At 70.6% G+C, this 56,743-nt stretch carries 53 protein-coding genes and 1 tRNA gene (1 of these 54 cut by a window edge); 28 read left to right on the top strand and 26 right to left on the bottom strand.

The genetic code is table 11. The features are described 5' to 3' along the window. Window positions 1-523: 523 nt before the first annotated feature. The gene (locus QC385_RS30760; RefSeq protein WP_279544642.1) at window positions 524-1,474 is read right to left on the bottom strand and encodes a restriction endonuclease; all 951 of its coding nucleotides are present in this window, start codon (window positions 1,472-1,474) and stop codon (window positions 524-526) included. Window positions 1,475-2,140: 666 nt separating this feature from the next. Here QC385_RS30760 and QC385_RS30765 point away from each other — a divergent pair. Continuing rightward, a complete protein-coding gene (locus QC385_RS30765) occupies window positions 2,141-2,491 on the top strand; it encodes a hypothetical protein (RefSeq protein ID WP_279544772.1) in 351 nt (116 codons plus the stop codon). Window positions 2,492-3,090: 599 nt separating this feature from the next. Next, window positions 3,091-3,813 (top strand): hypothetical protein, encoded by a 723-nt coding sequence (locus QC385_RS30770; protein WP_279544643.1) that lies wholly within the window; start codon window positions 3,091-3,093, stop codon window positions 3,811-3,813. 204 nt (window positions 3,814-4,017) lie between these two features. On the opposite strand, the gene QC385_RS30775 is transcribed toward QC385_RS30770, so the two are convergent. The 3 genes from QC385_RS30775 to QC385_RS30785 are packed head-to-tail and all read right to left on the bottom strand — an operon-like array spanning window position 4,018 to window position 5,064. After that, window positions 4,018-4,227 (bottom strand): e9imm peptide, encoded by a 210-nt coding sequence (locus QC385_RS30775; protein WP_279544644.1) that lies wholly within the window; start codon window positions 4,225-4,227, stop codon window positions 4,018-4,020. Window positions 4,228-4,241: 14 nt separating this feature from the next. Further along, window positions 4,242-4,727, bottom strand: a complete 486-nt coding sequence (locus tag QC385_RS30780; RefSeq protein ID WP_279544645.1) for an NUDIX hydrolase — start codon at window positions 4,725-4,727, stop codon at window positions 4,242-4,244. 19 nt (window positions 4,728-4,746) lie between these two features. Further along, window positions 4,747-5,064 carry a hypothetical protein gene (locus QC385_RS30785; RefSeq protein ID WP_279544646.1) on the bottom strand — a complete coding sequence of 106 codons (318 nt, stop codon included), beginning with the start codon at window positions 5,062-5,064 and terminating at the stop codon, window positions 4,747-4,749. Window positions 5,065-5,431: 367 nt separating this feature from the next. On the opposite strand from QC385_RS30785, the gene QC385_RS30790 reads away from it, so the two are divergent. Beyond that, window positions 5,432-6,163 (top strand): tyrosine-type recombinase/integrase, encoded by a 732-nt coding sequence (locus QC385_RS30790; protein ID WP_279544647.1) that lies wholly within the window; start codon window positions 5,432-5,434, stop codon window positions 6,161-6,163. An 87-nt stretch (window positions 6,164-6,250) separates the two neighbouring features. On the opposite strand, the gene QC385_RS30795 is transcribed toward QC385_RS30790, so the two are convergent. Next, window positions 6,251-6,326: transfer RNA gene (locus QC385_RS30795), tRNA-Arg, on the bottom strand. Window positions 6,327-6,646: 320 nt separating this feature from the next. Between QC385_RS30795 and QC385_RS30800 the strand changes: the two genes are divergently transcribed. The 12 genes from QC385_RS30800 (at window position 6,647) to QC385_RS30855 (ending at window position 24,525) form a co-directional block, all read left to right on the top strand. After that, window positions 6,647-8,254, top strand: coding sequence for a dynamin family protein (locus QC385_RS30800; protein ID WP_279544648.1), 1,608 nt, complete (start codon window positions 6,647-6,649; stop codon window positions 8,252-8,254). A gap of 3 nt (window positions 8,255-8,257) precedes the next feature. Then, a complete protein-coding gene (locus tag QC385_RS30805; RefSeq protein WP_279544649.1) occupies window positions 8,258-10,240 on the top strand; it encodes a YfjP family GTPase in 1,983 nt (660 codons plus the stop codon). 382 nt (window positions 10,241-10,622) lie between these two features. Then, the gene (locus QC385_RS30810) at window positions 10,623-11,111 is read left to right on the top strand and encodes a single-stranded DNA-binding protein (protein WP_279544650.1); all 489 of its coding nucleotides are present in this window, start codon (window positions 10,623-10,625) and stop codon (window positions 11,109-11,111) included. Window positions 11,112-11,390: 279 nt separating this feature from the next. After that, the gene (locus tag QC385_RS30815; protein ID WP_279544651.1) at window positions 11,391-12,800 is read left to right on the top strand and encodes a Cys-Gln thioester bond-forming surface protein; all 1,410 of its coding nucleotides are present in this window, start codon (window positions 11,391-11,393) and stop codon (window positions 12,798-12,800) included. 71 nt (window positions 12,801-12,871) lie between these two features. Then, the gene (locus QC385_RS30820) at window positions 12,872-13,312 is read left to right on the top strand and encodes a GNAT family N-acetyltransferase (RefSeq protein ID WP_279544652.1); all 441 of its coding nucleotides are present in this window, start codon (window positions 12,872-12,874) and stop codon (window positions 13,310-13,312) included. 208 nt (window positions 13,313-13,520) lie between these two features. After that, on the top strand, window positions 13,521-14,921 hold the full coding sequence (locus tag QC385_RS30825) for a hypothetical protein (protein WP_279544653.1): 1,401 nt from the start codon (window positions 13,521-13,523) through the stop codon (window positions 14,919-14,921). Between the two features lie 29 nt (window positions 14,922-14,950). Then, window positions 14,951-15,979, top strand: coding sequence for a glutamate ABC transporter substrate-binding protein (locus QC385_RS30830; RefSeq protein ID WP_279544654.1), 1,029 nt, complete (start codon window positions 14,951-14,953; stop codon window positions 15,977-15,979). 48 nt (window positions 15,980-16,027) lie between these two features. After that, window positions 16,028-17,362: a hypothetical protein gene (locus QC385_RS30835; RefSeq protein ID WP_279544655.1), complete on the top strand. Its 1,335-nt coding sequence runs from the start codon at window positions 16,028-16,030 to the stop codon at window positions 17,360-17,362. A gap of 17 nt (window positions 17,363-17,379) precedes the next feature. Continuing rightward, entirely contained in the window at window positions 17,380-20,049 is a 2,670-nt protein-coding gene (locus tag QC385_RS30840; protein WP_443033038.1) for a tetratricopeptide repeat protein, read from the top strand. Window positions 20,050-20,052: 3 nt separating this feature from the next. Further along, complete coding sequence (locus QC385_RS30845) at window positions 20,053-21,546, top strand: PP2C family serine/threonine-protein phosphatase (RefSeq protein ID WP_279544656.1); 1,494 nt, start codon at window positions 20,053-20,055, stop codon at window positions 21,544-21,546. A gap of 100 nt (window positions 21,547-21,646) precedes the next feature. Next, window positions 21,647-22,993 carry a vWA domain-containing protein gene (locus QC385_RS30850; protein WP_279544657.1) on the top strand — a complete coding sequence of 449 codons (1,347 nt, stop codon included), beginning with the start codon at window positions 21,647-21,649 and terminating at the stop codon, window positions 22,991-22,993. A gap of 32 nt (window positions 22,994-23,025) precedes the next feature. Next, window positions 23,026-24,525, top strand: a complete 1,500-nt coding sequence (locus QC385_RS30855) for an FHA domain-containing protein (RefSeq protein ID WP_279544658.1) — start codon at window positions 23,026-23,028, stop codon at window positions 24,523-24,525. A gap of 19 nt (window positions 24,526-24,544) precedes the next feature. Here the strand turns inward: QC385_RS30855 and QC385_RS30860 are convergent, their stop codons facing one another. Next, window positions 24,545-25,528: a methyltransferase domain-containing protein gene (locus tag QC385_RS30860; RefSeq protein WP_279544659.1), complete on the bottom strand. Its 984-nt coding sequence runs from the start codon at window positions 25,526-25,528 to the stop codon at window positions 24,545-24,547. A 66-nt stretch (window positions 25,529-25,594) separates the two neighbouring features. Between QC385_RS30860 and QC385_RS30865 the strand changes: the two genes are divergently transcribed. Beyond that, entirely contained in the window at window positions 25,595-26,008 is a 414-nt protein-coding gene (locus tag QC385_RS30865) for a globin (RefSeq protein ID WP_086604702.1), read from the top strand. Window positions 26,009-26,051: 43 nt separating this feature from the next. Here the strand turns inward: QC385_RS30865 and QC385_RS30870 are convergent, their stop codons facing one another. From QC385_RS30870 to QC385_RS30885, 4 genes are all read right to left on the bottom strand, one after another. Beyond that, a complete protein-coding gene (locus tag QC385_RS30870) occupies window positions 26,052-26,720 on the bottom strand; it encodes a hypothetical protein (protein ID WP_279544660.1) in 669 nt (222 codons plus the stop codon). Next, the gene (locus tag QC385_RS30875) at window positions 26,717-27,130 is read right to left on the bottom strand and encodes an acyl-CoA thioesterase (RefSeq protein WP_279544661.1); all 414 of its coding nucleotides are present in this window, start codon (window positions 27,128-27,130) and stop codon (window positions 26,717-26,719) included. Before QC385_RS30875 ends, QC385_RS30870 begins: the two co-directional genes overlap by 4 nt. Before the next feature lie 2 nt (window positions 27,131-27,132). After that, window positions 27,133-28,797 (bottom strand): energy-dependent translational throttle protein EttA, encoded by a 1,665-nt coding sequence (ettA, locus tag QC385_RS30880; protein WP_279544662.1) that lies wholly within the window; start codon window positions 28,795-28,797, stop codon window positions 27,133-27,135. Between the two features lie 332 nt (window positions 28,798-29,129). After that, window positions 29,130-29,885, bottom strand: a complete 756-nt coding sequence (locus QC385_RS30885) for a GntR family transcriptional regulator (protein WP_279544663.1) — start codon at window positions 29,883-29,885, stop codon at window positions 29,130-29,132. Between the two features lie 78 nt (window positions 29,886-29,963). Between QC385_RS30885 and QC385_RS30890 the strand changes: the two genes are divergently transcribed. The 3 genes from QC385_RS30890 to QC385_RS30900 all read left to right on the top strand — a co-directional run bounded on the left by QC385_RS30890 (window position 29,964) and on the right by QC385_RS30900 (window position 31,595). Then, entirely contained in the window at window positions 29,964-30,242 is a 279-nt protein-coding gene (locus tag QC385_RS30890) for a hypothetical protein (RefSeq protein WP_279544774.1), read from the top strand. A 289-nt stretch (window positions 30,243-30,531) separates the two neighbouring features. Next, window positions 30,532-30,828 (top strand): hypothetical protein, encoded by a 297-nt coding sequence (locus tag QC385_RS30895; RefSeq protein WP_279544664.1) that lies wholly within the window; start codon window positions 30,532-30,534, stop codon window positions 30,826-30,828. Window positions 30,829-31,274: 446 nt separating this feature from the next. After that, on the top strand, window positions 31,275-31,595 hold the full coding sequence (locus QC385_RS30900) for a GYD domain-containing protein (protein ID WP_184558278.1): 321 nt from the start codon (window positions 31,275-31,277) through the stop codon (window positions 31,593-31,595). A 547-nt stretch (window positions 31,596-32,142) separates the two neighbouring features. On the opposite strand, the gene QC385_RS30905 is transcribed toward QC385_RS30900, so the two are convergent. Beyond that, window positions 32,143-32,601, bottom strand: a complete 459-nt coding sequence (locus QC385_RS30905) for a hypothetical protein (protein ID WP_279544665.1) — start codon at window positions 32,599-32,601, stop codon at window positions 32,143-32,145. Between the two features lie 495 nt (window positions 32,602-33,096). Between QC385_RS30905 and QC385_RS30910 the strand changes: the two genes are divergently transcribed. Next, complete coding sequence (locus tag QC385_RS30910; RefSeq protein WP_184561047.1) at window positions 33,097-33,411, top strand: hypothetical protein; 315 nt, start codon at window positions 33,097-33,099, stop codon at window positions 33,409-33,411. Window positions 33,412-33,758: 347 nt separating this feature from the next. Here QC385_RS30910 and QC385_RS30915 read toward each other — a convergent pair whose 3' ends face one another. Then, on the bottom strand, window positions 33,759-34,259 hold the full coding sequence (locus QC385_RS30915; protein WP_279544666.1) for a YfbM family protein: 501 nt from the start codon (window positions 34,257-34,259) through the stop codon (window positions 33,759-33,761). A 426-nt stretch (window positions 34,260-34,685) separates the two neighbouring features. Here QC385_RS30915 and QC385_RS30920 point away from each other — a divergent pair, with 426 nt between their 5' ends. After that, complete coding sequence (locus tag QC385_RS30920) at window positions 34,686-35,087, top strand: DUF4234 domain-containing protein (RefSeq protein WP_279544667.1); 402 nt, start codon at window positions 34,686-34,688, stop codon at window positions 35,085-35,087. Window positions 35,088-35,200: 113 nt separating this feature from the next. On the opposite strand, the gene QC385_RS30925 is transcribed toward QC385_RS30920, so the two are convergent. Then, a complete protein-coding gene (locus tag QC385_RS30925; protein WP_279544784.1) occupies window positions 35,201-35,767 on the bottom strand; it encodes a hypothetical protein in 567 nt (188 codons plus the stop codon). Window positions 35,768-35,899: 132 nt separating this feature from the next. Here QC385_RS30925 and QC385_RS30930 point away from each other — a divergent pair, with 132 nt between their 5' ends. Both QC385_RS30930 and QC385_RS30935 read left to right on the top strand, forming a co-directional pair. Beyond that, complete coding sequence (locus tag QC385_RS30930) at window positions 35,900-36,064, top strand: DUF6000 family protein (RefSeq protein WP_443033043.1); 165 nt, start codon at window positions 35,900-35,902, stop codon at window positions 36,062-36,064. Window positions 36,065-36,543: 479 nt separating this feature from the next. Continuing rightward, a complete protein-coding gene (locus QC385_RS30935) occupies window positions 36,544-36,678 on the top strand; it encodes a hypothetical protein (RefSeq protein ID WP_279544668.1) in 135 nt (44 codons plus the stop codon). Window positions 36,679-37,112: 434 nt separating this feature from the next. Here the strand turns inward: QC385_RS30935 and QC385_RS30940 are convergent, their stop codons facing one another. The 8 genes from QC385_RS30940 to QC385_RS30975 all read right to left on the bottom strand — a co-directional run bounded on the left by QC385_RS30940 (window position 37,113) and on the right by QC385_RS30975 (window position 45,558). Beyond that, a complete protein-coding gene (locus QC385_RS30940; RefSeq protein ID WP_086850784.1) occupies window positions 37,113-37,334 on the bottom strand; it encodes a hypothetical protein in 222 nt (73 codons plus the stop codon). A gap of 117 nt (window positions 37,335-37,451) precedes the next feature. Continuing rightward, window positions 37,452-38,423, bottom strand: coding sequence for an N-acetylglucosamine kinase (locus QC385_RS30945; RefSeq protein ID WP_279544669.1), 972 nt, complete (start codon window positions 38,421-38,423; stop codon window positions 37,452-37,454). Continuing rightward, entirely contained in the window at window positions 38,414-39,679 is a 1,266-nt protein-coding gene (locus QC385_RS30950) for a 6-phospho-beta-glucosidase (RefSeq protein WP_279544670.1), read from the bottom strand. The genes QC385_RS30945 and QC385_RS30950 overlap by 10 nt, the downstream gene beginning before the upstream one ends. A gap of 6 nt (window positions 39,680-39,685) precedes the next feature. Beyond that, on the bottom strand, window positions 39,686-40,579 hold the full coding sequence (locus QC385_RS30955) for a carbohydrate ABC transporter permease (RefSeq protein ID WP_279544671.1): 894 nt from the start codon (window positions 40,577-40,579) through the stop codon (window positions 39,686-39,688). Then, window positions 40,576-41,520, bottom strand: a complete 945-nt coding sequence (locus QC385_RS30960; RefSeq protein ID WP_279544672.1) for a carbohydrate ABC transporter permease — start codon at window positions 41,518-41,520, stop codon at window positions 40,576-40,578. Before QC385_RS30960 ends, QC385_RS30955 begins: the two co-directional genes overlap by 4 nt. A 21-nt stretch (window positions 41,521-41,541) precedes the next feature. Next, on the bottom strand, window positions 41,542-42,879 hold the full coding sequence (locus QC385_RS30965; RefSeq protein WP_279544673.1) for an ABC transporter substrate-binding protein: 1,338 nt from the start codon (window positions 42,877-42,879) through the stop codon (window positions 41,542-41,544). 58 nt (window positions 42,880-42,937) lie between these two features. Then, a complete protein-coding gene (locus QC385_RS30970; protein WP_279544674.1) occupies window positions 42,938-44,149 on the bottom strand; it encodes an ROK family transcriptional regulator in 1,212 nt (403 codons plus the stop codon). 305 nt (window positions 44,150-44,454) lie between these two features. Further along, complete coding sequence (locus tag QC385_RS30975; protein ID WP_279544675.1) at window positions 44,455-45,558, bottom strand: mechanosensitive ion channel family protein; 1,104 nt, start codon at window positions 45,556-45,558, stop codon at window positions 44,455-44,457. A gap of 312 nt (window positions 45,559-45,870) precedes the next feature. On the opposite strand from QC385_RS30975, the gene QC385_RS30980 reads away from it, so the two are divergent. Beyond that, complete coding sequence (locus QC385_RS30980) at window positions 45,871-46,407, top strand: HNH endonuclease (RefSeq protein WP_019760491.1); 537 nt, start codon at window positions 45,871-45,873, stop codon at window positions 46,405-46,407. A 129-nt stretch (window positions 46,408-46,536) separates the two neighbouring features. Here QC385_RS30980 and QC385_RS30985 read toward each other — a convergent pair whose 3' ends face one another. From QC385_RS30985 to QC385_RS31000, 4 genes are all read right to left on the bottom strand, one after another. Beyond that, complete coding sequence (locus QC385_RS30985; protein WP_279544676.1) at window positions 46,537-47,892, bottom strand: FtsX-like permease family protein; 1,356 nt, start codon at window positions 47,890-47,892, stop codon at window positions 46,537-46,539. Window positions 47,893-47,998: 106 nt separating this feature from the next. Then, window positions 47,999-48,685, bottom strand: coding sequence for an ABC transporter ATP-binding protein (locus QC385_RS30990; RefSeq protein ID WP_279544677.1), 687 nt, complete (start codon window positions 48,683-48,685; stop codon window positions 47,999-48,001). Further along, window positions 48,682-49,215: a PadR family transcriptional regulator gene (locus QC385_RS30995; RefSeq protein ID WP_279544678.1), complete on the bottom strand. Its 534-nt coding sequence runs from the start codon at window positions 49,213-49,215 to the stop codon at window positions 48,682-48,684. Before QC385_RS30995 ends, QC385_RS30990 begins: the two co-directional genes overlap by 4 nt. A gap of 78 nt (window positions 49,216-49,293) precedes the next feature. Beyond that, complete coding sequence (locus QC385_RS31000; protein WP_279544679.1) at window positions 49,294-52,212, bottom strand: beta-N-acetylglucosaminidase domain-containing protein; 2,919 nt, start codon at window positions 52,210-52,212, stop codon at window positions 49,294-49,296. Between the two features lie 223 nt (window positions 52,213-52,435). Between QC385_RS31000 and QC385_RS31005 the strand changes: the two genes are divergently transcribed. From QC385_RS31005 to QC385_RS31015, 3 genes are all read left to right on the top strand, one after another. After that, the gene (locus QC385_RS31005; RefSeq protein ID WP_397694882.1) at window positions 52,436-52,705 is read left to right on the top strand and encodes a hypothetical protein; all 270 of its coding nucleotides are present in this window, start codon (window positions 52,436-52,438) and stop codon (window positions 52,703-52,705) included. After that, a complete protein-coding gene (gene malQ, locus QC385_RS31010) occupies window positions 52,706-54,799 on the top strand; it encodes a 4-alpha-glucanotransferase (protein ID WP_279544680.1) in 2,094 nt (697 codons plus the stop codon). 61 nt (window positions 54,800-54,860) lie between these two features. After that, the gene (locus QC385_RS31015; protein ID WP_279544681.1) at window positions 54,861-55,148 is read left to right on the top strand and encodes a hypothetical protein; all 288 of its coding nucleotides are present in this window, start codon (window positions 54,861-54,863) and stop codon (window positions 55,146-55,148) included. Window positions 55,149-55,313: 165 nt separating this feature from the next. Here the strand turns inward: QC385_RS31015 and QC385_RS31020 are convergent, their stop codons facing one another. Beyond that, complete coding sequence (locus tag QC385_RS31020; protein WP_279544682.1) at window positions 55,314-55,892, bottom strand: TetR/AcrR family transcriptional regulator; 579 nt, start codon at window positions 55,890-55,892, stop codon at window positions 55,314-55,316. 171 nt (window positions 55,893-56,063) lie between these two features. On the opposite strand from QC385_RS31020, the gene QC385_RS31025 reads away from it, so the two are divergent. After that, window positions 56,064-56,743, top strand: partial view of an FAD-dependent monooxygenase gene (locus QC385_RS31025; protein WP_279544683.1) — the start only. The gene runs 763 nt beyond the window's last position; only the first 680 of its 1,443 coding nucleotides appear in the window; it begins with the start codon at window positions 56,064-56,066; the stop codon falls past the right edge of the window.

Consider the following 56,743-nt stretch of genomic DNA (forward strand, 5'->3'; position numbering starts at 1 on the left):
GCCGGGGACCTCGTCCAGTGAGGTCCCCGGCCGGCGTGCGGGGAGAGCCTGTTGTGCTACGTGTCCCGCCTGGCGGACCACACCGAGGCGTTCCAGTTGGGGATGGCGTCCCAACTGCTCGAGCATGCACGTCAGGTACTCGACGACGACACCGAAGATCTGGAGGAGTTGCACCTTCTCGCCGCCCAGTTGACCAGCGCATTGCGGGACGTGCTGCGCGTACCGACCAGCGGCGGACAGAGGCCGGTCGCGTCTGGGCACCGTTGAGGGGCCTGAGCGGCGGCCGTGTGTAGTGCGGCAGGGAGCCTCGGAGACGGTCCGGGGCTCCCTGTCTCATCTGGCGTGACCTTGGCACGCTCGCAATGAGGCTGAGCTTGGTGACCACCCCTTTAGGAGTTCGATCGCTGGCCCAGAAGAACTCATGTCGCTAACAGCGCACGAGGACGCCAACTGGCCGTGCCGCTCGACCAGGGGCACCGCCTGTGTTGGACGCCTGGCGGTGAAAACCAATGCGGGAAGCAGTTCAGGCGGTCTCGAAGAAGTCCTCGTCGGTCTCCACCACTCGGAACGTCTGCCGCTCTTGCACCCCGATTCCGTGGGTGACCATGAGCCGTCCGAGGCGTGGGCCGTCGATGAGGATGACGCGCGGGGTGATGGACCGGGCGAAGTCGACGGCGTCAGGCGTGAACCGACTGGTGGTGATGAAGACGCCTCCAGCCGCGCCGGCGTGGTGCAGGGCGCCAAGGAACGCCTGCACGTCCGGCCTGCCGATCGCGCTTTCTGCCTTGTACCGCTTGGCCTGAATGTAGATGCGGCCGATACCGAGGGGATCCTGGTTGATGACACCGTCGAACCCGCCGTCCCCGGGGCCGCCGAGATGGACGGCTGCCTCGTCGCTACCGCCGTAGCCCATGGCGACCAGCAGACGCAGGACCGCCTTCTCCAAAAACTCAGGTGGGGCGGCGTGAAGACGCTGCACCAGTTCGGCGGCGACGTCGGCATCAAGCTGTTCGACCGCAGCGCTGATCTGCTCGAACGGTGTTTGATCGCTGGTGCTATCGAGCCCCGTCGGGCCGCTGGTCTGCGCTCCTGGGGATCCCTTGGACCGTGCCTGGAAAGCCCGGAACTCCTCGAACTGGCGCAGGATGTCAGGGCCGAACCCATCCGGATGTGCCTGAACCAGCTGGCGCCCCCGATCCGTGATCTCGAACAGACCACGGCGGGGCTTGCGTACGGCCTCGGCGTGGAACAGGTAGCTCAACGCCCACGTCACGCGATTGTCGAGGCGCCGCTGCCCGCTGGGTATGACTTGATTGCGCTGCATGGTGGTCAGCTCAAGCCGGTCGGAGACCTCGGCGACGATGTCGCGCGTCTGCATCGTTTTCCCGGCCTCTAGCACGGCCAGAGCGGGGGCGAAGAACTCATAAAACTTCGGCAGGTCATCCACAGCGGCGTTTGTGGCGGTGTCGCTCACTCAAATCCTCTCGTACGGTAGCGCTCCCGCAAGCGGCCGGGATGGCGAACGAGCTCACAATGTCCGTTCAATGCTCGCTGGAGCAGGAGTTTAGAAGATGCGGGCACACCCCCGCAGCCTGGCCCGGCCGGGTCGTGCCACTTCCGCGACAGGCTGCCGAATGCCGTCGCCGTCTGCGCTCGTTGCCGTCAGCGTTGCCGTCACTGCCGTCGGCGTCTTGGTGAACAGGTTCTGGCGACAGGCTTGGAGTGAGGGCTTGAAGGCGCTTCGTGCATTTGCCCCAACAGGGCTTGCCTGGGCAGTTGTTCGCCCCGGCGGTGGCTTGCCCGTCGACTTCGACGCTCATTCGACTCGCCCTGGTGAGACGTGCAGATGGCCTTCAGCAGCCGGTCTGGCTGATCACAGGTGCGGCTGACCAGCAAGACAGAGGAAGCCCACGGCCCTGAGCAGCTCAGACCCGTGGACGGCCCCGGGACGGCCCGGGCTGGGGGTGACGGAAACTGCGGTGCGGTGGCGCTCAGTGCTGCTCTACGATCGCCCTGCCTGCGTCGGCCGGCAGCTGTAGACCCGCAGCACCGGCCCGTTGTGGAGGGGGCCAGCCCGTTCGAGCCGGGCCAGGTGGGCTGACATCCGCTTTGCGTGGCCAATTGGTGGGGAGCCAAGTTGGTGTGGGACGGGGCGTTCTACCGCGTGCAACGTGACGGATACGAGATCTGCTTCGTCCCCGATTTCGGTGTACCTCTCGACGAGATCGACGACGTCGACATGTGGGTGGTCTTCGACGACGGGGAACGGTGGGCGGGGACGATCTACACCCTGGACAATGTTCACCGCACCATGGACCGTTGGCGACAGACCGGTGAATGCCTTGGCGGCAGGTACTTCTACGTATGGGATGGGCTGATCGTCCGCGACCGAGGCATTCCCGGGATGGTCGAGGTCGTCGACGAGCTTGTTCGGAGCGGTGGCTACACATCCGTCTTCCGCGACGTCGGTCCAGAAGACACGGATGACTGACCCCTTCGTCCCGAAGCAACTCCGGTAGGCGTGGTGCCTTGGGAGGGCGTGCCATTCACCTGCGCTGATGGTCCGCAGACGTCCGCGCTCGCCCGGCGTTGTTCGTCGGCGTTGTCACGCAGTTAGACACTCACCGGATGTGCGGATCAGCGCACGTTAGCTCAGTTCTCCGGGTGCAGGCATAACCCTCCCAGTGTCGCAGATCAACTCCAGTAGCCCAGGCCACAGCGGGGTGGGGGTGGTCACCCGTGGTTGCCGACTGTCAGCGTTGGTCGGCTTCGCACGGCCCAGGGACGGCCCAGGCCGCTCGGATCTCCGTCAGCATACGCTGACATTTAAGAAACCTATCGATCCGATCCGATCGCTTTCTCTACAGCCTCGACATCGCCTGCTCGAAACCGAGATCAATGCGTACCATTCGAGGCATAGACGGGGTGAACGATCGGGGGGCCATGGGAACCGAGCCGAACAATTCAATGGGAGAGCCTGCACAGAACAGGTCTGGAACCAATGATTCAGCTAGGGATCTTACGCAGAACACGCCAGCCACCAACTCACCGACAGGCGGCCCCTTGCGCAATAGGGGCGAAAGACGGCGGATGACTGCGGAGCAGGCTGTTATCGGTGCGGCACTAATCGCGCTAGTCGGAGCCTTCGTGGCTATCATCCCTGACTTGCTCGATTCTGGCGATCCTGAGAACGAGGACACCTCCAAGGCCACTTCCGAAAAGAGCAGTCCGAAGAAGGTCCTGGACGCAAGCTCTGCTTTGGAATTGGTTGATGTTTCTCCAGCTGGACGGGGAGAGGAAACTGTCTTTCTGGACGTTAAGATGCGGAACCTTGGAAGCAAGACGTCCATTCTCAAGCGGGCCACTGCGCATGTGAGCGAGTGGCGCGTAATTGGCACATGCGGCATCGGGGCCCCTATACCCGTGTCCAGTAGGTACAAGATGACGCTCCCGCTGGACCCAAAGAAGGCAAAGTTCGACGTATCGATCGAGATGAACGACTTCTTGAAGCCGAACGAAGCGACGCGCATCAGGATCGAAACCGGCCTGGATACGGAGAACCCGTTTATTGATGGCATGCTGTTTCGACTCACCCTTGAGCTAAGCTTCGATAAGAACGGGAAGGTTACATCGCACCCCGTGATAATTTCCCTTCCGGGGAAGCTGTCACCTCCAAAGGAATGGGAGGAAATGCAGGATGACCCTTATTTCGAGGGGGAATGCGCCAGGGAAAACCTCAAAGATCTGAGATATATTCTTAAGCTTCCCGGAAGGCGGGATGGCGAAATGGAGGCGATCACAAATGCTTTGTAGGACACCCTTTTAGGGTGCGACCGCCCCAGCCACAGAGGGTGTCCCCCCACTTCATGCCCGCAGCCGCCGAGCGCGCCGCCGGGCGCGGCCAGCCGGGGCGCAGACAGGAGGCAGGCCGCGCCGCAGAGGCGGCGCGCGCCCGCGCCGTGCGCGGGCACTTGATGAAGTAGGGAAACTCTTACCGCGATGCGGTCGAGTGTGCGGTTACAGGGCGAACGGCTCGTAGGACAGGGCTCGGTCGACGACCTTCTCCGCCGTCAGCTGGGGATCGTGGTCCCAGAAGACGTAGTCGCTGACGTGTGGGCAGCCAAGTCCGCGCACGAGTGCTGCGATGATCTCGTCGGCTTCGGTCTCGTCGGCATAGTCGGCGTTCATGAGCCGCTGGACGAGGTGGATGCCTTCCGCTCGACTCATGCTGCGGGGCGTTGTCACGCCGCCTCGGTGCCGGGTGTCTGCCCGTGCTCCAGGTAGACAGGCGCAGCTGCGTCTCGGGCCTCTGTTGCTGCAATGATGCGCCGAGCCAATCGCGGGATGGTGTGCTCCGAGATCTGCTCGGGAGTGAAGAAGGCGAAGCTCTTCAGCTCCTCGGGCTGCAAGCTGATCCGGGCCAGGACGTCCTGGCCGAGCTGGCCGCCGTCGAACAGGTACAGCACCTTGTCGCCCTCGGCCTCGTTCGGGGCCCAGTCGACCGCGAGCAGGCGCCCAAGGAGTGGGGTGATGCCCAGCTCCTCCTGGACCTCGCGGACGGCCGCGTGCAGAGGGGATTCGCCGGTCTCGACGTAGCCGCCGGGGATCTCCCAGTAGTCCTTATATGTGGGCTCCACCATGAGGACTCGCCCAGCGGCATCAAAGAAGAGCGCACCCGCTGCCATACGCGGATGCGCCATCTTCGCTTCCTGTTCAGTCGGCGCCATGCAGCCGAGGGTACCCAGCTCAGACGACATGCCGCCTGTTGGCCAGGTCCGCCAGACTGCGGCTCGGCCGGCCTCGCTGGTTCCGGACCCAGGTGAGCACCAGCTCGCGGGCGAGGTAGTGGCTTCGTACCTGCTCAGGTGCCCAGCTCTCCGCTTCAAGGATCTTCACCAGAGCGCCGTCCATGCGGTTGTGGGCGCTGAGCGCTCGCGCCACTTCGAGGTTGTGCCGGGTCCGGCGCTCGGTCGGCAGGCCGCTGGTGTCGATCTCCGGGCCCAGGTCCACCGCGATCTGCATGTCACCCAGCTCGGCGGCGGTCGCCACCCGGTGGATCGCCACATTCGTGGGACCGAAAGCGGTCCAGACGTGGTTGGCGTCGGTTCCGCCGCCTGGTCGGCCTCCGCAAGGAAGGTCTGGGTCGTTGCACGGTCCTCCGCTCGGGCCGCAGCCATGGAGCCCGCGAGGTACAGGGTTCCGTAGATCGACAGGAACGCCGGGCTCGCGTCGTCCATGCCGGGGCGAAGGTACTCGCCAGCGTCCCCAACGAGCTGCGTGGCGGCATCGAACCGGCCATTGGACAACAGGCTGGGCTCGGCAGGCCTGCCAGTGCTGTGCTCAAGGACGTGACGCCGCTCGTCCGGCCGGTGCGCGCCGTTGCTGTGCTGCCACTCCCAAGCGGTGCTGCGAGCGTCGGCTGTCGCCGCGCATGGTCCAGTACCTGCATGCGGTGCTGCGGAACGCGCTCCAGCACGCGGTCCGTGAGGAGTTGGTGCAGCGCAACGTTGCCAAGCTCGTGCAGGTCCAGACTCCTCGGTACCGGGTCGGCCGCGGTCTGTCCGTCGCCGAGGGGAAGAAGCTCCTGGACGACGTGCGTGACGACCGGCTGAGTGCGGCGTACGTGCTCGCGCTGTACCTGGGGCTCCGGCGTGGCGAACTGCTGGGACTCCACTGGTCGGACGTTGACCTGGACGGGGGATCCCTGGAGATCCGTACGGCCCTGCAGCGGGTCAACGGAGAGCTGACGCTCACCGCGCCCAAGACGCGCCGCTCGGAGCGCCCCCTGCCGCTTCCGGCCGTGTGCGTGGACGCACTCCGCCGGCACTGGGAGCGCCAGGCGGAAGAGCGCGAAGCCGCAGGGGAGCAGTGGCAGGAAACCGGCCTGGTCTTCACCACCCGGCGGGGGACCCCGATCGAGCCCCGGAACCTGAACCGGCACTTTTACCCGATCCGCGAGCGGCTCGGCCTGGACGTCCGCTTCCATGACCTCCGCCACACCTGCGTGACCCTGCTGCTGGGCCTCGGGATCCCGCCGCACATCGTCCGCGACATCGTCGGGCACAGCGCCCTGGACGTGACCATGAACATCTACGCGCACGCCGACATGACGGAGAAGCGGGCCGCTCTGGACAAGCTGGGAGACCTGCTGTCCGGCGAATGACGGGGCCGTTGCCGTCAGCGTTGCCGTCAGAGACACGAAACGCCCTGGAGGGGAGATCCCCTCTGGGGCGTTTTTGCTGGTAGGAGGTGGCGCCCCCGGCAGGACTCGAACCTGCGGCCAAGCGCTTAGAAGGCGCCTGCTCTATCCACTGAGCTACGGGGGCCGGTGTGGTGGCCTCTGTCGTGGTGCCCTGGTGTGGGCCGATCCGTGACGTTGCCGGGGACAAGGATAGGGCTCCCGCGTCCTTGTCCCTGTTGCTTCGCCTCCGTGGCTCGATGTGGAGGTTCGGTGAAGCGGTCCTGATAATCGCAGGCAGGTACGAATCGTGCACCGCTTTTGGCGTCAGAGGCATCGGGTGTTGTGCACTCGTTATGCCTGGAGCGGGCCCGTGTCCCAGTAGTCCCTTCCGTCCCTTGTGTTCCGTCGGCGCGCAGACATGCTCATATGCTTCAGAAATCCCCTAAAATTGGGCATTCTTCGCATGTGGTGACCTTGGACGTACGGCCTCAGCTGCTCGACGCACTCTCCGCCCTGCGCGACCGTGTCGCCGCCGCACGCTTCCCGCTGCCCCTGGCGGGGGCTCCACGCGCGCGTGCCAGTCGCGACGAACTGCTCGCCCAGCTCGACGACTACTTGGTGCCCCGACTGAGAGACCCCGAAGCGCCACTTCTGGCCGTCGTGGGGGGCTCCACCGGAGCCGGGAAGTCCACGCTGGTGAACTCCCTCGTGGGGCGTCGGGTCAGCGAGGCCGGGGTGCTGCGGCCGACGACACGGACGCCCGTGCTGGTCTGCCATCCGGAGGATCATCACTGGTTCAGTGGGATGCGGGTGCTGCCCGATCTCACGCGCGTGTGGGTTCCCCAGCAGGACCCCACGGACGATCTGCTGCTCCCGGGCGAGAACCCCGCACGCGTGCTGCGCGTCGAGACCACCGAGACGATGCCGCCCGGCCTCGCCCTCCTCGACGCCCCCGACATCGACTCCCTGGTCTCCGACAACCGCGTCCTGGCCGCCGAGCTCATCTGCGCGGCCGACATCTGGATCATGGTCACCACGGCCGCCCGCTACGCCGACGCCGTCCCCTGGCACATGCTGCGCACCGCCAAGGAGTACGACGTCACTCTCGTGACCGTCCTGGACCGCGTGCCCCACCAAGTGGTCGCCGAGGTGTCACGGCAGTACGGCGCCCTGCTCACCAAGGCCGGACTCGGCGAGGTGCCGCGGTTCACCGTGCCGGAACTGCCCGAGTCGGCCTGGGGCGGCGGGCTCCTGCCGGCCAGCGCCGTGGCCCAGCTGCGCACCTGGCTGGTCCACCAGGCCCAGGATCCGGCGGCCCGTCAGCAGGTCATGGCCCGTACCGCGCACGGCGTCCTCGACTCCCTGAAGTCCCGGATGCCCGAGCTGGCCGGCGCCGCCGCCGCACAGTACGCCGCCGCGCTACGGCTCACCGCCGCCGTCGACGGGGCGTACGACCGCGAGCACACGCGCGTGCGGGGCCGGTTGCAGGCCGGGGCGGTGCTCGCCGGGGACGCCCTCAAGCGGTGGCGCGCCTTCCCCCTGGACTGCACCGCCGGCGAACTCCTCGACGCGCTCGTGGAGAGCCTGAGCGCGCTGCTGCTGTGCGCCGTCACCGCCGCCGACGAGCGCATCGACGACGCCTGGCGGCGTGAACCCGCGGCGGCCCTACCCGGGCTCGCCGACCGGGAACCCGCCGCGGAGAGCGCCGAGCACCGGATCGGTCTCGCCGTACGGCGGTGGCGGCGTGAGCTCGAGGAGTACGCCGAGGACGAGGTGCGCGAGCTCGACCGCAACCTCGCGCCCGACCCAGAGCTGGTCGCCGCCCTGGTCGCCACCTCCCTGCTGGGCGGCCGCCGGGGACGGATGGCCGGGGAGGGGCTCGCCGAGCGGATCGGCGCCCACGGCGCGCTGCGGCTGCGCGATCGGGCCGGACGGCTGCTCGCCGAGCACGTCGACCGGGTCCTGCACGACGAGCGCGAGCGCCGGCTCGCCCCGCTCGACGCCCTCGACGTCCATCCGGAGCCCCAGGCCGAACTCATCGCCGCCCTGTCCGTACTTCAGAAGGAGAGGTGACCGGTGACCGCCGTCACTGACCAGGACCACACCGAGCGCGCCGACCAGCCGGGCGACGCGGACAAGGCGGGAGCCGCCGACAATCCATCGTCGAGGGCCCCCGAGAACGCCCCCGAAAACGCCCCCGAGAACGCCCCCGAGAACGCCCCCGAGAACGCCCCCGGGAACAATGCTTCCAGGAACGCCGCTTCGAACGCCTCCGGGGGCGTGCCGGACGGCGACTCCTCCTCCCGGACTGCTCCCTGTGCGGATTCCCGTATGAATTCCCGTACTGATCCCCGCACGGACTCCTCCGGCACCTGGGACGACGGGCTCATCGCACGGCGGGTCGACGAGACCACCGCAGGAAAGCAGTACACCGTGAGGGACAGCCGTCCCGCCGCCCCGTCGTCGGTGTCCCCGCTGGTGTACGACGGGCCGCTGCGCTCCCGGCTGGAGGCGTTGCGTGAACTGGTGGGGCTCTCCCGCACCCGGCTCGACAGCCGGACGCTGGCGGAGGCGGGCCGGGTGCTCGACGAGGCGTCCGCGCGGCGCAGGCTCTCCGGGCAGCACACCGTCGTCGCCATCGCGGGCGCCACGGGCAGCGGCAAGTCACAGCTGTTCAACGCGCTCGCCGGGGTGGCCATCTCGGAGACGGGCGTACGACGTCCCACCACCGCGGCGCCCATCGCGTGCAGTTGGAGCGACGGGGCCGCCACCCTCATCGAACGGCTCGGCATCCCGCCCCGGCTGCGTCGGCGCCCGCTGCCGACCGGGGACGGGGAGTCCCAGCTGCGCGGACTCGTCCTCATCGACCTGCCTGACCACGACTCCGCGGCCGTACAGCACCGCGAGCACGTGGACCGCATCCTGGCGCTGGTCGACGCGGTCATCTGGGTCGTCGACCCGGAGAAGTACGCCGACGCCGTCCTTCACGAGCGCTATCTGCGGCCGATGGCGGCCCACGCGGAGGTCATGTTCGTCGTCCTCAACCAGATCGACCGGCTGCCCGGGGAGGCCGCCGAGCAGGTCCTCGACGATCTTCGGCGGCTCCTCGACGAGGACGGCATCGCCCTCGGGGAGTACGGCGAACCGGGTGCGACCGTGCTCGCGCTGTCCGGGCTCACCGGGGACGGCGTCGGTGAACTGCGCGAGGCGCTCGGTCAGTTCGTGGCGGATCGCACGGCGCCGGCCCGCCGCATTTCGGCCGACGTGGACATCGCGGCGGCCCGGTTGTGGCCCGTCTACGCCACGCAGCGCCGGACAGGGCTCAGCGAACAGGCCCGGGAGGAGTTCTCGGACCGGCTCGCGGACGCCGTGGGCGCCACGGCGGCGGGCGAGGCCGCCGAACGCGCGTGGCTGCGCAACGCCAACCGTGCCTGCGGCACGCCCTGGCTGCGGCTGTGGCGCTGGTACCAGGACCGCGGCGAGCCCGCCACGGGGCGGCTTCCCTCGCGCACGCAGGCCGACGAGGAGGCCACCGCCCGGCAGCGGGTCGAACAGGCGGTACGGACGGTGGCGGACCGGGCCTCGGCCGGTCTGCCCGCGCCCTGGGCGCAGGCGGTGCGCGAGGCCGCCGTCCGCGGTTCCCAGGGGCTGCCCGAGGCGCTGGACGAGCTGAGCGCGCGCGCGGGAGTGCCGACAGGGCGGCCGCCGCGGCCGGGGTGGTGGCCGATGGCCGTCCTGACCCAGGCGTCCATGACCATCCTCCAGTTCCTGGGCGGCCTGTGGCTGCTGGGCCAGATCGTCGGGGTCATGTCGCCGAACCTGGGCGTACCGGTGCTGCTGATGGTGATCGGCATCGTCGGCGGGCCGCTCATCGAGTGGAGCTGCCGGATGGCGGCGCGGGGGCCGGCCCGGCGCTACGGCCTGGAGGCGGAACGCAGGTTGCGGGAGGCGGCGGCCGGGTGCGGGCGGGCCCGGGTGCTGGATCCGGTGGCGGCGGAGCTGCTGCGGTACCGGGAGGTTCGGGAGCAGTACGGGAGGGTGGTGGGGGCGGGGAGCTGACGCCGGGTCGGCGTCATTCGGAAACTGGCGTCGCGCGCCACTCCAGGTCCCTCGTCGCGCCGCGTCGTACGCCCCTCCGCGTCCGCCGCCGCGCCGCGTCGTACGCCCCTCCGCGTCCGCCGCCGCGCCGCGTCGTACGCCCCTCCGCGTCCGCCGCCCCTCCGCGTCGTACGCCCCTCCGCGTCATACGCCCGCGCCCCTCCGCATCACACACCGCTCGCCGTCACCCGCCCGGGTGGCGGCGTTGTCCACAGGCGGGCGGTGATCCACAGCGCTCAGCGGGCTCGGCCCGGCGGCGGCAGTCTGGCAGACACAGCCGTACGGGAGGGGCCCGTACGAGTGTCGGCCCGGTGTCGCAGTCCGGGCGAGGGAGGGGTTCGCGATGAACGAGACGATGGTCTGCGCGGTCGGCAGGGTGGCGACGCAACCGGTGTACCGGGAGATGGCGTCCGGCCCGTCGGCGAGGTTCCGGATGGCCGTGACCGCGCGCTACTGGGACCGCGAGAAGAACATGTGGACGGACGGGCACACCAACTTCTTCACGGTGTGGGCCAACCGGCAGCTCGCCACGAACACGGCCGCGTCACTGACCGTGGGCGAGCCCGTGATCGTCCAGGGCAGGCTGAAGGTGCGGACCGATGTGCGCGAGGGGCAGAGCTGGACCTCCGCGGACATCGACGCGGTCGCGATCGGCCACGACCTGGCCTGGGGCACCTCGGCGTTCCGCCGAGCCGGCAAGTCGGAGCCGGCGTCCGCGTCGACGCAGCCGGAACCCAACTGGGAGACCTCGCCGGGGGGTTCGCCGGACCTGATCCCGGACCCCATGGACGCAACCGCTCAACAACCTCCGGAAGCCGCCGCGTTGACGTGACGTCAATCACCCGACTGCCTGCCCGAACTGCGGCTTATCGGCGAGTGCGCACCGAAAAATCGGCGGTGGACTTGTCGATAAGCCCTGCTCACAAGGGGTCTTGGCGATAACGATTCCGAGTCGGATCACTCGTCCGACCGTCTCACCGGCGAGCGGCGTCTGCCGCGTACCTAGGATGCCGGGCATGGCTCTCGGGGCTCTTGCGGCCTGCGAGGCTTCTGATTCTGCTGGTGGGACCGTACCCCCCACATCGACGGGTCCTGCTCGAAGGGGAATTTGGTGTTTGCTTCGTTCTCTGCGGTGTCCGTACGCAGGCGAGGGGCTGCCCGCCTCGGTGCCGCGACGCTGGTGTCCGGGCTCGTCGCCGCGGGCGGGCTGGCCGGCGCCGGCCAGGCGGCCGCCGAGGAGACCACGCCGAGTCAGGGCGGAGCGACCGCGACGATAGCCGGGCTCAAGACGTTCGGCACCGCGGTGATACACGGCGACAGCGGGGACCAGCAGGTGTCGGCAGGCCTGTTCGAGATGTCCGTCGACGGCGGCGGCATGCTCCAGACGTACTGCGTCGACCTGCACAACCCGACGCAGCGGGACGCCAAGTACCACGAGACGCCCTGGAGCGGCACTTCCCTGGGTGCCAACAAGGACGCCGGCCGGATCCGCTGGATCCTTGAGAACTCATACCCGCAGGTGAACGACCTCGCGGCGCTGGCGCGGAAGGCGGGCGTCCGCGGTGCGCTGACCGAGCAGGACGCGGCGTCCGGCACGCAGGTGGCCATCTGGCGCTATTCGGACGACGTGGCCGTCGACGCCCTCGACCCGCAGGCCGAGCAGCTCGCGGACTATCTGGAGAAGGACGCCCGGAGCCGGCCGGAGCCCCGGGCCTCGCTGACCCTCGACCCGCCGGCGGTCTCCGGCCGGCCGGGGGAGCGGCTGGGCCCGGTGACGGTGCGCACCGGTGCCCGCAGTGTGACGGTGAGCCCACCCGCGGACGCCGCCACGAGCGGGGTCCGGATCGTCGACAAGCAGGGCAAGGCCGTCACCTCCACGTCCGACGGCGGGCAGGTCTTCTTCGAGGTGCCCAAGGACGCGGCGGCCGGCACGGCGGAACTGACCGCGCAGGCCTCGACCACCGTGCCGGTCGGCCGTGCGTTCGCCTCCGAGAGCCGGAGCCAGACGCAGATCCTGGCCGGTTCCAGCGAGTCGACGGTGTCGGCGGCGGCCGCGGCGACCTGGGCGAAGGAGGGCCCGGTCCCGGCACTGACGGCGGCGAAGAACTGCGCCGAGGGCGGTGTGGACATCATCGCGTCCAACAAGGGCGACGAGCCCTTCACCTTCGAACTGGCCGGACTCGAGCACACCATCGCCGCGGGCGAGTCCCGAACGGTGACGGTCCCGCTCCAGGAGGACCAGGCCTACGACTTCACGATCCACGGCCCGGGCGGCTTCACCCAGCGCTTCACCGGCATGCTGGACTGTCAGATCCAGGGCAGCCAGACCGGCACGGCCACGCAAACCCTCAGCGAACCGAGCCCGGCCTCGGTGGGCGGCACGGCCTCGGACACCAACCTCGCCGAAACCGGCAGCTCCGGAGTCACCCCTCTCATCGCCGGCATCGCCATCGCCCTGGTCCTGATCGGCGGAACGACCCTGATCGTGCTCCGCCGCGGGGAGACACCGACGGGGGACTGACGGTCCGCGGGCTCGCCCCCCAACTGTGAGTGCCCGAACGCGCGCCGATCCCCTCGCTCTACGCTCACCCCATGAAGATCACGACACGGGCGGCAGACGAGGCGGATCTGAGGGCGCTGCTGGGCCTCTACGGTGAACTGAACCCGGACGACGCGCCGTTGCCCCAGGAGACCGCGGAGGCCGTTTGGGCGGTCATATCCGGGCAGCAGGGGCGGACCGTCCTGGTCGCCGAGGCCGACGGAGTCGTGGCCGGGACGGCGGACTGCGTCGTGATGCCGAATCTCACCCGCGGCGGCCGGGCCATCCTGTTCGTGGAGAACGTGGTGGTGGCCGGCCGCTTCCAGCGGCGGGGCGTCGGGCGCCGGCTGATGGAGGCGGCCGTGCGGCTGGGGGAGTCGGCCGGCTGCTACAAGGTGCAGTTGCTGGCGGCGGACGACGAGTACGTGCACAGCTTCTACGAAGCGTGCGGCTTCAAAGCGCCGGCGCAAGGGTTTCGCCGCTATGTGGAGTAGCTGTGCGCGTTCCCGGCGGGAACCGAACCGATTCCCCTGACGTGTTTCTGGGCAAGGGGTGGTGCCTCGCGCTGCGATCAGATCAAGATCGAGGCAAGGCCGGTGCGGATGTCAGTGCCGGAAGGGATACTTGCGGCGACGGATGACCATGGGGGAGGTCACAGTGACACACCTGCCGACGAGCAGCACACCACCAACGGGGCCGGGCATGCCCACTCTCCCGGCCGTGCCGGCCCAGCCGGCACCACCGTCACCACCGGCCCAAGCTCCCCACGGCCCCGCTGAACCTCAGCCCCGGCGTACCGCCTTCGCCGAGGGGCTGGACCAACTCCGGGCCGCCGCCACCACGGAGCCCGGCCGCCTGCGGATCATCGGCGCCCTGCTCGCGCTCCTCGTCGTCGCCTTCGGCGCCGTCACCGCCTGGCAGATGACCGAGCGCGCGGCCGCCGCCGACGACGTCCTCACCAGCAGCCAGCCCCTCAGTTCGGACGCGGCCGACATCTACCGCTCCCTCGCGGACGCCAACACCGCCGCCTCCAGCGGTTTCCTCGCCGGCGGCCAGGAGACGGCCGCCTCCCGCGACCGCTACGAGAAGGACATCCGCACGGCAGCGGAGAAACTCGTCAACGCCGCCGCCAACTCGGACCCGGACTCCCCGTCCGCGGCGACCATCGCCAAGCTCAACAGACTCCTCCCGGAGTACAAGGGCCTGGTCGAACGCGCCCGCACCTACAACCGCCAGGGCTTCCCGGTCGGCGGCGCCTACCTCCGCTACGCCAACGAGAAGATGCAGGAGGAGATGCTCCCGGCGGCGGAGGACCTGTACAAGAAGGAGAACCAGCGCCTGCGCGCGGACTACGCGGCCGCCACGCCCTACCCTTGGGCCGCCATCGCCCTCGGCGTCGCCGCCCTGGCCGCCCTGGCCTGGGCCCAGCACCGCAACTACCAGCGCACCAACCGCGTCCTGAACCACGGCCTGGTCGCCGCCACGGCCACCGCGACCGTGGTCCTCCTCTGGCTGGTCATCGGCCACAGCGTCGCCCGCGCGGGCCTGAACGACTCCTACGACCACGGCGTCCGTTCCCTGAACGTGCTGCACGACGCCCGTATCGCCTCCCTCAAGGCCAGGGGCAACGAGAACCTGACGCTGGTGGCCCGCGGCGCCGAGACGAAGAAGGTCGGCGACGAGACCTACGACGCCTACGACTACGACTTCCGCACGGACATCAAAGCCCTGGGCAAGCACCTGGCGGCCGCAGGCGAACTCGCCGACGACGCATCGGGCGAAAGCCCCGTCACCGCTGCCGTCGGCAACATGGCGGAGTGGAAGAAGCGCCACGCCGCGGCCCGCGAGCAGGACGAGAACGGCAACTACCAGCAGGCGCTGGACAAGGTCGTCGGCACCGGGAAGACGACCGGCGAGTGCTTCGACAGCGTCGACGACAACCTGCGCAGGGCACTCGCGCACGAGGAAACCGAGTTCAAGCGCGCGGCCGGTGACGGCCGGGACGCCCTGACGGGCCTGTCGGCGGGCGCGGCCGTCCTCGCGGTGCTCGGCGCCGCCGGCGCGGTGCTCGGCATCGGCCGCAGGCTGTCGGAGTACCGATGAACGGGACACGGGTGAAAGGGGGCACGACCATGCGAGCACGACGTCTGCGGGCCAGTCTGAAGGGCTGGGGCGGGGTGGCCGCGATGGCGGTCGTCTGCGCCCTGGTGGCGGTCTTCGCCCTGTGCCTCCCGCTGTCGGGACCGAGGAGCGTGGACGACCAGTCCGTCGCCCAGTCGGCCACGATCAAGGCCGAAGAGGACTGCGAGGACCCCGAGAAGCAGACCCTGTCGCCCTCCTCCGCCGACGGCGACACCATCCAGAAGATCAAGAACCGTCAGGGCGGCAAGCGCAAGCTGATCGTCGGCGTCGACCAGAACGGCTACCGCTGGGGCTACCGCGACCCCAACAGCGGCAAGCGCGGGGAGCTGGAGGGCTTCGACATCGACCTGGTCCACCGCATCGCCGAGGACATACTCGGCGACCGGAACGCGGTCCAGTTCAAGGCGATCCCCACCAACGAGCGCATCCCGGCGATCCGGGACGGCAGCGTGGACATGGTCGTCCGCACGATGACGATCAACTGCGAGCGCATCGGTGAGGTCGCCTTCTCCGCGCCGTACTTCAAGACCGGACAACAGGTCCTGGCCCCCAAGTCCTCGCCCATCAAGGGCTACGACGGCACGCTCGCCGGCAAGCGGATCTGCACGGCCGCGGGCTCCACGGCGTACTCCACGCTGGAAGCGGACAAGGAGAGCGGCAAACTCCCCGCCACGACCGACATCTCCAAGACCGTCCCGAACCAACTCGACTGCCTCGTCAGGCTCCAGCTCGGCGAGGCCGACGCGGTGGTCACCGACGGCGCGCTCGCCGCGAGCCAGGCGGCACAGGATCCGACGGTCGAGCTCAAGGGCGACGCCTTCACTGCCGAGTACTACGGCGTGGCGATGAAGAAGGACGCCGACGATCTGGTACGCCGGGTCAACCAGATCCTGGTGGACTACCGCAAGGACACCGCGAACGGCTGGCAGGCGTCGTACAACAAATGGCTGTCGGCGACACTGGGCAAGATTTCGGAGAAGTCGGAACCACCACCACCGCAGTACCTGCGCACGACCTGACAACCGCACCGACCCCCCAACCGGCACAACCGCAGCGAGAGGTGATCGATGGGCGTCACGGGATCCACCGGGCCGGTGATGGACCGGGACGAGGTGGACCGTGCGCTGGCGCGGCTCGGCGCGGAGCACGAGGCGATCGAGACCTCGCTCCTCGCCCTCCAGGACCACGCGGGCCGCAGACTCCTGGAGGGCGCCGAGCTCACCGGCGTCACCCAGGAACGCTGGACGTCCACGGAGGCGTCGATCACGCTGCTGTGGACGTACTTCGACGCGTACACGGACGCCTTGCGCACCGCCCGGGAGATCCGCGCCCGCCGCCGCTGGTCCAGCCGCGAGGACCTGGTGGAGCTGACGGAGCTGCTGAACGGCGAGTCGGTCACGGTCGCGGGCAGCGTCACCGCTACGGCCAACGCCCCGACCCTGCACGGCACGGGGAACAAACTCAGCGAACGCTACTCGCTCGCCACCCTCGTCGACCGGATGAACGAGCTGTACGCGACGAGCCTGGACATGGTCGTCGCGGCCGACGCGGTCTGGTCGGCGCTGCCCGCCCGGATCGATCTGCTGGCGGCCGAGCTCCAGCGCACCCGCCGGCTCGCGCACTCGGTCGGGGTGCGCCCCGGAGAGCACCCGGCGGGCGACGACCTGGAGCGCATCACCCGTACGCTCACCAAGCTGCGCGAGCAGGTGGTGTCGGACCCGCTGGCGTTCTGGCTGGCCGCGGAGGGCAGTTCGGCCCCGGGCGGCGGCAGGCCGGACACGACGGTGTACGACCGTGAGGCGCGCGCCCTGGAGGACGTACGCCGGGAGATCGACGCGGTCCTGACCGTACGGCAGGACGCCGAGAAGCGGATCGTCCGACTGCGGGACGTGCTCAGCCGCGCTGACCGGACGCTCGCCGAGGCGCGCGCCGCGCGCGGCGAGGTGCTCGCGAAGATCGCGGCGACGGAGGTGCCGGTCGTCAGCGGACCGCCGACCGCATTGCAGGAGCAGCTAGCGGCGGCCGCGGAGTACCGCAGACAGGCACAGTGGCACCGGCTGTCCCCGCTCCTGGAGTCGCTGGAGGAGAAGGCGGAGGACGAACTGCTGCGGGCCCGCGAGTCGTTGACCGCGGTCACCGCACCCCTGGCGGTCCGCGCCGAACTGCGTGGCCGGCTCGACGCGTACAAGGCGAAGGTGGCCCGGCACGGCTTCGCCGAGGACACGCTGCTCGTCGAGCGGTACGAGAAGGCCCGCCGCATGCTGTGGAGCGCCCCCTGCGACCTGCGCGCCGCCGAACAGGCCGTGCTGCGCTACCAGAAGGCCGCCGCGGAACTGCTCGGCGGCCCGCGGGTGGCGGACCCGGGCGTGCCGGAGGACGACCGGAGGGGGCCGGGCGCATGAGCGACAAGGGGGAGTCCGTGAGTCAGGCACCGAACGAACCGCCGAACGAACCGCCGAGCCGGTCACCGGGCGGAACACCGGGCGATCCGCAGCGCACCTGCCAGCGCCCCGCCTGCGGAGGCAGCTACGAAGACGTGGGCGGCGGCGAACTGTACTGCGACACCTGCGGCCTGGCCCCGGTCGTCGCGTCGAACGGCATGGTCGGGTCACCTCCGACCGGCATCACCGCCGGCGGCAAGGGCGGCTCCCGCGGCTCGGGGGGCAGCGGCAGCTCCCGTTCCACCGGCCGCAGTTCCCGTACGTCGTCCCAGTCGTCGAAGTCCCGCCGCTCGGTGTCGGGACGCCTCTCGCGCTCCCTGTCGGGCAAGGCGACGGGCCGCTCGGTGTCGGTGCGCAGCTCCGGCTCCGCCGCCGGTTCCTCGTCCCGGGGCCGGCTGGGCGCCGGACTGGTCCAGGTCCCGCCGATCCCGCGGCCCGACCCGCGCGCCATGGTCCTGGACAACCCCGAGGTGCCCGAGCGGAAGCGGTTCTGCTCGCGTTCCGACTGCGGCGCCCAGGTGGGCCGCGCGCGCGGCGACCGTCCGGGACGTACGGAGGGTTTCTGCACCAAGTGCGGCCATCCGTACTCGTTCGTGCCGAAGCTGAAGGCCGGGGACGTCGTGCACGGCCAGTACGAGGTGGTGGGCTGCCTCGCGCACGGCGGCCTGGGCTGGATCTACCTGGCCGTCGACCGGGCGGTCTCCGACCGCTGGGTGGTCCTCAAGGGTCTGCTGGACACCGGCGACCAGGACGCCATGGCCGCGGCCATCTCCGAGCGGCGCTTCCTGGCGGAGATCGAGCACGCCAACATCGTGCGGATCTACAACTTCGTGGAGCACCTGGACCAGCGCACCGGCTCCCTCGACGGCTACATCGTCATGGAGTACGTCGGCGGGAAATCGCTGAAGGAGATCGCCAACTCCCGCCGCACCCCGCAGGGCAGGCGCGACCCGCTGCCGGTGGAACAGGCCTGCGCGTACGGCCTGGAGGCCCTGGAGGCGCTCGGTCATCTGCACAGCCGCAACCTGCTGTACTGCGACTTCAAGGTCGACAACGCCATCCAGACCGAGGACCAGCTCAAGCTGATCGACATGGGCGCGGTCCGCAGGATGGACGACGAGGAGTCGGCCATCTACGGCACGGTCGGCTACCAGGCGCCGGAGGTCGCCGAGGTCGGCCCGTCGGTGGCGAGCGACCTCTACACCGTCGCCCGCACCCTGGCCGTCCTGACCTTCGACTTCCAGGGCTACACGAACGTCTACGTCGACTCCCTGCCCGACCCGGACAACATCGAGGTCTTCCGGCAGTACGAGTCGTTCTACCGCCTCCTGGTCCGGGCCACCGATCCCGACCCGGCCCGCCGGTTCGCCTCCGCTCAGGAGATGACCGAGCAGCTGACGGGCGTCCTGCGGGAGGTCGTCTCCCTCCAGACGGGCCGCGCCCGGCCCGCCCTGTCCACACTGTTCGGGCCCGAGCTGCGGGTCACGGACACGGTGTTGTTCCCGAAGCTGGACGGTGAGGTGTCCAGGCTCGGGGCGAGGGCGGTACGGAACCGGCGCCACTCCGGGACCGCGGCGGCGCTGCCCGCTGTCCCCTCCCAGCCCCACGCCGCCCGGCTTCACGCCGGAGTGGGAGGAGCCGCGGCAGGGCCGGGCCCGGGCGGCGGCCATGGTGGCGCGCAGAGCCTCCCCACCCTCCACGGCCTCGTCAAGCCCGTCGACACCCCCGCCGCCGCCCTCGCCCTTCCCGTCCCCCGCGTCGACCCGTCCGACCCCAACGCCGGTTTCCTGGCGGGCCTGATGACCTCCGCCCCGGCCGAACTGCTCGGCGCCCTCGCGGCGGCTCCGGCCCCGTCGATCGAGACGCGGCTGCGGCAGATCCGGGCCTGGCTGGAGACCGGTGATCCGGCCGCCGCGCTGGAGGCGCTGGTCACGCTGGAGGGGGAGCGGCCCGACGACTGGCGGGTGGTCTGGTACCGGGGCGTGGCCGCGCTGGTGACGGGCGACGACGAGGGCGCCGCGCTCGCCTTCGACGCGATCTACGACGCCTTCCCCGGCGAGATCGCGCCCAAGCTGGCGCTGGGCCTGTGCGCGGAGGTGCTGGGCCAGCTCGACAACGCCGCCGAGTACTACCGGCTGGTGTGGTCGACCGACCCGAGCTATGTGAGCGCCGCGTTCGGGCTGGCCCGCGTGCAGCTGGCGACCGAGGACCGGCGCAGCGCCGTACGGACCCTGGAGTCGGTCCCGGAGTCCTCCATCCACTACACGGCAGCGCGCGTGGCCGCCGTCCGGGCGAGGCTGCGGCAGCGCACGGCGACCGCCTCGGACGTACCGTTCCTGGAGGACCTGACGGCCGCCGCGGCGCAGGTCGAGGCCCTGGACGCGTACGGTCTGGACCCGGCGCGGCGCGAGCAGTTGTCGGCCGAAGTCCTCGGCTGCGCGCTGGACTGGGTACTCTCCGGGGGCCAGGGTTCCGCCCCTCCCGCCGCCGGGGGACGGACGCTGCTCGGCAGCGGCCTGGACGAGCGGGGCCTGCGTTTCGGACTGGAACGCTCGTACCGCACGCTGGCCCGGCTGGCGCGGGGCGGCGAGGAGAGGATCGACCTGGTGGAACGTGCCAATCGTTACCGCCCCCGGACGTGGGTGTAGTTGATGTCGCAGATGCCCCAGTTGTCCGCCTGCCCGAGTTGCGAGGAACCCCTCGAATCGGGTGACCGTTTCTGCGGCGCGTGCGGATACGACCTGTCCGCCGTGCCGGTACGGCCGGAGGACAACCCGACCATCACCATGAACGGCTCGGTGCCCGCGCAGGGCGCTCCGGCCGCCGGTGTGTATCCCCAACCGCCGTCGGTGCCGCCCAACGGCGCCGGCTGGCCCGCCCCCGGGCCGGACGGCGCGGGCGGATCTCAAGCGGCGCACCTGCCGACGGACCTTCAGGGCACGGACTCCGGCGGCTCCGCGCTGCCCCCGGGCACACCTCCGCCCCCCGGTGCCCCGCCGGCCCCGGCAGCGGGCGTCCGCTTCGACCATCCGCCGCAGGCCGCGGGCCACCCCGTGCCGCCCGGCGGCACCGAGGGGCATCCCGTGCCGCCCGGCGGCTACGCCCCGCAGCCCGACGGATATCCGGCACAGTCAGAGACCCATCAGCCACAGCAGCCCGACGAGTACCTCCTCCAGGCACCGGACCCACGGGTGTCCGCCGACCCGGCGGCCCAGACCGCGGGCGCCGGCGGCAAGGTCTGCGTGGCCTGCCGGGCCGGCCGCGTGGACGACGACGGCTACTGCGAGAACTGCGGCCACGCCCAGCCGCGCGAACGGGACCACATGGAGCAGGAGTCCGGCCCGGTGGCCGCGGTCAGCGACCGCGGCCTGCGCCACCACCGCAACGAGGACGCGTTCGCCATCGGCAGCACCGCGCTGCCGGACGGCTCGCCCGCCTCCGTGGCGATCGTCTGCGACGGCGTCTCCTCGGCGACCCGCCCCGACGACGCCTCGATGGCGGCATCGAAGGCGGCGAGCGAGGCACTGCTGGCCGCCCTGCCACGCGGCACGCACCCGCAGCAGGCGATGCACGACGCGATCATCGCCGCCTCGCGCGCGGTCAACTCGCTCGCCGCGGAACCCGCCACGGCCCGCGAGCACGCCCCGCACCAGAACGCCCCCGCGTGCACCATCGTCGGCGCCGTGGTCACCTCGGGCCTGCTGATCGTCGGCTGGGTCGGCGACAGCCGCGCCTACTGGGTCCCGGTCGACCGGAGCGCACCCCCCGCCCGGCTCACCGAGGACGACTCGTGGGCCGCGCAGATGGTCGCCGCGGGCCTGATGAGCGAGGCCGAGGCCTACGCCGACGAGCGCGCCCACGCCATCACCGGCTGGCTCGGCGCGGACGCCTACGAACTGGAGCCGCACACCGCCGCGTTCAAGCCGGACCGGCCGGGCGTGGTCGTGGTCTGCACGGACGGCCTGTGGAACTACGCGGAGGCGGCGGAGGAGATGGCCCGGGTCGTCCCGCTCGACGCCGCCGCGCAACCGCTGCACAGCGCCCGGGTGCTCGTCGGCCACGCCCTGGACGGCGGGGGCCACGACAACGTAACAGTGGCCCTCGTGCCGTTCCCGGCCGTCTCCCAGGGGGCAGGATCGGCCTGAGGCCGCGTTACGGGGATGCCTCAGCGGACCGGAGGGGACCGGTCCGCATTCCGTCATCACCCCGCTCCGGTGGGGGCTTTCGAGGGGGATCGAAGCAGGCATGGCCAATTTCTCGAAGTCGAACGTGCCCCAGTTCTCGGTGGACGTGTACCAGAACGAGTACCTGCCGGAGGGCGCCGTCGAGGTCAACGCCATCGTCACGGTGACGGCGACCGGCGGCGGCACGATCGGCACCGCGGTCTCGGCGCCCCACCTCTTCTCGCCCGGCCAGGGCCCGTCCGCGGCTGTGGCGATCATGGTGGACTGCTCCGGGTCGATGGACTACCCGGCGACCAAGATGCGCAACGCCCGCGACGCCACGGCCGCCGCGATCGACACCCTGCGCGACGGTGTGCACTTCGCCGTGATCGGCGGGACACATGTGGCCAAGGAGGTCTACCCGGGCGACGGTCGCCTCGCGGTCGCCGACGCCACCACCCGCGAGCAGGCCAAACGGGCGCTGCGCTCGCTCAGCGCGGGCGGCGGCACGGCCATCGGCACCTGGCTGAAACTGGCCGACCGCCTGCTGTCCTCCGCGGACGTCGCCATCCGGCACGGCATCCTGCTCACCGACGGCCGCAACGAACACGAGTCACCCCAGGACCTGAAGGCCGCGCTCGACGCGTGCGCGGGGCGTTTCACCTGTGACGCGCGCGGCGTGGGCACCGACTGGGAAGTGAAAGAAGTCACAGGGATCGCCTCCGCCCTGCTCGGCACCGCCGACATCGTCGCCGATCCGGCCGGACTCGCCGCCGACTTCACGCAGATGATGGAGACGGCGATGGGCAAGGAGGTCGCGGACGTCTCCATGCGGCTGTGGACCCCGGTCGACACGACTGTGAAGTTCGTCAAGCAGGTCGCGCCCACGGTCGAGGAACTGACCGGCCGGCGTACCGAGGCGGGGCCGCGTGCTGGTGACTACCCCCTGGGTTCCTGGGGGGACGAGTCCCGTGACTACCACGTATGCGTGGAGGTCCCGGCCGCGAACATCGGTCAGGAGATGCTGGCGGCCCGGATCTCGCTGATCATTCCGCAGCCCGACGGCACCGTCCAGAACCTGGGCGCGCAGGGCCTGGTCCGTGCCGTGTGGACGGACGACATGGTCGCCTCGACGTCGATCAACCCCCAGGTCGCCCACTACACCGGGCAGGCGGAACTGGCGCAGGTCATCCAACAAGGGCTGGATCTTCGCAAGTCGGGCGATATGGACGGAGCAACGGCCAAACTGGGCCGGGCCGTTCAGCTCGCGAGTGCCTCCGGGAACGCCGATACTGCGAAACTGCTTGCGAAGGTGGTGGACGTGGTCGATGCCGCGACCGGTACTGTGCGACTGAAGGCGAAGGTCGAAGAGGCCGACGAGATGACGCTCGAGACCCGGTCCACCAAGACTGTTCGCGTGAAGAAGTGACCTAGAAGGAATCGAAGGAGGGACGCGCCGACATGCCGACCTGCCCGAACGGACACCAGTCGGGTTCCGACGACTGGTGCGAGGTCTGCGGTCACCGCATGGCGGGTGCCGTGCCTCCGCCTCCTCCCCCGCCGCCCCCGCCCGGCGGCGGCTACGGCTTCCCGCCCCCCGGCGGCCCAGGCGGTCCCGGGGGCCCTCCCGGCGGCCCCGGTGGCCAGCCCGGCGGGCGCCCTCCGCACCTGTCCGCCGTACCGAACGCCGAGCCGGAGCTCTGCCCGCAGTGCCGTACGCCGCGTGAGGGCGGCGCACCGTTCTGCGAGGAGTGCCGGTGGAACTTCCTGACGAACACGGCGACTTCGTACACCCCCGCCGCCCCGCCCCCGCCGCCGCCCGGCCCGGGCGTGCGCTTCCAGCCGCCGGGCCGGCCCGGTCCGTCCGGCCCGCCGGGACCGTCGTACGGCGGCGGCGACTCGTACGAGTACCAGGGCTCCCGCCCGTCGCAGATGAACCGCCCGGCCGAGCCGATCCCGCCCTTCGGCAGCGACCCCTCGGGCTACCCCGGACCCGGCGGGCCCGGTGGTCGTCCCGGCCCTGGTGGCCCTGGTGGCCCCGGTGGTCCTCCCGGTCCGGGCGGCCCTCCCGGGCCCGGTGGTCCTCCCGGCCCGCCCGGATTCGGTGCCGACCCCTCGCGGCCGGTCCCTCCGCCGCCCGGACCCGGCGCGCCCGGTGGCCCCGGCGGTCATGGCGGCGCTCCGCAGGGCTTCCAGCAGTCCGGTCCGCCGGCTCCGCCCGGATTCCCGCAGGAGACCCAGCGTCCGCAGCAGGGCGGTCAGTCCTTCGGCGGCGGTGACGACTGGGTGATCTCCCCGCCGTCGTCCGCCGGCCCGGGCGGCGGCCCTGGCGGGCCCGGTGGCCCCGGTGGCGGCTACGGCTATCCGCAGCCCGGCGCCACCCAGGCCCCGCCCGGCCCCGGCGGCGGCTACGGTTACCCGCAGCCCGGCGCGACCCAGGCACCGCCCGGACCGGGCGGCGGTCAGGGCGGCTACGGTTACCCGCAGCCCGGCGCCACCCAGGCCCCGCCCGGACCCGGCGGCTTCCCGCAGCAGCCCCAGGCGCCCCAGGGCCCGGTGACCTGGACCGCGACCATCGGCCCGGACCGTGAGTACTTCATGGCGATGATGCAGCGTTCCGGCCCCGAGGCCGCGGGCCTGAACCTGCCCGCGTACTCGCCCGAGCAGCAGCGCACGCTCACCGGCAACCAGCTCACGATCGGCCGCCGCCGGCACTCCACCGGCGACACCCCCGACATCGATCTCTCGGTGCCGCCGGAGGACCCGGGCGTCTCGCACCAGCACGCGGTGCTGGTCCAGCAGCCCGACGGCAGTTGGGCGGTCGTCGACCAGAACTCGACGAACGGCACGACGGTCAACGGCTCGGAGGAGCCGATCCAGCCGTTCGTCCCCGTACCGCTCCAGGACGGCGACCGGGTGCACGTCGGCGCCTGGACGACGATCACGATCCGCCGCGGCTGAGCCCCGGTCAGCAGCCTCGTCAGGACGGGAGGGGCCAGGCGTACGGCCCCTCCGGGTCGTCCAGCCAGGCCCATTCCCGGTCCCCGCTGACGGTGATGCCGTAGCGCTCGCGCTGCGGCATGCCCTCCTGCTCCCACAGCGCGTGCGCCTCCTGCGGGTCGAGGCTGCCGCGGGTGAGGGCCAGCAGGAAGTGGAACAGGTCGTCCTCCCTGGCCCGGCGCGGTACGCCGCCCAGTTGGAGCGGCTCGCCCCCGGGCCGGCTGCCGCCGCGCAGCGGCACGAAGTAGGCGGGCGTGTGCAGGAAGCGCCCCTCGGCATGGCCGGCGTCGCGCACCGTGAGCACCATCAGGCCGGTGGCGAGCGGCATCAGGATCCGGCCACCGGGGCGGCTCTGGGCGAGCCAGGCGCGCGGCACGGTGCTCAGCGCGCAGGTGGCGATGATCCGGTCGAACGGCGCGCGCTCGGGCACACCCCGGGAGCCGTCGCCGGTGACGACGACCGGGTGGTACCCGGCCGCGGCCAGGTGCCGGCGGGCCGACTCGGTGATCTCCGGGTCGAGGTCCACGGTCGTCACCTTGTCGTCGCCCAGCCGGTGGGCGAGCAGCGCGGCGTTGTAGCCGGTGCCGGCGCCGATCTCCAGGACCGTGTTCCCGTCCTCCACGCGCAGCGCGGCGAGCATGTCCGCCATCAGGGACGGCTGGCTGCTGGAGGAGAGCAGTTCGCCGTCGCGCAGCCGGGTCGCCAGCGGGGTGTCCTCGTAGGCGCCCCGCAGCCACCGCTCGCGCGCCCGCGGATCGGGGCTCTCGCCCCACCGGCGTTCGTAGCCGCCGACGACGCCGACGTAGTAATACGGCACGAAGAGGTGGCGCGGGACCGCCGCGAACGCCTCCCGCCACGCCGGGTCGGCGCCCCAGGCTCCGCTCGAGTCGATCCGGCGCACGAGAGCCGCCCGCGCGGCGGCGGCGAGATCGTCCGGTTCCCTGTCGGGTGCATGCCCGCCCATACCCCCACAGTAAGGGCACCGGGGCCGGTCCTAGGCCTTGAGACCTATGTCCCCACGTCTGAGAGCATGGAGGGCGTGAAAGAGATTCGGCGCGGCACGCTTCAGGAGCAGACCTTCTACGAGCAGGTCGGCGGGGAGGAGACCTTCCGTCGGCTCGTCCACCGTTTCTACGAGGGAGTCGCCGAGGACCCGCTGCTGCGGCCCATGTATCCCGAGGAGGATCTGGGCCCGGCCGAGGAGCGTCTCACGCTGTTCCTCATCCAGTACTGGGGCGGCCCCACGACGTACAGCGACAACCGCGGCCATCCCCGCCTGCGGATGCGGCACGCGCCCTTCACGGTCGACCGTGCGGCGCACGACGCCTGGCTGAAGCACATGCGGGTCGCCGTCGAGGAGCTCGGGCTGTCCGAGGAGCACGAGCAGACGCTGTGGAACTACCTGACGTACGCGGCGGCGTCGATGGTGAACACCCCGGGCTGACGGACGAGGGCGCGGTCAGCGAACGTGACAGACGAGGGCGCGGTCAGCGGACGCTGACGTCCAGCGCCCCGAGCCCGGCCTGCCGTACGGCGATCGACCCGTACGGCGTGCGCAGCCGCAGCCACGCGCCCGACGAGAACAGCCCCAGTGGCGCCCCGGGCCGCAGGAACCCGAGCGACTGTGCCGCGTGCACGGCGCGGACCGGGAGCCGGGTGTCGCCGACCGTACGGGACCAGATGTCCCGACCGATCCGGTCCAGCTCGGCCCTCGTGCGCCGCTCCGAGGACAACTCCTGCGTACGGGACCGGAACTCGGCGACGGCGGTGGCCACGAGGGACCGCAGCGCGTCGGGCGTCGGCAGCCCCGGCTCGGGCCGCCAGCCGCCGCGCGGCGGCAGGACGCCCGCCCACGGCGGCCCGGTCACGGCGCCCGGCACGAGGGCCGTGGCGCCCTTCTCGTCCACCGACTCCAGCAGCTCACCGGCGGACACGGTCACGTCCAGCGTGACGGCGAGCCCGTCCTCGTACGGCTTCGCCAGCCGCACCGCGCGCACGGCCAGCACCTCGAAGGACGGCGGCCGCCCGAACACGGCGAGGGCGGTGCCCGCCGCCTGGAGGCGCACCGCGGCCCCACGGTCGTAGTGGAGCAGCCGGGAGAGGAAGGCCGCGAGATCCGCCGCCTCCCCCTCGTCGGCCAGGTGGAGCACCGTCATGCGGCGACGGCCTCTTCCTCGTCGTCGTCCGTGTACTCCCGGAGGAACTCGCGTTCCTCCGAGGTGAGCCGGCGCGGGCGCTGGGCCTCGAAGTCGAACGGCACTATCACCGTCGAGGCCCGGACGTAGACCAGGTCGTCGTCCTTCACCTCGTAGGTGAGGGTGAAGGACGCCGCCCTGATCTCCGTGACCCACAGCTCGATGTCCACCGGGGTGTGCCGGTGGACCAGCTGCCGCTTGTAGTCGATCTCATGGCGTGCCACCACGGACCCCTGCTTGAAGTCCTTCTCCGGACGGAACAGGAAGTCGATACGGGCCTCCTCCAGGTAGCGGAGGAACACCACGTTGTTGACGTGGCCGTACGCGTCCATGTCCGCCCAGCGCAGCGGGCAGCGGTAGATGTGCCGCAAGATCAGCCCCGGGTCAGCTTCTTGTAGGTGGCGCGGTGCGGACGCGCGGCGTCCGGGCCGAGCCGCTCGATCTTGTTCTTCTCGTACGACTCGAAGTTGCCCTCGAACCAGAACCACTTGGACTCGCCCTCGTAGGCGAGGATGTGCGTGGCGACCCGGTCCAGGAACCACCGGTCGTGGGAGACGACCACGGCCGCACCCGGGAACTCCAGCAGCGCGTTCTCCAGACTGGAGAGCGTCTCGACGTCGAGGTCGTTGGTCGGCTCGTCGAGGAGCAGCAGGTTGCCGCCCTGCTTGAGGGTGAGCGCGAGGTTCAGCCGGTTGCGCTCACCGCCGGAGAGCACGCCCGCCGCCTTCTGCTGGTCCGGCCCCTTGAACCCGAACGCGGAGACGTAGGCACGCGACGGCATCTCGACTTGGCCCACGTTGATGTAGTCCAGCTCGTCGGAGACGACGGCCCACAGCGACTTCTTCGGGTCGATGTTCTCGCGGCTCTGGTCGACGTAGGAGATCTTCACGGTGTCGCCGACCTTGATGGCGCCGGAGTCCGGCTCCTCGATGCCCTGGATCATCTTGAACAGGGTGGTCTTACCGGCACCGTTCGGACCGATGATCCCGACGATCCCGTTCCGCGGCAGCGTGAAGCTGAGGTCGTCGATGAGCAGCTTGTCGCCGAAGCCCTTGCTGAGGTTGCTGACCTCGACGACGACGTTGCCCAGGCGCGGGCCCGGCGGGATCTGGATCTCCTCGAAGTCCAGCTTCCGCATCTTGTCGGCCTCGGCGGCCATCTCCTCGTAGCGGGCCAGACGCGCCTTGGACTTGGCCTGCCGCCCCTTGGCGTTGGACCGCACCCACTCCAGCTCTTCCTTGAGCCGCTTCTGCCGCTTGGCGTCCTTCTGCCCCTCGACCTTGAGGCGGGCGGCCTTGGTCTCCAGGTACTTGGAGTAGTTGCCCTCGTAGGGGTAGAGGCGACCGCGGTCGACCTCGCAGATCCACTGGGCGACGTTGTCGAGGAAGTACCGGTCGTGGGTGACCGCGACGACGGTGCCGGGGTACTTGGCCAGGTGCTGCTCCAGCCAGTTCACCGACTCGGCGTCGAGGTGGTTGGTGGGCTCGTCGAGCAGCAGCAGGTCGGGCTGTTCCAGCAGCAGCTTGCACAGCGCGACGCGGCGGCGCTCACCGCCGGACAGGTTGGTGACGGGCCAGTCGCCGGGCGGGCAGCCCAGGGCGTCCATGGCCTGCCCCAGCTGGGCGTCCAGGTCCCACGCGTTGGCGTGGTCGAGGTCCTCCTGGAGCTTGCCCATCTCGTTCATGAGCTCGTCGGTGTAGTCGGTCGCCATCTGCTCGGCGATCTCGTTGAACCGGTCGAGCTTGCCCTTGATACCGGCGACACCCTCCTGGACGTTCTCCAGGACGGTCTTGTCCTCGGTCAGCGGCGGCTCCTGGAGCAGGATGCCGACCGTGTAACCGGGCGTGAGGAACGCGTCACCGTTGGACGGCTGCTCGATGCCGGCCATGATCTTCAGGATCGTCGACTTGCCGGCGCCGTTCGGGCCGACGACGCCGATCTTCGCCCCCGGCAGGAAGCTGGTCGTCACGTCGTCGAGGATCACCTTGTCGCCGTGCGCCTTACGCGCCTTGCGCATGGTGTAAATGAACTCAGCCAAGAGAAACCGTCCGGCAGCTTGAATACGGCAGTGGGCAGATACACCCCATCTTGCCGTACCGCCACCCCTGGGTGGAAACGCGTAAGGCCGGTGGGCTCTGACCTGGGGATTCGTGGTTGGCGGCCGAGACTCGTTTGTCACTGTCGGTCGTCGTTGGTCGGCCTCGGGCGCCCTCGCACGGCCCAGGGACGGCCCAGGGATGATCACTCGATGGCAGCATTGTGCGGGGTTGGGTCACCGTCGCGACGTGAACGGCAGGGCTGACCGCCCTCACCGCTTGACAGGCGTGGACGCGCCGAAGCGCAGCCGCAGCCCGCGCGCGAAGCCTGTGCCTACCGGTTGATCGGGATCTCGTAGACGATCTCGCAGTGAGCAGCGGGCACGACGATGTCCGCTGTCTCGACGGGTCGCCCCTGGTCGCTGTAATACGTCCGCCGGATGTGCGTGACGAGTGCGGCCTTCTGGATGCCCAGAAGAGAGGCCTCCTCGGCGGTCGCCTGCCGCGGTTCCGGCTGTTCCACGGCGTGGCTGACGGTGACGCCGATCGCGGCCATGCGGTTCACGACACCGGCCCCGGCGTGGGGGCCTCCCTCGGGGAGAACGACGAGAGTGCCTGCGGTGAGGTCGTACGGCTCCCAACTCGTCGACAGCTGCACCGGCCTGCCGTCGGCCAGGAACTCGTATGACGTCCTGACGCACAGGTCGCCCTCGGCGATGCCCAGCCGGGCCGCGATGTCGGCCGGGGCCGGCACCTTGGCGTCGGTCCTGCTCTCCCAGTCGCCCTGCTTGCCCAGGGCCTTCATGTCCGCGCGGAAGGGCGACTTCTCGGGCTGCTCGCGCGCAGACGACCGGACGACCCGCACCCGCTGCCGGGGCTCGGCGACGTAGGTCCCCGATCCGGCGCGGCCTTCCAGCACGCCCTGAGAGATCAGCAGCTCCTGCGCCCGGCGAACCACGTTCTCGCCTACGCCGCACTCCTGGCCGATCTGGGCGCGTGAGGGCAGTCGGTCCCCCGGCTCCCACACGTGCTCCGCGATCCGCCGCCGGAGTTCGTCGGCGATGCGGAGGTAGGGCGGCTGCTCAGACATGTGGAAAATCTAGTCCACTAGCTCTAATCTAGTTAACTAGCTTTACTCAAAGTGATCGCCGGTGACGGAGGCTGCCCTGTGCCCGCTTCGGGAGTTCGCGCGGCAGCCATCGCTGCCCGGCTGTCCGACCTAGGGCTTCCCGCGGGCGTGGAGGAGCACGACCGGCACGCGTCGGTCGAGGCGGAGGTACCGGAATCACTCACCGCCGACTTATGGCGGGAGGTCCTGGAAGCGGTGGCTGAGGCCGATCAATTCGGGCTTCTCGCCACCAGCCTGAATGGCCGCACCCTTTGGGCGGTCGTACGCAAAGCGGTCCCCACGACGGGCGATGTCGGGGGACCGAGCCATCAGCGATAGGAGCTGACCAGCGTGCTCAACCGTATCCGCCGTGCCGCCTCGCTCACCAGAGCGCGGTACTTTCCCAAGGGCAGGCACCGCCGCCCCTTACGGCCGTCTTGGCCGACGTCCGCCCCCGCTTCCTCCACTGACTATCCGACGGTCGTCCTGGGCCAGACCGTCGACAGGGCGACTGCCTGTGCCACTCGACACCCGGTCAGTCCAGGCCCGGGAGTAAGGCGGTGAGTGACTCGGCATCCACCGACACGCCGGCACCGAGCGTCGAGATCACCGAGAGGCGCACGCAGGGATGACGACGCAGGACGAATTGAGGCTTCTCCCGTGGGCAGGGCCGGACGGCAAGCCGTGCTACTTGAGCACCGATGACCAAGGCGGCTACGTCTCCCGCCTGGCGGACCACATCGAGGCCTTCCAGCTCGGGATGGCGACCCAACTGCTGGAGCACTCACGTCAGGTACTTGACGACCAGACCGAAGACCTGGAGGAGCTGCACATTCTCGCCGCCCAGTTGACCAGCGCCTTGCGGGACGTGCTGCGCGTAGCGACCAGCCGCGGACGCGGTCCCGTCGCGCCTGCGCGCCCCTGAGAGGCACTGCGCTGCTGCACAGCCCCAACTGACCATTGGCGGCCGTGACCTGCGACCGTCTAGCGGCTCCACGCCATGACCTGCTGCCGAGCTGTCGGCACATGTCGACGTTGGTAACCATTGAGCGCCCTTCCACAGCCCGAGGACGGCCCGGGAGGGCGCTCGTTGGTGAGCACCGCATTAGGAGTTCGATCCGCGCCCGCTCCGACTGCGGCCGTCGACTGCTGCGACGGCCGGACAGAGTCACTGACGTATTCCCCCGACGATTTTGTTCTGGTGGTCGTGCGCGTCGGTGGGCTGACCCGCGCCTTGGCCGGGGCGTAAGCCGTATGGCGGCGGACCTCGCGACGCGGACGCGGAGGAGTAGGGAGAATGCGGATTGAGGGTGATTACCGAGGCATATGTGACAGACACGAGAGCCGCGCGAGACGTGAAAGGCGGAACCCATGCCGAAGTACCTCTTCAAGGTCAAGTTGACCGTGGACGGACTGAAGGGCCTGCTCGAAGAGGGCGGCACCGCGCGCCGTGAGGTCGTCGAGCGGTTGGTGCAGAGCATGGGTGGCCGGCTCGAATCGGCGTACTGGGCACTCGGTGAGGAGGACTTCTACCTCACGGCGGACCTGCCAGGCAACACCTCCGCCGCGGCCCTGGGGCTGGTCACGTCGGCGGCGGGTGGCGTGCGCACCAACACGGTTGCGCTGCTGACGGCCGAGGAGATTGACGAGGCGGTCCGTCAAGAGGTGGATTACCGGGCGCCCGGCGCCTGAGCCGTCACCCGGTGGGCATCACCGAGCCGCTGCGGCCGGTTCGAAGAGCGCTCACGTGGCCGAAGTCCACATCGGAGTCCGTATGGGCCCCACGTGGTGACCGCCCCAATGGCCAAGGCGATGGGGACCGCCCTGCGCTATTCCCGTCGAGGGGCTAGCAAGACGGAGTGGCTCACTGAAACCGCCGTTGCCCCGGCGTACCACAGAAGGTTCAGAGCAACTGCCGATCGAGGGCAACTGCTCGCTGACGTTTGAACAGGAATTTCTCCAAGCTCTGCCACCGAGCAATGTGGCTCACTTGCTGGTCTCCGTGGCCCCGCAGGTTTTCGGCGACTGAGCGCACCAGCAACCAGTAGGTGACCACCGCTTTAGGAGAGCGGCTGGGTGGAAAGGTAGGTGACCTGCGGATACCCCGACCAAGCCAGTCGGCACGATGGTGCCTGCCAGACACCCCTGTTGACCGCGGTTGACCCCTGTATCTGGCACGACTGTGGCACGCGACGCGTAGACGGCTCGGAACCTGGCCCGGCGCTGCCTTGCCCGGTGATCAACCGCCGTAGCGGCTGCGCAGATCCTTGGTAATGCGTGACATCAGCCCGGTAGCGCCCTGCAACGGTGTCTCTCGAAGTGGGCGCTCCACCTGGGGATCGTAGGCAGTCAGCCCAGTCTCCTTCTCGACGATGGCCGCAAGGGCGAAGACCTTGTCGAGCACGATCGCAGCGTCGTCCCCCGCATGCCAGTAGGGCACAGTAATGCTCACCTCGTCGCCGAAGACGGACAGGTCGATGCCGGTGCCCGAGTGGCTCAGGTCCCGCGACTCCTGCCCATATTCCGTGATCTCTACTTCGCCCAGCAGGGTCCGAGCCTGCGGCACGATTCGGTCCCAAGCTTCAAGGGGGCGGGCAGGTATCGGCTCGCTCTCCTCGGCTGCGTCCTCCATGGCCTCCAGGGCGTCATCCCAGGACTGCCCGTCGCGTCGGCTCAAGAAGTAGATGTCGTAGCTCACCGCGCGATCGTAGACACTCGTACGCTCCGGTGGCAGGACTTGAGGTCGGTTGCCGCCGGTGGCTTGGCTGGTACCTCAGCTTGGGAAGCTGCGATCATTTGAGGGCGGCCCGGGCGCTGACCTGGACGGACGAAGACATAGTGGTCTCGCCGTTCGAGCCCGCTTTCACCGTGATTCCCCGCTGTTCTCCGCCTTATCTGGTGCGCTTGTGGTGCGGCGGACTTCAGCGCTCGAGGTCGGGCGCTGCCTCGATGACGTCAGCCCAGACGCGATCGATCCACGGGTTGCCCTTGACACCGAGGCGTGCGGCGACGGCGTCGTCGAGGAAGCACGCCTGAGCGACTCCTACCGTCTCGTCGGGCCACCGACCGCGATACGGAACTTCTGGGCGTGGACCCTCCCTCCGCCTGCCGGAGCCGGGATCGCCGGTCGCGGAGCACCTCGGGGCGGCTTAGGCTGAGATCAAGGGCCCCTCAAGTGGAAGGGAACCTTGAGATGCATTTCGTCCTGATCGCGACCCACACCCCGGAAGTCTGTCCGACCTCTAACGCGACAACGCGCGACCTGATGCTGCAGACCGCCCCTGATATCCCGAACCTCGCCCAGAAGGCAGGCGTCGAGATCGTGGCCGGCCCCTTCGTCAACCGTGAACACACGATTGTCGTGGTCGTACAGTCCGACAAGGTCGAGAACGTCGACCGCTTGCTGACGGAGTCTCGCCTCCCCCAATGGAACCGCGTCCGCGTGCTGCCGTCGCTGACCATGGAGGAAGGACTCACCGATATCGAAGCGCAGACGCCGATCTTCTGAACCCACCCGCTCAGGCACGCGGCCCGTGCTTCGATGCGGGCGCCGAGATGCGCAATGGCCCTCCCGCCATCAGCGCAGACGAACACAGCCGGCCCCGCCTTCGCCCTCTTCAGGGCCGCGTGCTCTCACGCCGCGCCGGGCTGGAGATCGATCGGAGCCTCTTCACGGTTCTCCCCATCACTAGGCTGCTCCGCGACGATGCCTCACGCACTTCCGCGTCGGGCTTGGTCTGTTGCATCCAGGCCTCGGCTGTGGTTGTCAGCGTTGGTCGTCGTTGAGTACCCTCGCTAGCCGTTCCGCCGACCTAGGTGCGCAGGTCACTCGCCCGTGGATGCATAGAGGCAAGCTCAATCGAGCCATATCAACACAGCGTCACCCTCTGCTGCCGCAGCGACGAAGAAGGGGGACAATGACTCATAGTGATGGCGCACGTAGTCCAAAGCGCTCGGATCACTCCAGATCTGTGGGTACACGTCCGCTTGGGACAGCTGCTCTGGGGTCACACCCTGTACCAAGGCCTCAAAGGAAATGGATGGCAGAGACTCGGCGGCGATCCGGACGCGCTCGGGTGTCAGGTAGCACGGAGGGCCATAGCCCCAGTCGTCCGCACCAGGGATGGGCTGCTCACCGTGCACGATGTCCACCGGAAAGCCAACGCGCCGTAGCAGGAAGCCGATGGCGTGCCAGGCCTTATCCGTATCGAGGCAGCGAACTTGGCCAGTGGGCTGATCGACTTCCTCTTGCTCCTCCAGGAGCTCCTGGACGAAGTCGTAGGCCCAGTCAGGATCACTCAGCGCTCTCTTGAGTTCATCCGGCGTGACACGCGCGTATTCTCCGATCATGCTCATAGGCGGATGCTACGAGCCTGATCTGACAACGAGCATGTGATCCAGCATGCCGGGCCGTCTCTGGGCCGTTGGGCTGGAGCTGCTTTGGGGCGAGTGATCATGGCCCCGTAAGCTTTCGGCGCGTCGGGCAGTCTGTGGACCTGCCCGGTAAAGCACGACGTTGGGGCCATGATCTAACGAGATCAGCGCCATGGACCGTCTTTGGGTCGCTGCCGGCCATCCTGGTCGGTCGCTGCTTCATCACGTCGATGCGGCCACAGGCCTCGCCGACTCCGATTTCCTCGCGCTCGCTGCTTGGCTCCGTGCCATCGCGCCGAGATGAGCACCATGCCTGCGTGAGGCACGGCAGGCCGTGGGACCGGCCCGAACCTCACCACGCGCGCGTGGCGGCTGGGCGTGATGCACTGGACTCATGGGAGGTGCGTCATGTCAGGTCGCGCTGGAAAGACCCGCAATATATTTCTTGTTTGGCTGATCTGGCCGCTGATCACGCTGGGCATCTACCATCTGGTTTGGTATTACAAGGTGAATCGCGAAGCTCGGGACTTCGACCACCGCATCGAGGTCGATCCGGTGAAGTCCCTCCTGGCTCTCGCTGTCGGCTGGCTGCTGATCGTTCCCCCCTTCGTGTCGGTCTACAACACCGGTCTGCGCATTGCCCGCATGCAGGAGTCGGCCGGGATGCAGCGGAGCTGCAATCCGTGGATCGGGCTCATCCTTTTCGTCCTGGCTGGTCTGTACCCGCTCTACTACCAGCACGAGTTGAACCAGATCTGGGTTCACTACAAGATCCCGGAAGAGGGCGAGCAGGTGCCTCTCGCGGCCTGAATGCCGGATACTCCTTCGCCCGCGGCTGCGGGCAGCAATGGCCCGACGAACAGGCCGATTCGGTATGCGAGTTCCGGCATGCCTGATAGGCGCGGAGCCTCGCCGATCCGGTGTCAGTCGGAGGTCGTGCCGGGTCGGGGATCGGCCGACCTGATGCAGTCACCGAGGGCGGGATAGGGCACTGGTGGACCGGCAGCCGCGCGAACCGCGCCCAGGCCGGCGCTGTCCGTGTCCAAGGTGGCGAGCACTGGGTGGGGGAGTACGTAGAACTCCCATTGGGCCGTGTCGAGCGGGTTGTAGACAGCGTGTTCACGAGCGGTCTGGACCGCGAAAACGTAGACGTCGGCGTTGTACGACTTCGCCTCCGAGTAACCGCCATCAGGTGACCACGTGCGAGCGCGGAGCCCGCTGAAGCGGATGTGGGACGGTGCTCGTTGATCCCAGGCTTGCAGGTATGCGCCCGCCTTGACTTCGATGCGCAGTCCGTCGTCGGTCTCGACATCGTGGCTCGCCCATTCCACACGGGGCTTGTGGGAGCCGACCGCCTGGTGAACCAGGAATTCGGCGAACAGGCCGCGTGTGTTGTTCATCCGGAGGTCCGGCATGGCGAACCGCCAGAAGTCGACCACGGTGGCGTCCGGGACGCCGACGATCGACTCGTCGCCGCGGAGCGGGGGCATGGGGCGCGGGGTCAAAGGCAGACGAGCAGACCGCTTCATGGACCGAAGTCTGTCAGGCCCGCCCGCGGTTGGGCAGCCGGACCGAGGAGGCCGACCGGTCGAATCGCTGGTCCGACAGCTGCGGCTCGTGAACTGGACATGCCGCTCGACCGAGGGAGGCGCGAGAGCGGAACGGCAGCCTGGCTCCTCGCTGTTGCATGCAGGACCGAATTCCGAGAACGTCTCGGCGAAGTGTTCCTGCGTTGGCGGAGGGATTCCGTCACTGCCGGGGAGTCAGCCAAACCCGGACGCGCATGAGGGTGCACCCGTCATGCAAGCAGGACCTTCGGACGGAGCGCGATGGCTGCACGACGGACCCGGGTGGGCGTCGTGATGGTGTCGGCGTGCCTCGCAGACGGCTTGCGGAGCCGAGATCGCTGTCCGGAAAGCGGCACCGGGACAGGAGAAAACCGTCATCGACGTGCCCGCCGGCGCGGTGCTCAGTCCGGCGCGCTGGCCGGACGCCTGCTCGTTCGTCACCGACGCCGAGATCAAAGCGATATTGCCGCAGGCGAAGAAGCTCAGCCGGGAGTCGGACTGGGTCAAGGTCCCTGAGGACGGCGCCCTCGGCGGGAAGGCGGGCGCCGGGCTCGCCTCCGACGGCAAGTGCGCGTACTCGTTCGGGCTGCCGCAGAACGACGGGTACAAGGGGCACATCGAAGGCTGGGGCGCCTTCGACGTCGAGATCCTCGCGGTGGCCGCCCCGACCGACCGTCGTCTGCCGCAAAGGGCCGCTCATGTTCCAGAGCAACGGCGTGGGCTTCAACTACATCGACTTCGAGGGTGCCGAAGAGGACACCGCCGCTTTCGACAAGATCGTCAAGGAACGGGTGACCCCTGCCGTCTTCCGCGCCATCACCGCGAACCTCTGATCAGTCCCGGCATGACACGTTGTCCGCGATCGACAGCCGGGCACGCATCAAGCCGTCTCCGCGATCGACCGGGCCGCCGGTCGAGCCCACGACGGCCCAGGGACGGTCCAAGCCGCCTGACACGGCTCCTCATCGGCGAGGAAACCGCTGGTGAAGGGCATTTTCATGCCCTTGGGGGCAAGTGAAAGTCTGATCTTGGTCGGGTTCTACCGTCCGTGCCGGTCACCGTGGAGCGGCTCCGGCGCTGTCGCGCTGTCGTCCTCTCCGAAGTCAGGGGCCTGGAAGGGGTTCGTGGCCGGAGGCGGCGATGCCGTGGCCGCGGAGTGGGGTGCCCCTTCCGGGGCGGAGAAAAGCGAGGTCAGATCGATGAGAGGTCTCCTTCTGGTGCCAAGCCCCGGGAGGGACCTGGTGTGCCGTGACCGGGCACAGCGGTGCTAGAGCTTGGTCATCTTGGAGTACGGGCTCAGGATCCGCTTCTGGGCCGAGCCGAAGTCCACGAGGACCGCGATCCCGTCCTCGATGCTGATGACCCGGCCGAGGCCGTACATGTCGTGTGTGACCTGGTCGCCCACGGAGAAGTGCTTCGGGGCCGGAATGACCGGGGCCTTGAAGGGGCTGGTGGGCAGATGGCGCTTAGGTGCAGCAGGCTTTGTCATTGCCCCTAGTATGCGCCCTCGCGTGTTCGGGCGCCTTCGTCTGTCCATCTCCGCTGTCCCGAAGGGCCCCGGCCGCCCTCGTGGGAGGGCCTCTCGCACGCCCCGATCAAGCCCCGGTCACACCCCGAAGTGTGCCCGCAGCCGCCCCTGCGCCCCCTGCCCGGCTCCCACCTCGTCCAGCCCCAGCAGCGCCGCCCCGAGGACAGGACCGGCCGTGACGACCTGAGGGGCCGCCTTGGGGGCTCTGTCGGCCAGCAGATCGGTGATCATGCCGTTGAGCTGCGGATGCTGGGCGGCGAGCACCCCGCCGCCGAGGAGGACGGGCGTCGGCTCGTCCAGCAGTTCCAGGCGGGTCAGGGCCACCACGGCCATCGCGACCACCTCTTCCGCCTGGCGTTCGACGATCGCGCGGGCGACCGTGTCGCCGTCCGCCGCCGTCGCGAAGAGGACCGGGGTCAGCTCGTGGCGACAAGATTGTTCCAGGTCTCCCAGGTGCAGTGCCTCGATGAGGGCGTACATGGAGGACAGACCGAAGTGGGCGGGGAGGGTGCGGGCCAGGGCCGTGGGGCGGCCGCGGCCGTCCTCCGAGCGCGCCGCGTGCCACAGGGCCTCCTCCGACAGGCCCCAGCCGCCGCCCCAGTCGCCCGAGACCCGGCCCAGTGCCGGGAAGCGGGCCGTGCGGCCGTCGGGGCGCATGCCGACGCAGTTGATGCCCGCGCCGCAGACGACCGCGACTCCCCGGGGTTCCGTCACACCGGCCCGGAGGATGGCGAAGGTGTCGTTCCGGACGGTCACCGTCGTGCCCCAGCCGCGTGCGTCCAGTGCGGCCGCCAGCCGGTCCTCCTCGATGGGGAAGTCGGCGTTGGCGAGGCATGCCGAGACGTGGTCGACGGTGGTGAGCCCGGCGGTGGACAGGGCCTGGGCGACCGTGTGGGCGAGAGCGGTCATCGCCGTGTCCAGGCCGACCGCGGGCGGGCGGAAGCCGCCCCCGCGTGCCGTGGACAGGACCTCTCCGTCCGCCGTCACGATCGCGACGTCCGTCTTGCTGTTGCCGGCGTCGACGGCGAGGACATGTGCGGTCAGGCCCACGCGAGGTGCTCCCGGTTGTGTGCGATCAGCCGGTCGGTGAGCGCCTCGGCGTACTCGTACTGGCCGATGAGGGGGTGGGAGAGGAGAGCGCGGAAGACACGGGTCCGGCCGCCGTGCAGAGCCGCCTGAAGGGCCAGGTCCTCGTACGCCGTCACGTTCGCCATGAGGCCCGCGCAGAGGGGGTCCACGGACGGGACCGGGAGGGGGGACGCTCCCTTCGCGCCCACCGCCGCCTGCACCTCGATCACCGCGTCGTCGGGGAGGAACGGGAGCGTGCCCCGGTTGGACGTGTTCACCACCTGGTACGGGGTGCCGCCGCCGCCCAGCAGGGCCGCCGCCAGGTCCACCGCCGCCTCCGAGTAGTAGGCGCCGCCCCGTTTGGCGAGCAGGGCCGGCTTCTCGTCCAGGGACGGGTCGGCGTACATCGTCAGCAGTTGCCGTTCCATGGCCGCCACCTCGGCCGCGCGGGACGGCTTCGTCCCGAGTTCCCGTACGACCTCGTCGTGCGCGTAGTAGTAGCGCAGGTAGTACGACGGGACCACGCCCAGGCGGTCGAGCAGGGCCCGGGGGAGGCGCAGGTCCGCCGCGATGGTGTCGCCGTGCTCGGTCAGCAGTTTGGGCAGGACGTCCTCGCCTTCGGGGCCGCCCAGGCGCACCCCCGTTTCCCAGGTGAGGTGGTTGAGGCCGATGTGGTCCAGGTGGACTTCCGGGGGCTCGACGCCCAGCAGGGCCGCGAACTTGCGCTGGAGGCCGATCGCCACGTTGCACAGGCCCACAGCCTTGTGGCCGGCCTGGAGCAGGGCGCGGGTGACGATGCCGACCGGGTTCGTGAAGTCGATGATCCAGGCCTGCGGATTCGCGCGGCGTACGCGGTCCGCGATGTCCAGGACCACCGGGACGGTGCGCAGGGCCTTCGCCAGGCCGCCGGCGCCGGTGGTCTCCTGGCCCACGCAGCCGCACTCCAGGGGCCAGGTCTCGTCCCGTTCCCGGGCCGCCTGGCCGCCCACGCGGAGCTGGAGGAGGACGGCGTCCGCGCCGTCGACCGCCCGGTCGAGGTCGGTCGTGGTGGTGATGCGGCCGGGGTGGTCCTGGCGGGCGAAGATGCGGCGGGCGAGGCCGCCCACCAGGTCCAGGCGGTCCTGCGCCGGGTCCATCAGGACCAGTTCCCCGACGGGCAGGGTGTCCCGCAAGCGGGCGAAGCCGTCCACGAGTTCGGGGGTGTAGGTCGAGCCTCCGCCGACCACGGTGAGTTTCATGTGCGTTTAACCCTTTACTCCGGTGAGCGTGACTCCCTCTACAAACGCCTTCTGGGCGAAGAAGAACACGAGGATCACGGGGGCCATCACCAGCACGGTGGCGGCCATGGTGAGGTTCCAGTCGGTGTGGTGGGCACCCTTGAAGGACTCCAGGCCGTAGGAGAGAGTCCAGGCGCCCGGGTTCTCCGAGGCGTAGATCTGGGGGCCGAAGTAGTCGTTCCAGGCGTAGAAGAACTGGAAGAGAGCCACGGCGGCTATGCCCGGTTTCGCCATCGGGAGGACGACCTTCAGGAGGGTGCGCAGGTCGCCGCAGCCGTCCACCTTGGCCGCGTCCAGGTACTCGTCGGGGATCGTGGTGAGGAACTGGCGCAGCAGGAAGATCGAGAACGCGTCGCCGAACGCCATGGGGATGATCAGCGGCCACAGCGTGCCGGACAGGTCCAGCTGCTTCGCCCAGAACAGGTACATCGGGATGATGATCACCTGTGGCGGCAGCATCATCATCGAGATGACCAGCATCAGGGCGAGGTTGCGGCCGCGGAAGCGGAACTTCGCGAGGGCGTAGGCCACCGGGATCGAGGAGACCACCGTGAGCGCCGTGCCCAGGACCGCGTAGAACAGGGTGTTCCGCCACCAGGTGAGGAAGCCGGGGGTGTCGAGGACCCTTCGGTAGTTGTCCCATTCCCAGGTGTCCGGGATCAGGTCGCGGCTGAGCGCCTGGCTGTCGCTCATGAGTGAGGTGAGGAGGACGAAGAGGAAGGGGAGGGTGAAGAAGAGGGCGACCGCGACGCCCAGGGAGTGGACCGCGATCCATTCCAGGAACGCCCTGCGGTGGGCCGTGCGTTCCGCCGGAGAGAGCGGTGCCTTCGACTCCAATGGCCTGTCCAGTAGTTGGGTCATCGGTCACCTGCCTGGATCAGACCGCCCTTGCGGCGCATCAGAAGTGCGGTGAAGGCCATGGAGAGGGCGAAGAGGACCAGGGCGACCACGCAGGCGGAGCCGTAGTCGAAGCGCTGGAAGCCCAGGTTGTAGACGAGTTGGGGGAGCGTGAGCGTGGACTTGTCCGGGTAGCCGGGCTCGAACTGGGTGCCCGCGCCCTGGATCACGCCCGAGGCGACCTTTCCGGCGATCAGCGGCTGTGTGTAGTACTGCATGGTCTGGATCACGCCGGTGACGACCGCGAACATGACGATCGGGGAGATGTTCGGGAGCGTGACGAACCGGAAGCGCTGCCAGGGTGCGGCGCCGTCCAGTTCGGCCGCCTCGTACTGCTCCTTCGGTACGTCCAGCAGCGCGGCCATGAAGATGACCATCAGGTCGCCGATGCCCCAGAGGGCCAGGAGCGTGAGCGCCGGCTTCGACCAGGTGGGGTCGTTGAACCAGCCGGGGGCGGGGAGCCCGGTCTTCTCCAGGATCGAGTTGACCGGGCCCGTGCCGGGGTTGAGGAGGAACGCGAAGGCCATGGTGGCCGCCACGGGCGGGGCGAGGTACGGCAGGTAGAAGAGGGTGCGGAAGACACCCGTACCCGTCTTGATCTTGGTGATCAGCAGGCCCACGCCCAGGCCGAAGGCGACCCGGAGCGTGACCATGATGACGACCAGCCACAGGGTGTTGCGCAGGGCGGGCCAGAAGAGCGGGTAGTGCTCGAAGACGTACGTCCAGTTCTTCGTGCCCGACCATGTCGGCGGTTTGAAGCCGTCGTACTGCATGAAGGAGAAGTAGACGGTGGAGATCAGCGGGTAGGCGAAGAAGACCGAGAAGCCGATCAGCCAGGGGGAGAGGAAGGCGAGGGTGCGGAGCGTCGAGCGGCGGTGTTTCGCGCGCAGGGTGTGAGTGCTCACGGTGCTCACGGTTTTCATGGCCTACTTCGCCTGCGCGATGTCCGTGTCGATCTGCTCGGCCGCCTTCTTCAGGCCGGCCTTGAGGTCGGTCGCCTTGCCGCTTTCGTAGGCGTAGCCGAACTCCTGGATCGTGGTGAGGTAGACGCCGCCGTTGACGGAGGCGGGGGCGGTGGTGGAGTTGGGGTCGGCGGCGATTTCCAGGAACGTCTTGAAGCGCGGGTCGTACTTCAGCTTCGGGGACTTCAGGGCCGCGAGCGTCGACGGCACGTTGTGGATGGCGTTGGAGAAGTTCACCACCGTGTCCGTGTCGGTGGTCATGTACTTCACCAGCTCCCAGGCCGCGTTCTGCTTCGTGCTGGTCGCCGCGATACCGGCGATGGTGCCGGTGATGTAGCCCTTGCCGTACTGGTCGGCCTGGTCGTCGGGGACGGGCAGCGGGGCCACGCCGATCTCGAACTCCGGCTTGGTGTCCAGGGCCATGCCCAGGCGCCACTCGCCGTCGAGCTGCATGGCGACCTGGCCGGTGTGGAAGGGGTGCTTGGGGCCCCACTCGTCGCCGAGCCTGGAGCGGTAGGTCTCCAGCTTGCGGTAGCCGCCGAGTGCGTCGACCAGCTTCTTCTGCATCGTGAACGCCTTCTCGAAGGCCGGGTCCTTGCCGACGTTCGACTTGCCGTCCTTGTCGAAGTACGTGGGGGAGAACTGCCCGAGGTAGTGCTCGGTGGTGGTCTCCCAGCCGTGGTAGTTCGGCATGAAGCCGAGCTGCTTGTAGGTGTTGCCCTGCGGGATCGTCAGCTTCTCGGCGACCTTCTCGAACTCGGACCAGGTCTTCGGCGGGCCGGTGATGCCCGCCTTCTCGAAGGCCGTCTTGTTGTAGTAGAGGCCGTACGCGTCGCCGAGGAGGGGCACCGCACAGCGGTTTCCCTCGAACTGCGTGTACTCGTTCATCGCCTTCGGGAAGGTCTTCTCCGGGTCGATTCCCGACTTCTCGAAGAGCGGGTCGAGGTCCACCAGGGCGCCGGAGGAGCAGAACTTGCCGACGCTGTTCGTGGTGAAGGACGAGATCACGTCCGGCGCCTTGCCGCCGCCGGCGCGCAGGGCCTGGTTGATCTTGTCGTCGGTCATGTTGCCGACGACATTGACCTGGATGTAGGGATGCGTCTTCTCGAAGCCGGCGACGAGGTCCTTGACGGCCTTCACCTCGGCGGGCGCGCTCCAGGCGTGCCAGAAGTTGAGGGTCGTCTCCTTGGACGCGTCGTCGGAGGCGCCGGAGTCCGCCTGGCCCGTACAGGCCGTGGCGAGGAGGGCGATGGAGGCGGAGGCGGCGAGGGCGATAGCCGCTTTTCTGGAGATTCCGGGCATGACAGGGCTCCCTGAGGCACGGGGGAAGGAGGGGATTACCGAAGGGGGGTGGGCGGGGTCAGCGGGAGGTGTCGAAGACCTCGTCGCGCGTGGTCGCGAGCGCGCTCTCCAGCGCGCCGCGCAGCACGGGGTGTTCACGGACGTCGCCCACGACCAGGCGTGGGCGTGACGCGGCCAGTTCCTCCAGCTCGGCCTGGACGAGGGCGCGCAGCACCTCGCCGCCCGAGGTGAGGGACGCACCGCTCAGTACGACGAGCTCGGGGTCGAGGACCGAGACGAGGGAGGCCAGGCCGGTGGCCAGCCGCGTCGCGTAGGTCTGGAGGAGGCGGCGGTGCGGTTCGTCGTCGGTCTCCGCGGCCCGGGCCACCAGGTGTGCGGCGGCCTCGGCGTACGGGCCCGCGGGGATGTCCTCGATGCCCAGTTCACGGGCCAGCCCCGGGACGGCCTGGGAACCGGCCAGCTCCTGGTAGCCGCCGCTGTTGGCCTTGGTGACCTGGCGGACCAGGGGCGTGCCCGGCACCGGCAGGAAGCCGACCTCGCCGGCGCCGCCGGTCCAGCCGCGGTGCAGCCGGCCGCCCAGGACCAGGGCGGCACCCAGGCCCTCCTGGTTCCACAGCAGCACGAAGTCCGTGTGGTCCCGGGCCGCGCCGAGGCGCTGTTCGGCGAGGGCGACCAGATTGACGTCGTTCTCGTACTCGAACGGCATCGGCAGGGCGGCGGCGAGCTCGTCCAGGAGGGTGGGGGAGTGCCAGCCGGGGAGGTGGGAGGCGTAGCGCAGGCGGCCGGTGGTGGGGTCGAAGGCGCCGGGGGTGCCGATGACGAGCCGGTGGATGTCGTCCCGGGCGAGACCCGCCGCCTTCACCGCGCCGTCCAGGGCGTCGGTGACCTGCTGGGCGACGGGGGTGCCGGTGCGCCTGCCGGGGGTGGGCAGTTCGTGGCGGCCGACCGTACGGCCGGTGATGTCGGCGACCGCGGCGAGGATCCGCCGGGGGGTGACGTCGAGTCCGGCGGCGTAACCGGCCGCCGGGTTGACCTCGTAGAGCTGGGCGTTCGGGCCCGGCCGGCCTTCGGTGGTGCCGGTGGCCAGGACGAGGCCCGCGGCCTCCAGGCGGGCCAGCAGCTGGGAGGCGGTCGGCTTTGACAGGCCGGTGAGCTTGCCGATCCGGGTGCGGGACAGCTGTCCGTGTTCCAGCAGCAGGTCCAGGGCGGCCCGGTCGTTCATGGCGCGCAGGACGCGCGGGGTGCCCGGCGTGCCGGCGGTTCCTGCCATGCGTGTCCACACCTGCCCTTCGGCTGCTCAGCTTCTCAGTGATCCGGCGGGGAAGTCCATCCGGCCGACCTGCGCCGGATCACTGTTAGGAAAGTTTCCTATCGGTGGGGAGGAAGGTAAGCCCGGTGCCGCGCGGGCGTCAATAGGGGACGGTTCAGGCAACGCAGTCGTTACCCGGGCATGCGAACCCGGGCATGCGAACCCGGGCATGCGAACCCGGGGATGCGACGGGCATGCGAAGCCGGGCATGCGAAAAGGGCGGCACCCGGAAACCCGGGTGCCGCCCTCCTCGTGCCGCGGATCGGCTACTTCGTGGTGCTCGTCGGCGGTGCGGCGGGCGTGAGCGGGGACGCCGCCGCCGACTGCGGGGACGCCGAGTTCGCGTACACCGACGGGGGCGCCATCCCCGCCGTCGGATCGGCGGGCGTCTCCTCCGCCGTGGCCGTGGCGCCGCCGACGATCCGGATGCCGGCCGCGTCGAAAGCCCGCTTGATGCGCCAGCGCAGCTCGCGCTCCACGGTCAGGGACTTGCCGGGCATGGTCTTCGCCGAGACGCGCACGACCATGGAGTCCAGCAGCACGCTGTCCAGGCCGAGCACCTCGATCGGGCCCCACAGCAGCTCGTTCCAGGGCTCCTCGGCGCCCATCTTCTCGGCGACCTCGTCCAGGGTGGCCTTGACCTTGTCCAGGTCCTCGCCGGAGTGGACCGTGACGTCGACGTTGGCCGTGGCCCAGCCCTGGGACAGGTTGCCGATGCGCTTGACCTCGCCGTTGCGGACGTACCAGATCTCGCCGCCGTCGCCGCGCAGCTTGGTCACGCGCAGGCCCACCTCGATCACCTCGCCGGAGGCGACGCCCGCGTCGATCGTGTCGCCGACGCCGTACTGGTCCTCGAGGATCATGAAGACACCGGAAAGGAAGTCCGTGACCAGGTTGCGGGCGCCGAAGCCGATCGCGACACCGGCGACACCGGCCGAGGCCAGCAGCGGGGCCAGGTTGATCTGGAAGGTGCCCAGGACCATCAGCGCGGCCGTGCCCATGATCAGGAACGACGCCACCGAGCGCAGCACCGAGCCGATCGCCTGCGAGCGCTGGCGACGGCGCTCGACGTTGACCAGCAGCCCGCCGAGCCCGGAGCCGTCCACGGACTGGCCGGTGCGGTTCATGCGGTCTATCAGCTTGGTGATCGCCCGCCGGACGACGACCCTCAGCACTGCCGCTATCACCACGATGAGCAGGACCCTCAGGCCGATCGCGAGCCACGTCGACCAGTTCTGCTCGACCCAGCCGGCGGCGTTCGTCGCGCTCTCCTGGGCGTCCTGGAGCGAGGGCACTCTCGGGGTCTCCGTATCCGAGGGGGTCGGCGACGGCGACGGGCCGACGGCGAGCAGGACAGCGGACAGGGACACGGCAGGTACCTCCAAGTACAGCGGTCCGCCCCGGTGCGGTGGTTCAGGGGGTCGAGGTCACGACTGGGTCACCGCGGGGGCAGAACCACCACACTAACGGGGCATTGTGTGTGCTTCGGCAGGATGTGTGAAGGAGAGACCGTGCTCACCTGGGCTTGAACAGGCCATGGTCCGGGGGATGAATCAGATGTGGTCGAAAACACTCCCAGCCCGTTACGGGGACATGGTGGCGCTTTCACCAGGCATGAGGGGAGACTGGCTACGAATCGTCCCGGCGCGAGCCACGCGCCGCCGGCGTCCAAGGAGGCATCCGTGCCGCACGTCCTGGTCCTCAACGCGTCGTACGAGCCGCTAGGTGTCGTACCGCTCCGCCGCGCGCTCGTCCTCGTCCTCGAGAACAAGGCCGTATGCCTCGAGGAGTCCGGCGCCTATCTGCACAGCGCGACCGTCACAGTCCCCGCACCCAGCGTGGTCCGGCTCAAGCGATTCGTCCGGGTTCCCTATCGGGGGCCCGTTCCTCTGACCCGCCGTGCGCTGTTCGCCCGCGACGGGGGCCGGTGCATGTACTGCGGTGGCGTCGCAACCAGCGTCGACCACGTCATCCCGCGCAGCCGCGGGGGCAAACACGTCTGGGACAACGTGGTGGCGTCCTGCCGCCGCTGCAACCACGTGAAGGCCGACCGGCACCTCTTCGAGATCGGCTGGCGGCTGCGCCACAAACCCGCCCCGCCCACCGGCCTGGCCTGGCGCATCATCGGGACCGGCCATCGGGACCCGCGCTGGCTGCCGTACTTGCAGCCGTACGGCGCGGACGACGCCTTGGCCCGGATCGACGGCATTTCCGCCTGAGAGGATCCGGGCTTTCGTATTGCCGCGTGACGTTCGTCATCGCCGTGTGCGGCCGGATGCCGTGTGCGGCCGGCCGACCGGCCCGGTGAACCCCCGTTCCCCCGGGCCGGCCCGCCCTGCGGAGGGCGCCTACGCGTACCGCAGTTCCCCCGGGCGTACCGAGCGGCGCAGCAGGGGCAGTGAGGTGGCCGCGGCCAGCAGGCAGGCGGCGTAGGCGGCGACGGGCACCAGGGCGATCGCCCAGGGCACCGGCCGGCCGGCGAGCAGGGCGTACCAGACGCCGATGGCCGTCCCGCCCAGGCCGGAGAGCAGTACGGCGGGGGCGAGCGGCAGCGCGGTCTCCAGCAGCAGGGCCCGGCCGAGCACCGTGTGCGGAACCCCGGCGGCGGCCTGCGCGGCCAGGCCCCGGCGGCGGGTGGCCAGGGACTCGGCGGTGCCGACGGCGAGGCCCGACAGGGTGAGCGCGAAGGCGATGGCGACGGCGGCGCCCGTGAGGTCGAGGCCGGTGGTGTAGTAGGACGCGGACATGTACAGGTTCGGTGAGCTGCGCACCGTGTCGCTCAGCACCTGCCGGACACCCATGAAGCCGGTCGCGACGAGCGTCACCAGCAGCACCGCCGCGTGCGTGCGGGCGGCCGACCAGGGGTCGTCGCGCAGCCGTTCCGCCGCGATCAGCGTCGCCGCCGACCGGGCCCGGGGCGCGAGGATCCGCCCGGTCGCCTTCGCGGTGGCCCCGGAGAGCCATACCGCGCCCGCGCCGACCGCCAGGACCACGCCCATCAGTTGCAGCGGCGGCCCGCCGTTCGGCCGGTTGGGGGCGGCCGTGGAGGTGGTGGCCACGGTCAGCAGCGCCAGCACCGCGACGAGCAGGACCCCGGCCAGGAACAGCAGTCCGGGCCCCCGTCCGCTGCGCGGCCCGACCCGGCGCACCCAGCCGAGCGGGGAGGCCACGACCCGGCGCAGCGCCAGTGCGCCCGCCACCGCGCCCAGCACCGGTACGGCGACGGCGACCAGGGCGATCCCCGCCCAGGCCAGGGCGGTCGGCCGGTCCCACTGGCGCAGCAGGGCCAGCACCGACAGGACGGTGGCGGCCGCCGAGCCCAGCAGACAGGCCAGGCCGGTCTCCAGCGCGGCGATCCGCCGGACCTGCCAGGGTGTCGCCCCGGCCAGCCGCAGCCCGGCCAGCCGCCGGTCGCGGTGCACGGCGCCGATCCGGGCGCACTGGCCGAGGAACCCCAGCACGGGCACGAGCAGGAGCAGCAGGCCGACGATCACGCCGGACCGCGTGCCGGGCTCGTTCAGCAGGCCCGCGGCGACGGGCACCCGGTAGCTGCCCCGCAGCGCGGCCAGGGCGACGGCGGCCAGCGCGAACCCCGTCGCGAGCGCGGCGCCCGTCACCGTCAGCGCGACCCGCCACCATTCGCCTCGATCGGAACCACGGGTGAGCTCCCAGGCCAGACGCAGATCGGAACGCAGGGATGTCATGCCGTCACCTCCGGGCGGTGGCCGGTGCCGCGGGTCGGTCGCCCGGACTCGGATGCCCGACGGGCGGAGCCGGGGCGCGGCTCCCGGGGCAGGCGCACGCAGGTCCTCATGCCGTCACCCCCAGCGGAGTCACAGCGCCGTCCCGCAGCTGGACCTCCCGGTCCGCGTACGCCGCCACCTGGGCGTCATGGGTGATGAGCAGGACCGCCGTGCCCGACTCGCGGGCCGTGTGGACCAGGGCCGTCATGACCTGCTCGGCGGCGAGCGAGTCCAGGGCCCCCGTCGGCTCGTCGGCGAAGACCACCTTCGGGCCGGTGGCCAGGGCCCGGGCCAGTGCGGTCCGCTGGGCCTGGCCACCGCTCATCTCGCCCGGCCGCAGGTCCTCCTGCCCGCGCACGCCGAACCGCTCCAGCCACTCACCGGCCCGGGCCCGGGCACGGGCCCGGTCGGTGCCGGCCAGCAGCAGCGGCAGGGCGACGTTGTCCAGGGCCGTCAGCTCGGGGATGAGCTGCCCGAACTGGAACACCACGCCGAACTCGGTCCGCCGCAGCTCGCTCAGCCGCTTCTCGGGCAGGTCCTCCAGCCGCCGGCCGTCGTACGACACCGAGCCCTCGTCGGGCCGGACGATCCCGGCCAGGCAGTGCAGCAGCGTGGACTTCCCGCTGCCGCTCGCGCCGGTCACGGCGAGGATCTCGCCGCCGTGCAGGTCGACCGAGGCGCCGCGCAGCGCGGGTGTCCTGCCGTGCGATTTGGTGAGTCCGCTCGCCGAGAGAAGAGGCACGGGTCTGCTCATGCTGCGTCGACCTCCGCGGTCAGGGTGGTGAGCCGGGCCGCCGTGGTGCTCATCCAGCGGAGGTCGGCGTCGAGGTGGTTGAGGGCGTAGTCCGCCGAGAGCACGGTCGCGAGGTCGGCGCCCTTGGCGGCCTTGACCGCCGTGAGCTCCCGCATCCGCTCCATGTGGGCGGCGCGCTGGGCGCTCAGGTACGCGGCCGGGTCGCCGCCCGAGAGGATCGCGACCACGACCTTGGCGAAGATCTCGTTCGCCACGAAGGGCGCGGGCGGCGCGATCTCCCCGGCCCACCGGGACAGTTCACGCGTCCCCTCCTCCGTGGCGCGGTACGTCGTCCGCTCCGGGCCGCCGTCCGAGTCGGTGCCCTCGACCGCGGCCAGGCCGTCCCGGACGAGGCGCTGGAGGGTCGTGTAGACCTGCCCGTAGGCCAGCGGCCGGGCCTGCGGGAACCGTTCGTCGTGGCGTCGCTTGAGGTCGTAGCCATGGCTCGGACCCGTGGCGAGCAGGCCCAGCAGGATGTGGCGGGTGCTCATGGGGATCATTATGTACTGAGTACATGTACTGAGTGAATAGCGGGGGCCGGAGAACTCCGTCGCGGAACCTCCGAAGGCTCAGTCCGTGACGGCGTACGCCTCCGCCGACCACAGCGAATACCCGTACGGCGTGGCCCGCTTCTCGCCCCGCACCCGTACGAAGCGCACGTCGCGCTCGTCCATGCGGACGCTCTCGTCGCCGCCGCTGCCGTCCCGAACCGCGGCCGCCGTGCGCCAGTGGCGGCCGTCGGGCGAGACCTGGACGCGGTACGCCGAGGGGTGGGCGTCCTGCCAGCGCAGCACGACCTGCCCGAGCCGCACCGGGCGGGGCAGCTCGACCTGCCACCAGGCGTCGTCGTCGACCGGGGACGACCAGCGCGTGTCCGGGTCGCCGTCGTTCGCCGCCGCCGCGGGGAAGTCGGGCGTCTCGTCGCCCGAGGAACGCGCCGTGCCGGTGCGGGCCAGGTCGGGGCCGCCGGTGGGCGGGAAGGCCCGGACGGTGAGCGTCCGGGTGGCTCCCGCGAAGCCCAGCCGGATGTCGTAGGACCGTTTCGGCGCACCGCGTTCCACGGTCACCTCGACCGGGACCTCCACCTTCGTGCCGCGCGGCACGGCCAGCTCGGACCCGGGCACCCGGACTCGCACGCCCTCGGGTGCCTCGACCGTGAGCCTGCCGCGGGCGTCGACCGGGCGCAGCGAGCCCAGCCCGGCCGTCAGCCGCCGCGTCCTGCCGGTCTCGGCGTCCACGCGGTCGCGCGTCAGCTCCAGAGAGGTGGCGGGGGAGTCGGCGAACCACGGGACCAGGTGACGCACGCGGGTGGACGCGGGACCGGTGACCCGCACCGCGTCCACCCGCTGCCCGGCCCGCACCTCGGTCGCCCCCGAAGCGGCCAGCCGGCCGGCCCGCCGCCAGCCCCGGCCCGGTACGTGCACCTCGACGTCGCCCTCGGTGCCGGGGTCGGTGAGGGCCGTCACGGCCGCCAGGGACCGGGGGTGCGAAAAGCGCAGGGTGCGGCCGTCGCCCGGGTCGCCGGGGCTCGGGGGCGGCTCGTGGCCGATGCCCGACCAAGCCGCGTACGCCTTCTGCGCCCGCCCCAGGAACGGGTCAAGGACGTCCGTGCCGACCTTGACCGGCGCCGGCTCCAGCCGGGCCCGCAGCGCGCCGAGTTCGCGGTACGCCGTCCAGGCCGCCGCTGCGTCCCCGGCGCGCTGCGCGTCCAGCATGCCGAGCGCGGTCGTACCCGCCTCGCCGTAACGGGCCAGCTGCTCCGACCAGGGGGCGACCTCCGGGGCGAGGCCGGTGCCCGCCAGCCGCCGGGGCAGCTCGCGCAGCACGGTGAACGCCTCGCGCAGCCGCCGGGCGGCGTCGCCGTCCGTCCCCGGGCCGGTCCCCTCGGCCCCGCCCGCGGTACGGGCCCGCCAGTACGCCTCGGTCAGCGGGCGCAGGTACGCCGACTCCTCCTCGCCGAGGACCGACGACGCGTCGTTCCCGGCGAGCGCGGCCAGGGCCTCCTCGCGGCGCCGGTCCCCGCCCGCCAGGTCGGCGATCGCGGCGCGCCAGGACTCCCCGGGGCGGTAGTCGCGCGGGTTCCAGGCGTAGTCGGCGGCGGTGAACAGCGGGATGCGGGACGCCTCGGGCTGCTGCATCGCGTTGGCGAGCAGGGCGGCCGAGCCGGTGGCGACGGCCGGCTCGCGGCCCCGGTAGGGGCCGAGGAAGAGGCGGCCGGGCTCGTAGTCGTTGACCGGGTAGTTGTCCATCGTGACCAGCGGATGCCGGAACGCCTCCCGGGCGTCGGCCAGTTCGCCGCCCGTGATGGTGCGGGGCACCACCCCGACGCCCGTCCACGCCACCTCGACACGCGTGTCCAGCGAGCTCGCCAGGGCCCGCCGGTAGTCGGTCGTGCCGTCCTCGTAGAACTCGGTCGGCATCAGTGACAGACCGGCGGCCCCGGGATGCCGCTGCGCCAGGTGCCGGGCCACCGCGTTCGCCACCCGGGCCTGCGCCCGCGCGGCCGCCCGGGGGCCGGAGCCGAACCGGCCGGCGTCCGCGTCGCAGTGCCACTCGCTGTAGCTGACGTCCTGGAACTGGAGCTGGAAGGCGCGGAAGCCCAGCGCCCACATGGCGTCGAACTTGCGTGTCAGGGCGCGCACGTCGTCGTCCGACGCGAAACACATCGCCTGGCCCGGGGCCACCGCCCAGCCGAGCGTGACGTGGTTGCGGCGCGCCCGCTCGGCCAGCTCCCGGAACGCGGAGCGCTGCCCCGCCGGGTACGGCTCACGCCAGCGGGCCTGCCGATACAGGTCGTCACCGGGGGCGTACAAGTAGCGGTTCTGCTTGGTGCGCCCCATGAAGTCGAGCTGCCCGAGCCGCTGCCGGTGCGTCCATGCGGTGCCGTAGAAGCCCTCGGTGATGCCGCGCACGGCGGTGCCGGGCCAGTCGCGTACGACCGCGGCGGCGATCGTGCGGTCGGGCCGCAGGAGCTGCCGCAGCGTCTGGACCGCGTGGAACAGGCCGTCCTCGCCGGTTCCGGTGAGCAGGACGCCGCCCCGGCCCACGGACAGCTCGTATCCCCCGGAGGGGAGGGCGCGGCGGTCGTCCCGGCGGACGGGCTCCGTCCGCACCCGCACGGCCAGCGACCCGGGCGCGGCGGAGTCCGTGATGCGACGGGCCCCGGCCTTCCGCAGCAGGTCGCGCAGGGCCTCGACGGCATGGGGGTCCCCCCTGTTCGAGCGAAGCCGAGAACTTGGGGGAGGGTCCGCCTGCGCGTCGGTGATCAGGGCGACCTCGCCGGTGACCGCGACCGGTGCGCCGTTCGCGCGCAGGGACTGGGGGCGCGGCCAGACGGAGAGATCCGGACGGGCGGCGTCGGAGGTGGGGGGTGCCGCGGTCGCTTCCGGGACGGGCGGTGCCGCCACCGCGGCGGGCGGGGCGCCGAGGGTTCCGGCGACGACGGCGACGGCGAGAGCCGCCGCCCGCTTCCCACGCCGCAGTCCCACAGGCCCCCTCCACAGGTGTTCGACCGGTGGAACGAGCCCACCACCCGCCCGGTGAGGGTGTCAACGAGAGTGGCCGTTGTGACCGAATTGCCGGACTCTGGAGGGAGTGGAGGAGAGTGGAATGTGAGCAGAAGCACGATGTTCGGCCTGGGGTGTCTGCCTTCGCCTCGACTGGGTAGGGCTGCGATAGCCGTTGAACGCCGTACCCAACAAGGAGGCCCCCGTGGCTGTGATGACTTTCCTTCCGCTCCCGGCCCCGTCCAAACCCGTGGCGGACACGTCCGCCGACCTCGACCCCCACTATGACGACCCCCGCTACGAAGACCCCCACTACTGCATCTTCAGCTCCGAGAGCACCTGCGCCGAGCCCCCGCTGACCAGCGAGCCCCCGCTGCCCGACGCCGAGCCCCTCACCAGCGAGCCGCCGCTCGCCGAATCCGCCCCCCTGACCAGCGAACCCTCCGCCTTCGTCCCGGACTTCACGAGGTCCTAGATGACCGCACCCCGGCCGGCCGAACCGCCTTCCGAGGACCTGTCCCGACTCGCCGACCTGCACGGCGTCGCCACGTCGTACAGCCCGTCCCCGGACCGTACGGTCGCGGCCTCGGCCGCCGCGGTGACCCTCACCCTTGCCGCTCTCGGTGTGGACGCGAGCACGCCCGGCGCCGTACGCGCCGCGCTCGCCGCCCGGGAGCGGGAACTGGGCTCCAGGCTGCTGCCGCCCACGGTGGTCGGCTGGGGCACCGGCCCCCCGGCCGCCCTGGCCGCGCTCCCCGAGGGAAGCCGGCTGCTCATCGAGACCGAGCAGGGCGAGACCCGCGCCTCGGCCGAGCACCTCCCGCCCGGTGTCCACCGGCTGACCGCCACCGCCCCCGACGGCCGCACGACCACCGCCCACCTGGTCGTCGCCCCGGCCCGTCTGCCCAGCACCGCCGGACGCTCCCACGGACTCCTCGTCCAGCTCTACTCCCTGCTGTCCCGCCGTTCCTGGGGCATGGGCGACCTGGGCGACCTCGCCGAGCTGGCCGGCTGGGCCGGGCGGTCGCTCGGCGCCGGATTCGTCCAGGTCAACCCGCTGCACGCGGCCGTGCCCGGCGCTCCCACGGACCCCTCCCCGTACCGCCCCTCCTCCCGCCGCTTCCCCGACCCCGTGCACCTGCGCATCGAGGACGTCCCCGAGTGCGCGTACGTCGAGGACCGCGAGCGGCTGCGCGCGTTGCTGGAGAGATCCGGTCGGCTGCGCGAAGCCGTGCTGGACAAGGGCGCGCTGATCGACCGCGACGCCGTGTGGGAGCTCAAGCGGGAGGCGCTTCAACTGCTGTGCGAGGTGCCGCTCGGCCCCGGCAGGCGCGCCGCCTACTGCGACTTCCTCGCCGAGCAGGGCCAGGCCCTGGAGGACCACGCCACCTGGTACGCGCTCGCCGAGGTGCACGGCCCGGACTGGCACCGCTGGCCGACCGGCCTGCGCGACCCGCGCTCGCCCGAGACCGTCCGTGCCCGCAACGGACTGCTGGACCGGGTGGACTTCTGGTCCCGGCTCGCCTGGCTCACCGACACCCAGCTGACCGCCGCCCAGCGCGCCGGGCGCGAGGCCGGGATGCCGGTCGGGATCGTGCACGACCTCGCGGTCGGCGTCCACCCCGGCGGCGCCGACGCCTGGGCCCAGCAGGACTACTTCGCCGCCGGCATGTCGGTGGGCGCCCCGCCGGACGCCTTCAACGCCCGCGGCCAGGACTGGGGACTGCCGCCCTGGCGCCCCGACCGCCTGGCCGAGTCGGGCTACGCCCCCTTCCGCGAGCTGCTGCGCGCCCTGTTCCGCTACGCCGGAGCCCTGCGCATCGACCACGTCATGGGCCTGTTCCGCCTGTGGTGGGTGCCGCAGGGCCGGCCACCGACCGAGGGCACGTACGTCCGCTACGACGCCGAGGCCATGCTCGCCGTCCTCGTCCTGGAGGCCTCCCGGGCCGGGGCGCTGGTGATCGGCGAGGACCTGGGAACCGTCGAACCGGGCGTGCGCGAGGCGCTGCGCGAGCGCGGGGTGCTCGGCACGTCCGTGCTGTGGTTCGAACGCGACTGGGAGGGCGACGGCCGCCCGCTGCCCCCCGACCGCTGGCGCGCCGACTGCCTGGCCACCGCCACCACCCACGACCTGCCCTCCACGGCCGCCCGCCTCACCGGCGAGCATGTCGAGCTCCGCGACAGCCTGGGCCTGCTGACCCGCCCGCTGGAGCAGGAGCGCGCCGAGGCCGCCGCCGACACCGCCGAGTGGCTGGCCCTGCTCACCGAGCTCGGCCTGCTGAACGGCACCGGTGGCACCGACGCCTCCTCTGAGGAGGCCGAGATCCAGGCCGTCCACCGCTTCCTGCTGCGCACCCCGGCCCGCATGGTCGGCGTCTGGCTCCCCGACGGTGTCGGCGACCGCCGCCCGCAGAACCTCCCGGGGACGTGGGACCAGTACCCGAACTGGCGGCTGCCGATCGCGGACGCGGCGGGCCGTCCCGTGACCTTGGAGGACCTGGCCGCATCGCCCCGGCTGCACGCCCTCGTCGAGGTGCTGCGGCAGCCGCCCGACGCGTCGGGCCGCTGAGGACGCCTCTTACGGCACCCCGGGCGCGCGGCCCCGACCGGCGTTGGATACTTTTGGCACCGTGGACAAGAAGAACGCCCTGCGCGCCGGCGCCCTGGCCGCCGGTACGACGCTGATGATGCTGCTCATGTCGTCGCCCGCCTTCGCGCTCACGCGCGACGATGGCGACGACCCCGGCCCGGGCCTGAGCGTCATCGAGACGCTGGGCCTCTTCGTCGCGGCCCCGATCGTGCTGTACCTGGTCATCCACGGTCTGGTGATGGTCGGGGACAAGTCGCACAAGAAGAAGGACCCGACCAGTTCCAACATCAGGACCAAGGCCGACGCGAAGGCCGACGCCAAGGCCTGACCAGGACTTCCGTTCGAGTCCGTCACGCGTCTTTTCCGAGGGCGCCGTCCCCGCCGTACGCACGCGCATGCCGCCGTACGGCGACCGGGGCGGCGCCCTCGGCTTTCCCGGTGGCCGCAAGTCGGGCGTAAGTCGGCCGTAAGTGGGCCAGGAGCCGGCCGGGAGTCAGGGATTCGGTGCCGTCAGATAGCGCTGCACCGTCGGCGCCAGCCACGCGACGATCTCCTCGCGGCTGAGCGCCACGGCCGGCGGGAGGCGCAGGACGTACCGGGTCAGCGCCATCCCGAGCAGCTGCGTGGCGGTGAGCGCGGCCCGCACCGGGACCTGCTCGGGGTCGGGGCACGCCTGGCGGGCGACCGGAAGCAGCTGCTCCTGGAAGATGCCCTGCATGCGCTCGGCCCCGGCCTGGTTGGTGGCACCGACCCGGAGCAGGGCCGTGAGCACCTCGTTCTCCTCCCACATGGCGAGGAAGTGGGTCACGAGGGCTGACCCGACCTCGTCCCGGGGCAGCGGGCCCAGATCGGGCAGCTTCAGATCGACGGCGACGGCGGCCGCGAACAGGCCCTCCTTGCTGCCGTAGTACCGCATCACCATGGACGGGTCGATGCCCGCGTCCCGGGCGATGGTGCGGATGGTGGCGCGCTCGTAGCCGTCGGCGGCGAAACGCTCGCGTGCGGCGTCGAGGATGGCGGCGCGGGTGGTGTCGGAGCGCCTGGAGGGGGCCGTGGGCTTGTTGTCGGGCATGCAAACGAGCGTAGGCCAACATTCGTAGGCCAACAAGCGTTGACGAAGTGGGTGTGCGGTTCTACGTTGGTCCACGAGCGTTGGTCAACGGCCGTTGGCAAACGGGTGTTGGCGAACGGGTGTTGGCGAACAGCCATCGACCCACACGTGTTGGCTTCTAGGGAGGCCCTGATGAGCGACACCATCCGCACCGTGATCGTCGTCGGTTCCGGCCCCACCGGCCTGCTCCTGGCCGGTGACCTGGCCACCGTCGGCGTCCCCGTCACCGTCGTCGAGAAGCGCCCGCCCGGGATCAGCAACCTCTCCCGCGCGTTCGTCCTGCACGCCCGCACGCTGGAGCAGTTCGACGCCCGAGGACTGGCGGACGAAGTGGAGGCCGTCGGCCGGCGCCTCGGCCGGTTCCGCCTCTACGGCCGGCTCGGCCTCGACCTCTCCGCGCTTCCCTCCCGCTTCAACCACCTCCTCGTCCTTCCGCAGTACGAGGTGGAGAAGGCCCTGGAGCGGCGGGCGCTGGAGGCCGGGGTGCGGTTCCGCCACGAGACCGAGGTGACCGGGCTGACGCAGGACGCGAAGGGTGTGACGGTCGAGGTCCGCGGGCCCGGCGGCGACGCGGAGACGCTGCGCGCGGCGTACGTCGTCGGCGCCGACGGAATGCGCAGCACGGTGCGGAACGCCGTCGGGCTGCCGTTCCCCGGCCGTTCGGTGATCCGCTCCGTCATGCTCGCGGACGTACGGGTGACCGAGGAACCCGGGGAGCTGCTCACCTTCGACGCCGTCGGCGACGCCTTCGCCTTCCTCGTCCCCTTCGGCGACGGCTACCACCGCGTCGTCTGCTGGGACCGCGGCCGCGA

It is taken from the genome of Streptomyces sp. DH10 (assembly GCF_029813805.1).
Taxonomy (GTDB): Bacteria; Actinomycetota; Actinomycetes; order Streptomycetales; family Streptomycetaceae; genus Streptomyces; species Streptomyces coeruleofuscus.

Excerpts from the sequence above, each read along its gene's own strand:
- QC385_RS30770 (WP_279544643.1), top strand. The coding sequence starts at position 3,091 with ATGACTGCGGAGCAGGCTGTTATCGGTGCGGCACTAATCGCGCTAGTC.
- QC385_RS30775 (WP_279544644.1), bottom strand. The coding sequence starts at position 4,227 with ATGAGTCGAGCGGAAGGCATCCACCTCGTCCAGCGGCTCATGAACGCC.
- QC385_RS30780 (WP_279544645.1), bottom strand. The coding sequence starts at position 4,727 with ATGGCGCCGACTGAACAGGAAGCGAAGATGGCGCATCCGCGTATGGCA.
- QC385_RS30790 (WP_279544647.1), top strand. The coding sequence starts at position 5,432 with ATGGTCCAGTACCTGCATGCGGTGCTGCGGAACGCGCTCCAGCACGCG.
- QC385_RS30810 (WP_279544650.1), top strand. The coding sequence starts at position 10,623 with ATGAACGAGACGATGGTCTGCGCGGTCGGCAGGGTGGCGACGCAACCG.
- QC385_RS30820 (WP_279544652.1), top strand. The coding sequence starts at position 12,872 with ATGAAGATCACGACACGGGCGGCAGACGAGGCGGATCTGAGGGCGCTG.
- QC385_RS30825 (WP_279544653.1), top strand. The coding sequence starts at position 13,521 with ATGCCCACTCTCCCGGCCGTGCCGGCCCAGCCGGCACCACCGTCACCA.
- QC385_RS30830 (WP_279544654.1), top strand. The coding sequence starts at position 14,951 with ATGCGAGCACGACGTCTGCGGGCCAGTCTGAAGGGCTGGGGCGGGGTG.
- QC385_RS30835 (WP_279544655.1), top strand. The coding sequence starts at position 16,028 with ATGGGCGTCACGGGATCCACCGGGCCGGTGATGGACCGGGACGAGGTG.
- QC385_RS30845 (WP_279544656.1), top strand. The coding sequence starts at position 20,053 with ATGTCGCAGATGCCCCAGTTGTCCGCCTGCCCGAGTTGCGAGGAACCC.
- QC385_RS30850 (WP_279544657.1), top strand. The coding sequence starts at position 21,647 with ATGGCCAATTTCTCGAAGTCGAACGTGCCCCAGTTCTCGGTGGACGTG.
- QC385_RS30855 (WP_279544658.1), top strand. The coding sequence starts at position 23,026 with ATGCCGACCTGCCCGAACGGACACCAGTCGGGTTCCGACGACTGGTGC.
- QC385_RS30860 (WP_279544659.1), bottom strand. The coding sequence starts at position 25,528 with ATGGGCGGGCATGCACCCGACAGGGAACCGGACGATCTCGCCGCCGCC.
- QC385_RS30865 (WP_086604702.1), top strand. The coding sequence starts at position 25,595 with ATGGAGGGCGTGAAAGAGATTCGGCGCGGCACGCTTCAGGAGCAGACC.
- QC385_RS30870 (WP_279544660.1), bottom strand. The coding sequence starts at position 26,720 with ATGACGGTGCTCCACCTGGCCGACGAGGGGGAGGCGGCGGATCTCGCG.
- QC385_RS30885 (WP_279544663.1), bottom strand. The coding sequence starts at position 29,885 with ATGTCTGAGCAGCCGCCCTACCTCCGCATCGCCGACGAACTCCGGCGG.
- QC385_RS30895 (WP_279544664.1), top strand. The coding sequence starts at position 30,532 with ATGACGACGCAGGACGAATTGAGGCTTCTCCCGTGGGCAGGGCCGGAC.
- QC385_RS30900 (WP_184558278.1), top strand. The coding sequence starts at position 31,275 with ATGCCGAAGTACCTCTTCAAGGTCAAGTTGACCGTGGACGGACTGAAG.
- QC385_RS30910 (WP_184561047.1), top strand. The coding sequence starts at position 33,097 with ATGCATTTCGTCCTGATCGCGACCCACACCCCGGAAGTCTGTCCGACC.
- QC385_RS30915 (WP_279544666.1), bottom strand. The coding sequence starts at position 34,259 with ATGAGCATGATCGGAGAATACGCGCGTGTCACGCCGGATGAACTCAAG.
- QC385_RS30920 (WP_279544667.1), top strand. The coding sequence starts at position 34,686 with ATGTCAGGTCGCGCTGGAAAGACCCGCAATATATTTCTTGTTTGGCTG.
- QC385_RS30925 (WP_279544784.1), bottom strand. The coding sequence starts at position 35,767 with ATGCCCCCGCTCCGCGGCGACGAGTCGATCGTCGGCGTCCCGGACGCC.
- QC385_RS30935 (WP_279544668.1), top strand. The coding sequence starts at position 36,544 with ATGTTCCAGAGCAACGGCGTGGGCTTCAACTACATCGACTTCGAGGGT.
- QC385_RS30940 (WP_086850784.1), bottom strand. The coding sequence starts at position 37,334 with ATGACAAAGCCTGCTGCACCTAAGCGCCATCTGCCCACCAGCCCCTTC.
- QC385_RS30950 (WP_279544670.1), bottom strand. The coding sequence starts at position 39,679 with ATGAAACTCACCGTGGTCGGCGGAGGCTCGACCTACACCCCCGAACTC.
- QC385_RS30955 (WP_279544671.1), bottom strand. The coding sequence starts at position 40,579 with ATGACCCAACTACTGGACAGGCCATTGGAGTCGAAGGCACCGCTCTCT.
- QC385_RS30965 (WP_279544673.1), bottom strand. The coding sequence starts at position 42,879 with ATGCCCGGAATCTCCAGAAAAGCGGCTATCGCCCTCGCCGCCTCCGCC.
- QC385_RS30970 (WP_279544674.1), bottom strand. The coding sequence starts at position 44,149 with ATGGCAGGAACCGCCGGCACGCCGGGCACCCCGCGCGTCCTGCGCGCC.
- QC385_RS30985 (WP_279544676.1), bottom strand. The coding sequence starts at position 47,892 with ATGACATCCCTGCGTTCCGATCTGCGTCTGGCCTGGGAGCTCACCCGT.
- QC385_RS30990 (WP_279544677.1), bottom strand. The coding sequence starts at position 48,685 with ATGAGCAGACCCGTGCCTCTTCTCTCGGCGAGCGGACTCACCAAATCG.
- QC385_RS30995 (WP_279544678.1), bottom strand. The coding sequence starts at position 49,215 with ATGAGCACCCGCCACATCCTGCTGGGCCTGCTCGCCACGGGTCCGAGC.
- malQ (WP_279544680.1), top strand. The coding sequence starts at position 52,706 with ATGACCGCACCCCGGCCGGCCGAACCGCCTTCCGAGGACCTGTCCCGA.
- QC385_RS31020 (WP_279544682.1), bottom strand. The coding sequence starts at position 55,892 with ATGCCCGACAACAAGCCCACGGCCCCCTCCAGGCGCTCCGACACCACC.